We start from the raw sequence: 57,671 nt of genomic DNA, 5'->3' as shown, positions 1-57,671 counted from the left end.
AATACTATAGAGCATAATAAACCAAGTAACTAAAGTCTTTAAGTAAAAATAAAAAGAGACCTCTAAAAAGGGCTCTCTAACAAATTAGTAATAATTTAATTTATCATTAATAACAAACAACTTTTTTAGGAGGCGGATATCTTTTATCAAAAGAAATTTGAATATTATTTATCTGTTTTGCTTTCCAAATTGAATCAATAATATCCTTTTCTCCTTGAAGAAACGCATGGACTTTATTGCATAGATTTTGAACATTTTTTCTAGTAACATTAAATCTTATCCAAATTAAACCCTGGTGTGTTTTACCTTTACATTTAGGGGGAATTTGAATAATAAAATGTTTACCATTTTGAGTTAATAACACTCTGTCTTCACTAATCGCTATTTGAAGTACAGTCTCATCATCAATCCCCTGTATATTGTATGACCTTACACTCCTCACATCATACCCTAGACTTCTAAAATAAAATTCTGCTTGTGGTGAAATATTTTCATCTAAAAAAATCCTCATATCTATTCCTCATAATATGGATAATCTAAGACTTTAATGACGAAATTTAATGCGTTAAAAACGTCTTCATATTCTAATGAATAATCTTCGCATATCTCCTCAATAGTCATCTCATCTCTAAGACATGCAAGAATTAACGAAACATTAATCCTAGTTCCTTTAACAACGGGCATTCCTCCAAGTATATTTGAAGAAACGTTTATACCATTTGATTTTTTTGCCAAAATTTCCAAATACTGTTTACCCAAAAATTCTAAATCCTGTTTTCCAATCATCTCTATCTTCCTATTCTTGATCAATTGATTTTGGTAAACAGTATATTCACCGTTTAAAGATTTTAGACCTCTCTCTAAATAATGAGGATATTTTTTTTTAGATGTCTTTGTAAATATTCTGGGAGTTTCTTTGAAGACAAATACATTTTTTTCAGATACTGGTTCGTTTATACCTCTAGAATATTCCAATAACTGACAATTCATCATTCACACCTCCCTTAAAAATTAATGTATTGATTCTAATTTTTGTATAATATCTTCTAACAAATTTTTAAAATTAATTAGCTCGTCTTTTGTTAATTCAACTATTATTCTATCAGTACTCTCATCATTTTGACCTTTAATATCTAAGCTTAACTGTATAGAATAAGATAAAATACAATTTGGATTGTCTATACTTCTTTTTGTAAGTATCTCATACTTAATGTCATCAATATACTCATTTTGACAAAGCACTTTAGCAGTTATTTCACCCCAAATATTTTCGTCGCTTAAAATGACATTCTTAACTAAATCAACTATTTCACTATCCCACTCAATAGAATCTTCGCTACTAGATGCAAGTGATTTAGTAATATCTATAATCGTGAATACCGATTTTATAAATTCTTCTTCATTAGCATTAGATTCAATACCACTAATTAGCGTTTCCGGTTTCTTACGCATTTTAAAGTTTGCCCTATTGTCACGCCAATCAACTATAAGTTGATTATCCTTATAAAGTTGTATAAATAAATTTAAATACTTCTCAAATAATTTAACATCCATTTTTTTCACCCTTGTAAATCAATTCGTTTATTTTCTATAATAACAACCTAGAACTGAAAAATTCCTTGTCCCACTATAATTTATGAATTTAATATATATTTAGACAAGAGTGTAAAAAAATCCTCCTCCATCACATAATAAATCACATAATAAAAGAAAATATTACAATAATGATAAAAACACTTGCTAAGATTTGTACTATTGTTTGTTTATTGTAGTGCCAAATTTAAGAATTTAGAAATCTTTGAGAAAAACCATTTGTAAAATCTCTATTCTTTAAGACATTAATAATAAAGAATGATGTAGTATAGATTTATGGACACAACAAAGTTAAGTGAACTAACGAAAGGTCCCATCCAATTTATGAGCCAAAAACGTTATAATCAAGAATTTAAACAAACAATCATTGAACCCTATCGTTCAGACACTTCGGTCAGTCAACTCTCTAGCTAATATAGTGTTTCTGAAGTAACTATTTACTAAGTAGATTAAGCAACTCTAGACAATTGAAGGTGCAAAGGAATTAACTGCAGCTGATGTAGATGCTATCCAAAAGGAAAATCTTCGATTAAAACAGGAAATCGAAATTTTAAAAAGGTTATGACCATATTCTCAAGAAAATAGATGAGCAAAAATTAATCGATTTTATATCAAAAGAGCGAACAACATTCTATCCAAATGATGTGTCGTCTATTAAAGATGCCAAAAAGTACGTATTATCAGCCATTTCATAAGAAACTTAATAGCTATCACGTCGCTAATCAAAAACTACTTGAGCAAATTAAAGCGATTCACAATGATAATAAGGGGCGCTATGGCGCTCCAAAAATTCATGAAAAGCTTAAACAAAAGGGATTTGCATAAAGTATTAAACGAGTTCAGCGTCTAATGAAACAAGCAAATATCAAATCTTGCATTGTTAAAAAATATGACTCGGCATCAACATAAGAATCAATAAAAGAACGTTATATTGTACTAGAATAAGATTTTACTGCCACAACAATAAACGAAAAAATTCATGGAAGCATCGGTTATTTAACGCCTGATGAGTATGAAAAAATGTGTCGTTCTGCTGCATTATCCTAAAGGTTATATGGCGGCCTTTCCTCACATTTTTTTGGCAGAACATCCATGGATTTATCTCTCCACGTCCCGAGTAGGTTGTCAAAGGCTCTTTTCACTTTGACAATATTCTTGCGTTGTGGACCAATCCATGAATGGTTCTTATGCAGAAAAAACTTAATCAAAATGTTTCCAAAAACAAACTTGACTTACTACCATAAATATGATTATTATTTCTTCTAACTAGTTTTATATATCCTTTCATCCTTAATAAGGTTTCAATAACTACACAACTCTGGGTCATCCATAATAAATTTAATAAACATTTTACCGTACGTGAGTATCACTATATCATCTTTACTTCTATCAAATTCTTTTCCTTCGAATTCCCCAAATCTTAAACGAAAACCAATCAAACCTAAATTTTTTAATTGTTCGTCAAGACTTTTAACAAAAGCATTTAATTCATTATCTAAAAGAACAGATTCCTCAGGATATATAGAGTCTAAGTCAGCAAAATAAAATAGCCTTCTTATATGTGCATATCTTAAATTTCTTAAAGTATCAAAATAATTTATTACCACACTCTCTTCTGATTTTTCCTCAATAAATACATTTTGAAAACCATTTAAGATATAATTCACTTTCGCATCTTCATGTTCTTCAATTAAATCAGCCAAAACTATAGGAAATACCTTATGGCTAATATATTCCATAGATAATAAAGATTGAGAAGCAAGTTGACCAATTTTCCGAATTTGCCCTTCATGTTCCTTTAAGCGCTTGGAAAATCTTTTAAATTTAAAAGAATTTAATGCATTTCCTATGTAAGGGGCATAAGATAATCCTATTTCAACAAGATTTCCCATTTTAGAACTGATATCTCCTGCAGTAGCTATCACTTCTTTAACTACTTTATCCAACTCACTCATTAAATTCCCTCCCTATACACGAGAATCCAAAGGAAATTTAATAAGACATAATGTTCTAATAATATACACCTAAACAGATGGCTCTTTCATATACTCTACACCTCGCTAAAGGAAAACTAGTTTATAAAAATCCTTTTCACACTCTCCTCGATAGTATAGTGACTAACCGATATGCAATTATCGTATAAACGGGAATGTACGTTTATTCTAAGCTCCTTACCCACATAAAAATACATTAATTTGGACTTGGTTGGATATTAAAGTGGATCAAAAAACCGCTGACACCTATATGCACATCACTAACAAACTTTAGGATGAAGTACAAGAATGTGTCAACGGTTAAAAAAAACATTGTGGGCAATTGATTCCCTATTTTAGAGAAAAACCTTGTAAATAGAGCCTAACCTATGCTGCCTTCCATCTCGAATTTAATCAATCGGTTCATTTCAACAGCATATTCCATTGGCAATTCACGTGTAAATGGTTCGATGAAGCCCATGACGATCATTTCTGTTGCTTCTTGTTCAGAAATACCGCGGCTCATCAAGTAGAAGAGCTGTTCTTCAGATACTTTTGAAACTTTCGCTTCGTGTTCAAGCGAAATATTTTCGTTCAAGATTTCGTTATAAGGAATGGTATCTGATTTTGATTTATTATCCATAATCAATGTATCGCATTCAACGTTAGAACGAGAGCCGTCCGCTTTGCGGCCGAAATGAACGATTCCGCGATAAGTAACGTTTCCGCCTTGTTTTGAAATGGATTTGGACACGATTGTTGAAGATGTGTTAGGTGCTAAATGGATCATTTTCGCACCGGCATCTTGGTGTTGTCCTTTGCCGGCAATGGCAATAGACAATGTCAATCCGCGTGCTCCTTCTCCTTTCAAAATACAGGCTGGATATTTCATGGTAAGTTTTGATCCGATGTTGCCATCGATCCATTCCATCGTACCGTTTTCATCAACAGTTGTACGTTTAGTTACAAGGTTGAACACGTTATTTGCCCAGTTTTGAATCGTTGTGTAACGGCAGTACGCGTTTTTACCAACTATAATTTCAACGACTGCACTGTGCAAAGAATGTGTTGTATAAACAGGTGCTGTACAGCCCTCTACGTAGTGAACAGATGCATCATCATCAACGATAATAAGAGTCCGTTCAAACTGACCCATATTTTCAGAGTTAATGCGGAAATATGCTTGCAGCGGAGTATCCACTTTTACGCCTTTTGGCACATAAATGAATGAGCCTCCAGACCAAACTGCTGAGTTAAGGGCAGCAAACTTATTATCAGATGGCGGTACAACCGTTCCAAAATATTTTTTAAAGATCTCTTCATTTTCTTTTAAGGCTGAATCGGTGTCTTTAAAAATAATACCGAGTTTTTCAAGATCTTCTTTCATATTATGGTAAACAACTTCTGATTCATATTGAGCAGAAACCCCTGCCAAATATTTTTGCTCCGCTTCAGGAATACCAAGTTTGTCAAACGTCTTTTTAATTTCTTCAGGAACTTCATCCCAAGACCTTTCAGATTTCTCGGAAGGTTTTACATAATACGTAATTTCATCAAAGTTTAGTTCACTTAAATCCCCGCCCCATTGTGGCATTGGAATTTTATAGAACAGTTCTAATGATTTTAGACGGAAATCTAACATCCATTGTGGTTCATTTTTCATTTTTGAGATTTCTTCAACAATCTCTCTTGTTAAACCACGTTTAGCCCTGTAAATCGAAACGTCTTTATCCCTAAAGCCATATTTATAATCGCCGATTTCCGGCATTTTTTTAGCCATGCTTTTGTTCCCCTCCTAAACTGGGTTTAATCACGCAAATTCGTACAGAAATCATTCAATGAAAAAAGCTTGGGGCCTCGATCACTAAAAATTAAGTTTAACTAGGCTGATTGCTGAGGCCTTTCTCCATTGCTTTCCAACATAAAGTTGCACATTTAATCCTCGCCGGAAATTTGGCCACACCAGCAAGTGCTTCAATATCACCTAAGTCAATATCTGAATCGTCATATTCTTCGCCTTGCATCATTTTTGAAAATATTTCAGCAAGCTTCAGAGCTTTCTCAACTTCCAACCCTTTAATAGCTTGACACATCATTGATGCAGACGACATGCTAATCGAACAACCATCTCCATCAAACATGACATCCGTGACGATCCCGTCCTTTACTTTCAGTTGCAATTGAATGCGGTCGCCACAGGTCGGATTGTTCATATTGACTGTAATATCGCTGTCCTCATCCATATGGCCGCGATGGCGTGGATTTTTATAATGATCCATAATTACTTGACGATAAAGCGAATCAAGATTAATATTCCTATCTATAGCTGACATATCCAGCAAACTCCTTTATTTGGATTAACCAAGAAATCAAATGATACTTCCTTATTAGAAGAGGACATTTCCAAAATACTCTTTTGTTTTAATTAAACCTTTAACGAAAATGTCTACTTCTTCTTCTGTATTATATAAATAGAAACTTGCACGTGCTGTTGCCGATACATTAAGCCATTTCATTAATGGCTGCGCGCAATGGTGACCGGCACGAACAGCAATACCTTCAGCATCTAAAACAGTCGCAACATCATGCGGATGAACATCCTTAATATTAAAAGTAACAAGACCTGCACGTTCTTTTGGACCGTAAACAGTAATACCTTCAATTCCTTTCATCTGTTCCATCGCATATTGGACAAGTTTATGTTCATGTTCGGCAATTTTGTCTAAACCAACTTCTTCTAAAAAGTCGATTGCAGCCCCTAGGCCAATTGCTCCTGCGATGATTGGCGTACCGCCTTCAAATTTCCAAGGCAATTCTTTCCAAGTTGAATCATATAAATCAACAAAATCGATCATTTCACCGCCAAACTCAACTGGCTCCATTTTTTCAAGCAATTCTTTCTTGCCATATAAAACACCAATTCCAGTTGGCGCGCACATTTTATGACCGGAAAATGCATAAAAGTCACAATCTAAATCTTGCACGTCAATTTTCATATGCGGTGTACTTTGCGCACCATCGACAACCATCACAGCACCATTTTTGTGTGCGATCGCTGCAATTTCTTTCACTGGATTAATCGTTCCTAAAACGTTTGAAACGTACATAACAGCAACAATTTTCGTCTTAGGAGTTACCGTTTTTTCTACATCTTCTAAAGAAATGGTGCCATCTTCTTGAAGAGGAATATATTTAAGTGTTGCACCTGTTGCTTTTGCAAGCTGCTGCCAAGGGATGATATTACTATGATGTTCCATCGGTGTAATGACAATTTCATCCCCTTCACCGACATTGGCACGACCATAGCTTGCGGCAACTGTATTTAACGCTGTGGTTGTTCCGCGCACAAAAATGATTTCTTGCACAGATTTCGCGTTAATAAATTTCCTTACCTTTTCACGGGCACCTTCATAACCGTCTGTTGCCAGTGTACCAAGGGTATGCACACCGCGATGGACATTGGAGTTGTATTCCCGGTAATAACGGTTCAAAGCTTCGATCACTTGCACAGGTTTTTGTGAAGTGGCTGCATTATCCAAATAAACTAGCGGATGATTATTGACTTGTTGATGAAGAATTGGAAACTGCTTACGGATTTCTTGTACATTCATTAGCGAACTTTCCTTTCGATCACTTCAATGAGCTGATTTTTTACATTTTCAATAGCTAATTCATTGACAACAGGTTTTAAAAATCCGTGGATAATTAAGCGTTCAGCTTCTTTTTTCGGAATACCGCGGCTCATTAAGTAATAAAGCTGAGTCGGATCAATGCGTCCAACCGATGCAGCATGACCTGCCATTACATCATCTTCATCAATTAATAAAATTGGATTTGCATCGCCGCGTGCTTGACCGCTTAACATAAGAACACGTGAAGTTTGTTCAGCATTTGATTTTGTTGCACCATGCTCAATTTTTCCAATGCCGTTAAAAATATTCGTAGCTTCGTCTTTTACAACACCGTGATTTAGTATGTTTCCTTCAGAATGTTTTCCAAAATGAATAATCTTTGTTGTAATATTTTGTTTTTGCTTACCACGGCAGACTGTTACTGTTTTGGAATCAGCATAAGAGCCGTCTCCTATTAAATTAGTTGTATTTTCAGAAACAGTGTTGCCATCATTCATTTGCCCAAGTGCCCATTCAATGCGGCCATTATTTCCAACCACTCCACGGCGGTTTACATAAACTGTCATTCCTTTTGCAAAATGGTCTACCGCACCATAGTGAATGTTTGCATTTGGACCTGCGATCACTTCAGCAATAATATTGGCAACATTTTCTTGTTCAGCAAAAGAAAGATAATTTTCAATATAAGCGACAGAACTATTATCTTCAGCGACAACAATAACGTGGTTAAATAAAGCAGAATCGCTATCTTGCCAATAAATCACTTGAAGCGGTTCTTTCACTTCGACATTTTTAGGAACGTAAATAAATGTACCACCGTTAAACAATGCTGTATGCAAAGCTGCTAGTTTATGTTCATCATATTTGACTGCTTTCGTCATAAAATATTTTTGCAGAAGCTCTCCATGTTGAACAGCAGCTGTTTTAATGTCTGTAAAAATAACACCTTGTTTTGTAAGTTCTTCTGAAATAGACGCATAAGCTAAAGAACCGTTTTTCTGAATAAGCAGATTCTGATTGTTTGCCCCAACATTTACAAGAGCTTTAATCTCTTCTGGAAGCTGTTCTAACGATTCAATCGTTTCATTTTTTAATTCATGTTGAAAATTCGTAAAGTTCCAGTTATCTATTTTTGTTTTATCCGCTTTAGGAAGCGGTAAAGTATCGACTTTTTCCAAAGCTTTTAAGCGCAATTCACGAAGCCATTCCGGTTCGCCCAATGTCGTTGATAATTGGCGAACATATTCGGAACCGTATGGTAGTTTAGTTTCGACTGTCATCAATGTTCCTCCTCACTACTTTTTACGCTTCTTGTCCGACTGTTTCGTCTTCAATACCTAATTCCTTCTTGATCCAGTCATAACCTTCCGCTTCCAAACGCTCTGCCAACTCAGGTCCACCGGATTTTACAACTCGTCCTTGCATCATTACATGAACGAAATCAGGTTTAATATAATTTAATAAACGTTGGTAGTGGGTGATCATCAGACAGCCAAAGTTTTCACCACGCATATGATTAATGCCTTTAGCGACCACCTTTAACGCATCAATATCAAGACCGGAATCAATTTCATCAAGGATAGCGATTTTCGGCTCAAGCATCATTAATTGTAAAATTTCATTACGCTTCTTTTCACCGCCGGAAAATCCTTCATTTAAATAGCGCTGCGCCATGTTTAAATCCATTTCTAAAAATTGCATTTTCTCATCCATCATACGGATAAATTTCATAAGTGAAATTTCATTGCCTTCTCCACGGCGCGCATTGATTGCTGAGCGTAAAAAGTCAGAATTTGTAACACCAGTAATTTCACTTGGATATTGCATTGCTAAAAATAATCCTGCACGAGCACGCTCATCGACTTCCATCTCAAGTACATTTTGTCCGTCTAAAGTAATGCTTCCTTTTGTTACAGTATATTTAGGATGCCCCATGATAGCCGAAGCTAGTGTTGATTTTCCAGTTCCGTTCGGTCCCATGATCGCATGAAACTCGCCGCCTTTAATTTCAAGGTTTACACCTTTCAAAATCTCTTTTCCATCAATCTCAACATGTAGATCTTTAATTGATAAAGTTGATGACATATATATACCTCCATATAATCCTATTCCCTTTATATTTCAATAATTATCATAAAAGGCTATTTCATTCTCAATCTATTCTCATTCTAATCTTATTTTAATTCAAATTCAATAGCAACTGTTAGTTTTTTGTATTTTGATACTTTTTATATAAATATGTTTAAAAAGTCTTTTCCCACTAATTTTTTTATAGTTTTTTGTAAAATTCCAATAAAATACTAGCTTTTTGGTAAATAAATGTAAAAAAAGTAAAGGAATTTATCTATATATGTATAAACAGAAATAGACATGGGGATATTTTCTATTTCCCCATGTCGAGTAAATCACTTTTTTCTTTTATTGTCCAGCAGGAATAACTGCACCTTTATAAGTTTCTGTAATGAAGTTTGCAATTTCTTCAGATTGCAATACTTCAACTAATGTTTTGATTTCTGGACGATTTTCATCACCAGCACGAACAGCAATGATGTTCACATATGGGTTATTTTCTGGAGACTCTACTGCAATTGGATCATTCGCAGGATCCAAACCAGCATCTAAAGCGTAGTTTGCGTTAATTAAAACCGCATCTCCTTCACCTTGGTTATAAACTTGTGGTAAAAGTCCAGGTTCAACATCTGTAGTAAATTTCAAGTTCTTTGGATTTTCAGCAATATCGTCAACTGTTGCAGCGATTTTTTCAACGCCTTCTTTAAGCTTAATTAATCCTTTTTCTTCAAGCATTGATAAAATACGGCCATGGTCTGCAACTGAATTGCTCATAATAATTTCTGCACCATCAGGAAGTTCTTCAACAGACTTATATTTTTGAGAGTACAAGCCGATCGGTTCAATATGGATACCGCCTGCATTTACGAAATCATAACCAAATTCTTTAATTTGTTGTTCTAAGTATGGAATATGTTGGAAATAGTTAGCATCTAATTCTTTATCATTCAATGCTTTATTTGGCAAAATATAGTCTTGGAACGGTACAATTTTAAGCTCAATGCCTTTTTCAGCTAGAAGAGGTTTTGCTTCCTCTAAAATTTCAGCATGTGGAACATTGGATGCACCAACAACTAGTTCTATCGTTTCAGCAGTTTCATTTGTTTCTGTTGTGCCTTCTTGATTTTCTTCTGTTGCGTTTTCTTGTGTGTTGCCTCCTCCACAAGCGGCCAACGCAAAAATGACAAATAAAGTTGTCAACATTAACAATAATTTTTTCATTACAAAGCCTCCCTGTTTTTTATCTTTTATCTATTTTTGAAGTGACAAAGTCACCGATAAACTGAATAACAAATACGATGATTAGAATTAAGATTGTTGCCAAAATTGTTACATCATTATGATTGCGCTGAAATCCTTCTAAATATGCAAGATTTCCAAGTCCACCCGCTCCGACAACACCAGCCATCGCTGTATAACCGACAAGGGCAATCGCTGTTACTGTAATGCCGGAAACGAGCGCTGGCATTGATTCAGGCAATAATACTTTGAAAATGATCGTACTCGTTTTTGCACCCATTGCTTTTGCCGCTTCGATGACACCTTTATCAATTTCACGCAATGCAATTTCAACCATTCGTGCATAAAAAGGTGCTGCGCCAATAATGAGCGCAGGAAGTGCAGCATTCGCTCCAAGCATTGTTCCAACGAGCCATTTCGTAAAAGGAATGAGCAATATAATAAGGATAATAAACGGGATTGATCTAAATATATTAACAAAAGATGAAACGATAGAATTGATCACTTTATTTTCCCAAATATTCCCTTTCGAAGTCAAAAATAGCAACAAACCTAGCAAAATACCAAGAATAAATGTCGCTAAAACCGACACGCCTGTCATGTACAAAGTTTGAACAGTTGCATCCCACATTTTTTCCCATTTTACATTAGGCAGCAAAGTTTCAATCATTGTTGATCACCTCCACTTCGATGTTTTTATCTCGAATGTAGGTGATCGCTTTTTCGATATCGGCTTTATCTCCATCTAAATGTACAAATAGCGTGCCATAAGCACCATCTTGTGTTTGCGAAATTTTTCCTTGCAATATATTGATATTAATCGGAAAAGTACGGATTAAATTTGTGATCAGCGGCTGTTCTGCATCTTCTCCTATAAATGTAAGGCGAATGACTTGGCCACTTCGGTAGTTGTTCAATAGATGTTCAATCGTTTCTTTCGTTTCTTCCGGTTCTGTCACTTGTTTCACAAAACGTTTCGTAATCGGCTGCTGTGGTTTGCGGAATACTTCAAGGACAGGACCTTGTTCAACGATGCGACCATTTTCCATTACAGAAACTCGATGGCAAATTTTTCGAATTACATGCATTTCGTGCGTAATCAAAACGATGGTTAAACCAAGTTTTTTATTAATATCAACGAGCAATTCTAATATTTGATCAGTTGTTTGCGGGTCTAACGCAGATGTTGCCTCATCACATAAAAGCACTTTCGGACGATTGGCTAATGCCCTCGCAATGCCGACACGCTGTTTTTGTCCACCGCTCAGCTGGGAAGGATAAGCATCCTCCCTGCCTTCAAGGCCAACTAATTTGATGAGCTCGTCCACTCTTTTCATCCGTTCATTTTTAGGAACGCCGGCTATTTCCAAAGGAAAAGCAATATTTTCCCGAACGGTTCTTGACCATAACAAATTAAAGTGCTGGAAAATCATCCCGATTTCTTGGCGTGCCCTCCGCAATTCGCTTCCGCTAATTTTCGTTAAATCACGCCCAGCCACTTCGACCGTACCTTCCGTTGCTTGTTCAAGCCGGTTTAATAAACGGATCAGCGTACTTTTTCCAGCACCGCTGTATCCGATAATGCCATATATTTCACCTTGTTTAATATTTAAATCGACATTATCTACGGCTACAACTTCTCTACCGTTTCCTTTATAAACTTTTTTGACACCTTTCAACGTAATCATGCATGATTCACCTTCTTCCAAATGCTATTATACACTTCCTTCAGCAATCAAACCATGTTTATGTCTTATCAAACAAAAAACCTTTCTGCAGATAAGCAGAAAGGCACGACATTTCCTTTCTCTTATCTTTCAAAGCATTTTCCTACCATTCGCAGACGCTAAATGAATAGGAAACACTTTGTGTGAATTGGCACCATTCCAAGTCTTTACTTGGCGGTTGCCGGGCTTCATTGGGCACATCCCTCCACCTCTCTTGATAAGAGCCAATCATTGAATTGTCATAGCACGGAAGAAAGTTTATCATGGGACAAGTTTGGTGTCAATGACAATAATTACCGATCAACATTTTTCTACAATTATTTAGAAGTAAGTCCTGTTGCTTTTTCAATGGCTTGCTCTAAGTCTTCGATAATATCATCGCTATTTTCAATACCAACAGATAAACGGATTAAATCTTCAGTTACACCAGATTTTTTCAAGTCTTCACTATTTAATTGTGAATGGGTTGTGCTCGCCGGATGAATGATTAAGCTTTTTGCATCGCCTACATTTGCAACGTGAGACCAAAGATTGACGCTGTTAATCAATTTCGCACCAGCTTCACGTCCCCCTTTAATGCCAAAGACAACAACTGAACCTGCTCCTTTTGGCAAGTATTTTGAAACATATGAATGGGATGGATGGTTTTCAAGCTCTGGATAGAGCACCCATTCAACAGCTGGATGGTTTTGCAAATATTCTACAACTTTTCTTGTATTTGCGATATGCTCTTTCATTCGAACATGTAAAGTTTCTAATCCTAAACTTAATAGGAATGCATTAAACGGGCTTAATGCAGGTCCCATATCACGCAACAATTGAACTCTTGCTTTAATGATAAATGCAGCCGCACCAATATCACGAGCATAAACTAAACCATGATAGCTTGGGTCTGGTGTTGTAAAGCCTGGGAATTTTGGTGAATTCCAATCAAAATGGCCCCCATCAACGATGACGCCGCCAAGAGTTGTTCCGTTTCCACCGATCCATTTTGTTGCAGAGTGAACAACAATATCAGCGCCAAACTCAATTGGTCTGCATAGATAAGGTGTTGCAAATGTATTATCAATAATCAATGGGATCCCGGCTTCATGGGCAACATTTGCCACCGCTTCAATATCAAGAACATGAAGACTTGGGTTTCCAATCGTTTCTGCAAAAATTGCTTTCGTTTTTTCAGTAATTGCCGCACGGAAATTTTCCGGATCCGTTGGATCTACAAAAATAACATTAATGCCGTATTTTGGCAATGTTTGCGCAAATAAGTTGTAAGTTCCCCCGTATAATGTAGATGCTGCTACGATTTCATCTCCACTGCTGGCAATATTTAAAATCGCCATTGTAATGGCTGCCGAACCGCTTGCAACCGATAGAGCACCAACGCCCCCTTCTAACAAAGCAATTCTTTCTTCAAATACCGTGCAAGTCGGATTGTGAATTCTCGTATAAATATAGCCAGGCTCCGCCAATGAAAACAAATTGGAAGCATGTTCCGTATCTTTAAATAAGTAAGCATTTGATGGATAAATCGGAACCGCTTGCGCCCTTGTCCCTTCATCAAGGCGTAAACCCCCATGGATTCCTAAAGTTTCAATTCGGTAATTTTTTTGATCGCTCATTGTCCACATCTCCTTCGTTCCAATTCAAACATAAAATATTAAAAACCCCTCTTCGATAAGAAGAGGGGACGAATTTCGAACACTCTTCTTATCTTTCAGAGCAAATTTTGCTCTGTAGGAATTGGCACCGTGTTTCATAAACCGGTTGCCGGGTTTCATAGGGCCAGTCCCTCCACCTCTCTTGATAAGAAAACCTATCTGTTTAATGTTATTTTGTTGAGCTAATACTATCACCTATTTTTTGTTTTGTCAAACTATTTTTTATAGTTTTAAAATACAAGTTTTTGAAGTTATTTTTGGACTGGTAGTTGGAAAAAGAAGAATGGAAATAATCGGAACTGCTCTACTAACTAATTGCTTCTTTTAGGGGACAACAATAGAAAAGAGATTCTATTTTTAATAAATGTCGATATTTTCCTTCCGCTTGGAGTTTTTCGCTTTTTTGTAAAGCTTGAAGCTTCATTTTTCCTTCGATGAAATTGATAAGAGCTGGAAGATCTCCTTTGACAACTACTGAAGGGACGGTTCTATTCTCATGATCAAGCGATACTTCCTTTTCACTCATAACAATCGTAAGCTCTTCATTATTATTCGTACAAATTTTTACGGTTATCCTTTCGTTTTCTAAGAGCGGCAAAACATGTGATGCAAATTGAAGGCGATGAGTAAATTCAACTAACGCTTTTCTAAAACTAGGTTCTTTCATTTTCCTCACCTTGCTTTCAAACATTGACTCCCTAATATGTATTCGATAAAACTTGATCATTCCCTTGTAAATAATTTCGACAATTCTGAAAATATTTTTGCATAAAAAAAACAAATTTTATGGACGTACCATAAAATTTGTCTAATTTCCTGAGAAATAATGTTTTCTTTCTTTTTGGACCTTACTTTTGTCCATGATCTTCGGTTGCTTTAGATCTTTCTTTTTTTCTTCTTTTTTCATTTGTTTGTCCATTTTTTTCTTTAGGATTTCTAGTTTTTGTTTATATTGCTTGTCGGAAGCAACAGGATTTTTCTTGTAATCATAAAACTGGACAACTTTCTGACCATTATTAATTTCTACTTTATTAATCTTTTTTTCATTTTCCATTTTTAATTTATTTATTTTTTCTAGTTTTTTTTCGTCTTCTTTAATCTTCTTATTATTAATAATTAAAACTTGATTATTCATTTTTTCTTTTAAATCTTTATGAATATTATCTTTCATTTGATTACGAATCTTTTCTATTTCCACTCTTTGTTCATTCATTCGGTTACGAATTTTTTCTATTTGTTCTATTTTTTGTTCCTTCATATGATTTCTATCTTGAATGGTCTTCAGTTTGGCTTCTAATTTTTTTAATTCATTTTCGGCTTTCTCTATCTTTTTAATGTTTTTATCGTAATCACGTTTCATTATTTTTTTCTTTATGTCTTCTAATTCTTTTTTATCAATTTTGTCAAAAAGTTGTGTAATTGATAGCTCTTTTGCTTCCTCTATCGTTAATTTATCTGCTGCTTTTTTGTATAAAATATACTTTCCTGTTGAAACTCCTAAATCTTTTGCTTCTTTTCTAGCTGTTTCATCGCTTTCAAGTGTTTCGACGTGCACACTCTTTTTTTCTTTAATTTCTTGCTTAATTTTTGTAAGATTTTTTTCAACAGACGTTTTTAGTTCCTTATTAATCATCGTTGCCGTCACTAGCACATCTTTATTATCTTTTAAAAACCCGCCTTTTTCCGCTATATCGATCGTTTGATTTATAAATTGCGAAAGGGTGAGATTCCGGTAGTTTTCGCCTATTTGGGCTGCTATTTTTTCCCCACTTTCATTCAGAGGAATCAGCTCAATCACTTTCATCGCATCATTCACACCAACTTCAAGGCTAGGATTAATATCTACACTAATATAAGCCGCTACCGTCATATTCACTTGATTTAAACTTGGTAGTATTTGAGGAAAGAACAAGAAAAATACAGCCGCCACAACAGCAATGAATAACCCCATTCCAATCGGGCGGGAATGATAGATTTTTTTCGTTTCGGCAAATTCGATTTCTGAGCCTATTTCAACCTGTTCCCCTTTTTTTAAAGAGACGCGTTCAAATGCCCCTTCTCTCGTGAGCACGATTGCTTTTCTATTTTTCACTTCAACAACGATACCCTGTTTCATGTAAGTGGTCCCCCTTTTTCAGGCTCAATATAGGAACGAAGCGATTGAAATTCGCCAATATAAATTAATGCGATTGCTATTATATACTTTCGATTCCGTTCGATCGTTTTTCGACTGCATGTTACGAATGCCTCCAACTCCTTAATCGGCAAGCGCTTTTTTTCCACTAAAGCATCACGGATTTCATCCACTTCTGCAACCGTCTTGGCAATCATTTTGGCATTATCTCTGGCATCGCTATGTTTCGGACATTCTTTGCTCAACACATCAAAAGTAATGCCGAAACTCTCCAATAGTTTTTGGTATCGTTTAATTTCTTCAATTCTAGTTTTACTTTCTTCTTCAGCGGCAAATTTTTCAAGTGATTGTTTACGATCTATGTAACTTTCTTTCACATTGCCGCCCGCGTCTTCTCCCTCAACGTCCGACAATAATAGATGTTTATGTCTGCTTTCTTTTCGAATATAATCAATAATTCTTCTCTGTATAACAACACTTGCAAATGTTAAAAACTTTCCGCCTTGGTCTTTGTTATATTGATCGACCGCCTCATTAAACGCAAGCAGCCCTATGCTAAATTCATCCATCGATTCGGATATATATCGTTTACAAGATTTTGATACGATTTTCTTTATAAAAGGTTTATATTGCTCGAGCAAGTCATGACGAATTTGTTCGTCTCCATTTTGCGCTTTTAACACTAAATCTTCTAATTCTCTATCAACATTTTGGTGTTTCGAGTTAAACCATGATTTTATACGTATAAGTCTCATGTTTCCACCTCAATCTATATATACCTTCGTTCCTCCTTAAACTTTTCTGGGTGTATTTTCTTCGCTTAACCATTTATAGCATAAATTTCTACTTTCATGGGTATCTAAATTATGGAAATTTATTAATAAATGAGTTCTAATTTCAAATGAGGTCCTTGAAAAGTGGGGATGATTCCTATATTTTAGCGATTACAAAGAAGAGATTCTGGAGCTGTTCGAAATCATCTGAAAAAAAGCTGAATTTTTAAAGATGAAAAAAGACACTTCATTGGAACTACAACTTTCTGGACCACCTCAATGTCAAAAAAATTTTGATACAAAAGGTGGTTTTTCAATACGTTTCATATCCTAATGCCCCTCTTTCACCTATTAATCTTTTATATTCACTTTTAATGAAAATACTTAAAGGGCTTTTGTTTTTCAAAAGCCCCCTAATTCAAATATTTATTCATATCGTTTAATAATTTCATAAAGATGTTGTACAGAATGAAATGCATAAATTTTTTCAATGATCGTCCCATCTCTCCAAATGGTTAAGCATGGAACGCTTTCGATTTCATACTGTCGTGCTTTCTCAGGAATGAAGTTCAAATTACATGAAAAAATATTTACATCCAATGCTTCTCCAACAACTTTCAACATTTTCGTTGCCAATTGGCAAGTACCACACAGCGGTGTATAAAAATAAACATAATGAACGCCGTGTTGTTTTGTAAATTCTGTCCATTGTTTCGGTTGAAGTTCAATCATAACTGATCCTCATTGTATTAAAAATTTAGGATTAACATTAAAATTTTTGCTTAACAAAGCTAATGCTAAATAATAATCGGGTGTGTTGGCAACTTCGCGAAACATTTTATCAATGTAAATATGAATGGCATTCGGCAGTTCCTTCTTAAACTGTTTCCTTAATTTTTCTCCAGCATAATCAGCATCTGCCAAAATATACACTTCCTTATGAAAAAGATCAAATTCATCAACGATCTCTTCAATTTTTTGAATACTTACGGTTCCATTCGTACAAATAATTTCGACTGGATCACGCAAGATTTGCGCAATTTTTTTCTTATCGGATTTACCTTCAACAATAATCACTTTCTCCGATTTATATTCGTTCAATGATCTCTCCACCTTGACTGTTCTTAAATAATCGGGCGCTGCATCACCTTTTCAAAGGCGAGCATATCGTTTTATAACCTATGAACAGTTGTTGTTTAACATCTCTAGTGAATAGTTTTCCAATTGGACCGAAACGGAGGTTCCATCACAAGCTTCTGAATGAATTGTTATCATAATCTAAACCGATTAACGAAAGCTGACTGAAATTGATCCCATCCTTCAATTAAGATGCTTCCATCACCTTCAAATACAGAAGATTTTGTCCACCTTACCCTAAATTATAGTTTAATTTTATACTATTATTAATATGAAAAAAATTGAAAAAGACCCGCAGATCACTACGGGTCTTTAAATAAATCATTATTTTTTCATTGGAACTTTATGGCCGCCATAGATCCAATCACATACTTCATAATCAAATGGAGTTCTATTTGCAAATACATAATCTCTCAACAGAATCGCAGCTTGATCTTCAGCGTGTATAACTTCGCCCCATTTCCGTGCACTTGTTTGAACTCTTGCAGATCTTGGTTGACGTTCTGCTTGATATTCTAAGAATGCTTTATTGTACTGGCCTGGATACTTCTTCAACATATCTGCAAGATAAGAAGCATCTTCTAGCGCTTGAACGCCGCCTTGCGCTAAATACTGCAACATTGGATGCGCAGCATCGCCTAGCAATGTAATATTTCCAATTGTCCAGTTTGGAATTGGATTTCTGTCATACATTGGCCACTTAAATTGACGTTGAATGAATCGAAGCATTGACTGCGCTTCTTCATGTGCACCTTTAAAGCGTCTTTCCATTTCTTCAGGCGTACCCCAATCTGCACCTTCCTGATAATTATAGCTTTTGAACACAACAACGATATTATATAATTTACCGCTCCGTACAGGATATTGAACTAAGTGTAAGTTTGGACCAATCCACATGATGACATCGTCAAAGTTTGCTTCACCTTTCACTTCTTCAATCGGTACTGTACCGCGGTAAGCAACATATTCGGAAGGCACAGTATCATCAACGCTTAACAATTTGCGGATATTTGATTTAATTCCATCGGCACCAACGACTGCATCACCAACAAATTTTTCTCCCTTTTCGTTGGTAATGACAACACCCATATCAGTCTGTTCTGCTGTTTGGATTCGTTGGTCTGTTTTTAGCTCAACATTCCCTGTTTTCTTACATGCTTCTAATAAAATGGAATGAAGGTCTGAACGGTGCAAGACGATGTATGGATACCCATAACGCTGTTGGAATTTTTCGCCCAAATCAAGTGCTGCTACTTCTTTAGCAGTATAAATATCTTTTAAGACTAAACGTTTAGGAAATACTGCAACTTTATTAATTTCATCCAATACACCAAAACGGTCAAGTACAGCCATTCCATTTGGACCAATTTGAAGTCCTGCTCCTACTTCTCCAAGTTGTGGAGCTTGCTCAAACACTGTAGAACGAATGCCAGCTTCATTTGCAGCAAGAGCTGTAGCCAAACCACCAATACCGCCGCCTACGATCATTAATTGATGTCTTTCCATAAAACAATCTCCCCCTTTTAAGAATTTAAATTTTCAAAATAATTTTTATTTTTATCGAGCAATAGCGAAGCTAGGCCCGAATATTTACATCATGTTAGAAACTTATTATTTTAATAATCTTAAAAACTAATGGTTGCTTACTTTCCTAACCCTATTTTCCAAAGCGCCAATTTTATCAACTTCAATTCGAACAACATCACCATCTTTTAGGAAAACTTGCGGATCTCGGGCAACTCCTACACCACCAGGCGTTCCAGTTAAAATGACATCGCCGGGCTCAAGTGTCATTAAATTCGATAAAAACTCAACAAGATATTGCACAGAAAATACTAAGTTAGCTGTATTCGAACGTTGACGCTCTTTTCCATTAACAGTGAGAACAATTTCTAGACCTGATGGATCTGTTAATTCATCCGTTGTTACTAAGTACGGACCCATTGGCGCAGAACCATCCACAGCTTTTCCTTGAAGCCATTGCAAAGTTCGGCGCTGAATATCGCGGTACGTAACATCATTGACGATCGTATATCCAGCCACATAATCAAGTGCATCTGACTGAGATACATTTCTTGCACGCTTTCCTATGACAAATGCAAATTCTGCTTCATAGTCAAGCTGGTCTGATATTGGAAAATGCGGTATATCATCTTCAGGCCCAATGACTGTATTTGCAAATTTAGCAAATACAACCGGATAAGGCGGAATTTCACGTTTCATTTCCAAAATGTGTTCACGGTAATTGTGACCTACACAAATCATTTTTCCAGGAGACGGGACCGGTGCCCCGACTTTTACTTCACTTTTATCAAACACAAGCGGTACAGCGCTTTCATGATTCAAAGCAAACTCGATTGCTTGTTTTGCAAAATCCAAGCTTTCTTTCCCACCTTGTAAAAATCCATTCATATCATCAGCAGGGATATAAGCTTCTGCTATTTGACTGGCCCGAAGTTTTCCTTCCGATTCCAGCTTCGCTTTGAATGCAGCATGTAAATCAATGACTTTAAAATCCTCTATAGCACCGATACGTCGAATACCGTTATGTGTAAACGTAATCAATTTCATAATTAAGATTTCTTCTCCTTCCCTGATGTTTCACTTTTCAACAAATAGTAAACAAGGTTCACTATTTATCAAAATACTAAAACGAAGCAAATTGTTTGTCAATAAAAAAATTTAAAAAATATATAAAATAATAAATTTACTGAATTTGATAAACTTCTTTACTAAAATAAAAAACAGTGTTCTCTATATAAAAAAATTACTGTGGAATTTATAAAACCCGCAGCAATCCTCATATTTTACAAAGATATTTTTCATATTATTCATAATTTGATATGCTTATTGAAAGATAAGAAGATTTTGAATGAAGAGGAGAAGATTATGGAACAACAGAAAAACGCCACAATAATCCAATCACTGCAAACTGGTATTCAAATCATCGACCTAATTGCCGAACAAGGACATCCATTAAAGTTTAATGAAATTCAAGAATTATCAGGGATTACAAAAAGCAATCTCTATAAATATTTAAATACGTTAACACAACTAGGACTTTTATACCGGGATAAAAAACAAAACACTTACTCGCTCGGATCAAAATTGATCGAATACGGAATGGCAGCAACTGGAAGCAAAGACCTTATTGGCAAGGTAACCCCTTATCTACAAGATATTAGCCGCCAAACATCCTTGACAGCTTTGTTAGCCGTATGGACCCACGACGGTCCAGTCATTGCAAATATTTGGAGCGCCAATTATGGTTTAAATATCGGTGCGCAAATCGGTACGAACTTGCCATTACTATCATCATCAGGAAAGATATTTGCAACGTTTAAAGATATGATATATATCAAAGAATGGCGTTTAAAAGAATTAAGTAAAATCCCTGAAAGCTTAAGAAAAGAATTTGAGGAAGAACAACAAGAGATTGCTAAGAATCATTTTGCTTATTCAAAAGAACCAATCGTTGAGCAAGTATCATCGTTTTCCGTGCCTATTTTTGATTATAATAACGACCTTTTAGGAGCACTGACGATCGTTGGGTTTACGTCACTTGTTCCGCAATCACCAGATGATGAAGTTAGTCAATATGTCCTAAATTGTGCCAAAGAAATTTCCGAATCTTTTGGCTATCAACCAAAATAATTAAATGAAAGAAAACTTTTGTAAAATTTCTTTTTTAACCTTTCCATTAGTTTCTAAATTGTAAATGGTGTTTCTAAATAGCGACCTGTAGATTGTAAAATAGTCTGCTGGTCGCTTATTTTTTACTTTCCATATAAATTAATTAAATAAATTTCTTAACTGAATAAGGGGAATTTTCAAAAAATTAATTGACTTTCAAAATTCTGTCCATTATTATTAAAATGAAATTAATTCACTATTTCGATAATAGTTAATTAAGCAAGTATTTTATATTTCAAAACTATAAAACTTGCAAATCTATTATGAAAGCGTTTAAAACAATTTAACTACAAGGGGGCAGTTTTCATGAAACAAAAAACGAGATTCAAGTTTTTATCGCTGCTTGCGGTTGTATCCATTTTCACCCTGATACTTGCAGCCTGCGGAAGCAACACTTCAACCAATAGTGCAAATGAAGGTGGAAAAGAACAAACATACACGTTTAAAGCTACTCATGTTACTCAAGAAACTCACGTTTGGCATCAAACCGCTTTAAAATTTGGGGAAGAGTTAGAGAAATTATCAAACGGAAGAATGAAGCTGGAAATATATCCTGCATCACAACTAGGGCCTGAAAAAGACATGGTGCAACAGCTTGAAACAGGCGCCATCGATTTTGGATTTTTAACTAATGCTTATATGAGCACAAGACAAGAATCTTTAAATTCATGGTTTATGCCGTTTACATTTAAAAGTTTGGATGAAGCCGTTCAATTACGTGGGTCTGAACCGGTTCTACAAATGTTAAAAGAACTTGAAAGCCAAGGGTTAGTTGGTCTTGATTTCGCTTTTGCTGGAAATCGCCACATCTTAATGAAAGAAGGACATATTGCTTCTCCTGAAGATTTAAAAGGTAAAAAAATAAGAATTATCGGCAGCCCAGCCATTCAAGATTTTTGGACAGCTATTGGTGCAGGACCAACAGCAATGCCACTTCCAGAAGTTTATACATCGCTACAAACCGGCGTTATCGATGGAATTGATATTGACTTAGATGCACTCGTGACGGAAAAATACTATGAAATTGCAGATCATCTAACATTGACAAACCATTTAACATTCCCAACGGTTATTGTCATGAGCAAAGCATCTTTTAATAAACTTTCAGCTGAAGATCAAGAAATTGTGAAACAAGCTATTAAAACAGCCGTCGACTGGGGTGTTCAAGAAGCGTTAAAACGTGAACAAGAAAATCTTGAAACATTAAAACAAGCTGGCGTAAAAGTTTCGGAATTATCTGATATATCAGCCTTTGAGCCTGCCATTAAACGAGTGAAAGATAAATATTCACAACAATCACCGATTATTCAATCGTTCCTTGAGGAGACTATTAAGTAAAACAACGGGGGATGCTTATGAAGCTTATACATCAGTTAAGCGATTGGCTTCATGCAGTGGAGAAAATTTTAGCAATTCTTCTATGCACAATAATGCTAATCTCACTATCTGCGGGAGTTTTTTTCCGCTATGTATTAAGTGCTCCTCTCACTTGGTCAGACGAGACGGCTATTTTTTCGCTCGTCTGGCTTACTTTTATCGGAGGAAGCATGGGGATTAAAAAACAAAACGCTGCGGCGATTACAATTTTTCTAGATCGTTTCACCGGAATTACAAGAACTACATTATTAGGAATTAGTTTTTTCACAGTGCTTGTGTTTGTTGGCTATATTTTCTATCAATCTGTCATTTGGCTATCAGGGCCGACCATTTTAATGCAATATTCGAACTCAATGAGAATGCCAATGATCATCGCTTATTTAAGCGTTCCAGTAAGCTTTTTCTTTCTCATTGTCCACTCTCTAGATTTATTGTGCAAGAATTTCCGAGGCAAAGAGGAGGGAATGTAATATGGCGATTGCTTTGATTATATTTATCGTATTATTGCTGCTTCAAGTGCCGATCTCCTTCGTCCTCGGCATGACAACCATTATTTATATTATCGTATCTGATAATATGGGGTTATTAGCTACAGCTCCACAACGTCTTTATTCAAGTCTTGAAAATTACGGGCTCCTTGCAATTCCACTATTTATGCTTGCTGGCGAACTAATGAACATGGGCGGAATTACTAGTAGGCTGATCAATTTTTCAAAAACAATCGTCGGCCATTTCCGTGGCGGATTAGCCTATGTGAACGTTATTTCCAATATGCTTCTTGCTTCAATTATCGGTTCGGCAACTGCACAAATTGCGATGATGAGCCGAATCATGGTTCCATCCATGGAAAAAGAAGGTTATTCCCGAGAATTCGGTGCTTCCACAACGGCGGCCGCTGGACTCCTTGGACCGATCATCCCGCCAAGTATGTTATTTATCATTTATGGCGTATCATCCGGCGCTTCGATTGGTTCCATGTTTCTTGCCGGTGTGTTTCCCGGCATTTTGCTCGGACTGATGTTTATTTTTTTAATTGCTTATATCGGAATGAAACAACAATGGGCGACACATGAACGGACATCGATTTCGGAAATGTCCAAGTCGTTTTTGCAAGTACTGCCAGCGCTTTTAGTACCTGGAATTATCATTATCGGTATTTTAAGCGGTGTTTTTACTCCAACTGAATCAGCAGCAATCGCATGCGTCATTGCTCTAATTGTCGGATTTTTCTTTTACCGCGAATTGAAAATTAAAGATTTGCCGCAAATTATGATTAATACAGCAATGACAACTGCAACGATTACGTTATTAATTGCGATGGCTAATTTATTTGGATGGATGCTGTCATTTGAGCAAATTCCACAAGCAATTGCACAATGGATGGTTTCAATAACAGAAAATCCTTGGGTATTTTTATTAATTGTTAACATCTTCTTATTATTTGTCGGAATGTTTATGGACGGCATTGCCGCACTTATTATTTTAGTTCCAATTTTCGCACCGCTTCTAAGCAATTACGGTATAGATCCGATTCACTTTGGTGTCATCATCTGTATTAACTTAACAATCGGTCTTTTAACACCGCCTATAGGTGCCGGGCTTTATATCGCTTCTTCTTTAGGAGAAGTTAAGTTGGAAACATTGACAAGAGCAATCTGGCCATTCCTTATCGCGTCATTTATTGGACTTTTTATCATTACGTACTGGCCGCAAATGGTATTATGGCTTCCTAGCGTTTTAAAATAGAGATATCACCCTCTTTTAAGTGATTCAGCATGAAAAACACTGGCTAAATAAAAAAAGGCTTCTGAAAATAGAAGCCTTTTTTCATTTCTATTTGATTAATCTTCTTTAATCATTTCTTCATATTGTTCAGCAGTGAGTAGGTTGTCCACTTCCGAAATGTCAGACGGCTCGATAACGATCATCCAACCTTTTTCATATGGAGATTCGTTTACTAATTCAGGGCTATCTTCAAGTTCACTGTTTACTTCAACTACTTTACCGCTAATAGGTGCATAAAGTTCAGAAACAGTTTTTACAGATTCAACACTGCCAAATGATTCATTAACTGTTAATTCAGTTCCTACTTCTGGAAGTTCGACAAATACGATATCGCCTAGTTCAGATTGAGCAAAATCTGAAATGCCGACACGAACTTTGTCTCCTTCAACTTTAGCCCATTCATGTTCTTTTGAATAACGTAATTCTTTTGGAATATTGCTCATAATGTTCCCTCCAATTTTTAATAATAAACTCCTCTATAACCATGTTTCTTTAAACTCTTCTTCTTTAAAACCTACAGTAACTTTATCTCCATCCGTTACAATCGGACGTTTGACTAACATTCCGTCCGATGCAAGCAAGTCCAATAATTCATCATCACTTGCAGTTTTTATTTTATCTTTTAATCCTAAGCTTCGGTATTTCTGACCGCTCGTATTAAAAAATTTTTTCAGCTCTAATCCGCTTTTTTTATAAAATTCTTCTAACTGTTCCCTAGTAGGGGGATTGTCGACAATATGTATTTCATTTACCGGAATGCTATGGTCTTCAAACCATTTTTTCGCTTTTCTACATGTACCACATTTCGGATACCAATAAAACGTAAGCGCCATCTCTTTCCTCCCTTATCCAGTTTTATGATTATTTTAACATATAAAGAAGCGATTTCATAACCTTTTAAAAATTAAAACGGAAGAAGGAGGCGGCATGTTACTTATTTCGCAAAAAATTATTCCACAAACCGAAAGCGCTCTATGTTTAGTGATTCATGCAAACGAAATTCAACCTGCATGATCAACGCCGGTTTGTGGAGTATATGATTTTACACTACATATTTTCCGGCAGCAATGAGTGCTGCAGCGGCTTCCCTTTTTTTAGCGATGATATTGATTGGTTGATAACGGGTAAGTTTGCGCAATGCAGAAAACATAATTCTTTGAGTATCACCGGACTCAACTGCTATAATAACCTCTTTTGCATCAGCTTCAATTTCATTGAAAGCTTCTTGGCAAAAAATTTCAGTATAAAGCAGTTTTTGATTATTTTTTTCTATGCCGGATCTACCAATTGCTTTTTCTGTTCGCAGCACTGCTGATTCCATCGCATAAATGTTGTTTATAATATCAGCAATATTGCCTAAGATTTCTTGTTCTCTTTCAATAGCTGGACCGAATTTTTGTACAGCAAGGCCTGCGGTTATTAATGCAATTTTTTTAGCGTTTTTGATGAGGTACTTTTGTTGTTCAAGGGCAGTTGTTCCGATTGTTTCTGGCACAATGGTGAGGATTTCATCTTTCAAAGTCTGTGCCTTTGCAAGAAGCGGCAGTTCACCTTTCAGCGCTTTTTTCAATAAAGTTGCGGGAACGATTAAACGATTGATTTCGTTTGTTCCTTCAAAAATCCTGTTGATGCGGGAATCGCGGTAGATTCTTTCAATCTCGTATTCTGACATATACCCATTGCCGCCGTGAATTTGCACACCTTCATCTGCTATATAATCAAGTGTTTCTGTACCAAACACTTTTCCTAATGAACATTCAATTGCATACTCGCTGATTGCTTTTGCAACAGCTTTTCGATCATTGGCTTCTTCAGCGGTTAATGCACCTAATTGCTCTTCGAACAAGCCGACTGTGCGATACACTGAGCTTTCCATCGCATACAATTTCGTGGCCATATTGGCGAGTTTCTCTTGTATTAATCCAAAGTTCGCAATTGGCATTTGAAATTGTTGGCGTTCATTGGCATATTGGAGAGAAAGCTCTAATGCACGTTTCGAGGCTCCGATTGTTCCTACCGCCAGTTTATAACGGCCGATATTTAAAATATTAAACGCAATGACATGTCCTTTGCCGATTTCACCTAAAACATTTTCTTTTGGCACCGGTACATCTTGAAGGATCAATGTGCGTGTCGAAGAACTTTTTATACCCATTTTCTTCTCTTCCGGACCGGTTGAGACCCCAGGGAAGTTGCGTTCAACAATGAAAGCTGTGAAATGCTTGCCATCGACTTTTGCGTAAACGATGAAAAGATCAGCAAAGGCAGAATTCGTAATCCATTGCTTTTCACCATTTAAAATATAATGAGTTCCTGTTTCATTTAATTTTGCAGTTGTTTTCGCACTTAGCGCATCGGACCCTGATCCGGGCTCTGTCAATGCATAGGCAGCCAACATTTCACCTGTTGCGAGCTTCGGCAAATATTTTTTCTTTTGGCTTTCATTACCGAAAAATACGATTGGCAAAGAGCCAATGCCAACATGCGCTCCATGGGAGATCGAAAAACCTCCGGCAACGGCAAGTTTTTCTGCGATTAGCGCTGAGCTAATTTTATCCAAACCGATGCCGCCGTACTCTTCTGGTATATCAGCAGCAAGCAGCCCGATCTCGCCAGCTTTTTTCAACAACTGAACTGTTTTGTCAAATTGCTGTTTTTCCAACTCTTCAAGATGCGGCATTATTTCATTTTCAACAAATTGTTCCGTTGTTTTTGCAATCATTTGATGTTCTTCAGTAAAATCTTCTGGCGTAAATATATGTTCACAAGAAATGTCATCCACTAGGAATTGAGCGCCTTTTATAATTGGACGAGACATGCGGAATTCCTCCTTTTGTGCGCAGCTTTTTTGCCGAATGGACGAAAGGAATACAATTTCCTCCTTAAAACAGCCAGAATTCCCTTATGTTTTGGAAACGTCTGGCATTTTCCTCGTTAAAACAACTCAAATACATTGGATCCGCACTAAATAAATTTTTTGCACACTAACATTTTCGATATTAGAGGAACCGGAAACCTTTTTTTGTTACCGTCTGGTAACTTCTTAAAGCAATTCAAATACTCCAGCTGCTCCCATACCGCCTCCTATACACATCGTTACAATGCCAAATTGTACATTTCTCCTTCGCATTTCATGAATTAAGCTAAGCGTAAGCTTCGTACCGGTGCAGCCGAGCGGGTGCCCTAAAGCAATTGCTCCACCATTGACATTAACAATTTCTTCGTTCAAATCGAGTGCTCGAATAACTTGAATCGCTTGAGCAGCGAACGCTTCATTCAACTCGATTAAACCGATGTCTGATAATTGTAATCCCGCTAATTTCAAAGCTTTCGGAATAGCAACGGTAGGCCCTACTCCCATGATTTCAGGACGGACGCCGCTGACAGCAAATGAGCGAAATTTAGCTAAAGGTTTCAAACCCTCACTTACTGCTTTTTCTTTTTCCATTAATAAAACTGTGGCTGCACCGTCGCTCATTTGCGATGAATTTCCTGCCGTAACTGTTCCGTTCATTTGAAAAACTGGCTTTAATTTGCTTAAAACTTCAACGGTTGTATCAGGACGAACACCTTCATCTTCGGTAAATACAATCTTTTCTTCAACAACAGTATTGTCATCTCCAACTTGACGGCGGACGACTTCCACCGGTACGATTTCATCAACAAATTTTCTTTCTGCAATCGCCTGAGCAGCCCGGGCATGGCTGCGGGCAGCAAACGCATCTTGATCTTCTCTTGTAATGTTAAATTGTTTTGCGACCATTTCTGCAGTATGTCCCATAGCCATATAATACGCAGGTGCTTGTTCAATAAGCTTTATATTTGGCTTGACGACATGACCGACGATCGGTACTAAGCTCATCGATTCAGCTCCACCCGCAATGACCGCATCTGCCAGCCCTAGCATAATACGCTCTGCCCCATAAGCAATCGCCTGCAATCCGGATGAGCAATATCGATTAATTGTTATGGCCGGGGTCTCATATGATAAGCCTGCCAGTGCAGCAATTTGCCTCGCCATATTCATGCCTTGTTCAGCCTCGGGAACTGCACAACCAATGATTACGTCGTCAATTGGACCATCATAATTTCCTGCACGCCTTAAAGTTTCTTTCAGAGTGAGTGCTGCTAAATCGTCAGGCCGAACGTGGGCAAGCGTCCCTTTTTTCGCTTTGCCCACAGGCGTTCTAGCACCTGAAACAATGACCGCTTCTTTCACGAATATCCCCTCCCATCTTTTAGCAGTTTTCAACATTTTAATTTCTTAAAGGCTTCCCTTTCAGAAGCATATGCTGCATCCTTGCTTGTGTTTTCGGTTCTCCTACAAGGCTTAAAAATGCTTCCCGTTCAAGATCCAATAAATATTGTTCATCGACAAAAGTTCCTTCAGGAATACGGCCGCCGGCAATAACGAAAGCGAGTTTATCCGCAATTTTCATATCATGCTCAGATAGATAACCGCCATTTTTTAACTGATGGGCGCCCAGCAGCATCGCTGCATAACCAGCTTCACCGACTACCGGAATTTTTTTCCTCACCGGAGGGTGATAACCGTTCTTCGATAGCTCAAGCACTTTTTGCTTTGCTGCCATTAATAGGTGATCGTTATTAAAACAAATGTGGTCTGTAGGGCGGAGGTAACCATACTCAATTCCTTCCTGAGCCGATGTAGACACTTTAGCCATAGCAATCGTCTCAAATGCAGCTTGAGATGCGCGATGCAAATCGTAATTTGATAATTTTTCAGTACTTGAACCGATTCCACTGATGGACCTCTTTTCTAACTGGCGTAAATAAAACTCTTTATTGCCGCCTCCCCCTGGAATGAGTCCGACACCAGTTTCAACAAGCCCCATATAAGTTTCACTGGCAGCCACAATTGTATCAGTATGCAAACACAGTTCTGCTCCGCCTCCAAGAGTCATTCGAAACGGGGCAGCAACAACCGGATTTTTGCAATATTTAAGAGCAAGCATTGCCGTTTGGAACTGTCGTACGACATTTTCGATTTCATCAAAATTTTCATCTTGCGCTTCCATTAAAATGAGCATCAGGTTTGCGCCCACACAAAAGTTTTTGCCTTGATGGCCGATGACAAGCCCTAGGTAGTTTCTCTCTACTTCTTCACAAGCGATATAAATCATTTCGATGATGTCATAACCGATCGCATCCCCAGGCGAATGAAACTCCAAGAGCGCCACATCATCACCGATATCAATGAGACTTGCGCCGCTATTTTTCTTAATGACCGACTTTTGCTTCTTTCTCCTATTTAAATCAATCACATTTGGATGATCCTCAATAACTTTGCTTTCCCTTTGATGATAAAAGGTGCACGTGCCGGATTCGTCCATTTCGTAAAAAGATTTTCTTCCGGAAGAAAGCATCTCTAAAATCCAAGCTGGAATTTGCTCCCCTTCTTTGAGCATTTTTTCAACAGAGCGTTCCAAACCGATAGCGTCCCATGTTTCAAATGGACCAAGCTCCCAACCAAATCCCCATTTCAACGCTTGGTCGATGGAAAGTATATCATCGGCAATTACACCAACGAGATGTGCTGAATAAAGGAACGTTTCTTTAAAAAGTTTCCATAAAAACGCCCCTGCCCGGTCTTCAGCATATACGAGAACCTGCAGCTTTTCCTCTAGTCCTTTAGCCAATTTGCTTTTTTCTATTGAAGGCGCCTGCAACCGCTTCCGCTCTTCATATTCAAGCGTATGAATATTCAGTTCATATATGTCTTTATTTTTTTTCAAATAAAATCCTTGACCAGCTTTCGTTCCTAGCCAACCTTTTGCAAGCATTTGTTCCATAAAGCCCGGAATTTCAAATATTTCTTTTTCCTTGCCTTCTGATTTTTCATATATATTGCGGGCGACATGAATAAACGTGTCAAGACCGACAACATCTAAAGTACGGAAAGTGGCGCTTTTCGGTCTCCCGATTAGTGTACCGGTTATTGAATCGATTTCTCCTACAGAATAGCCTCCTTTGATCATTTCCTGTACCGTAATAAGCAGTCCATATGTGCCGATCCGATTTGCTATAAAATTCGGGGTATCTTTTGCTATAACGACTCCTTTTCCAAGTCGATTCTCTGCGAAGGTTTTTATAAATGAAAGTACGGTTTCATCGGTGTCTTTTGTTGGAATGAGTTCTAGGAGTTTCATATATCGAGGCGGGTTAAAAAAATGAGTTCCTAAAAAATGTCTTTTAAAATCATCTGATCTTCCTTCAGCCATCGCTTCAATAGAAATACCTGACGTATTGGAACTGACAATTGAACCTTGTTTACGGACTTCATCAATTTTTTCAAAAATTTTTTTCTTAATCTCCAATTTTTCCGTGACAGCTTCTATGATCCAATCAACGTCTTTAAGCTTTTCAATATCATCTTCAAGATTGCCGCATTCAATGAAATCCAAGTTCCCTTTTACCGTCAGTACTGGCGGTTTTTTCTTTGCTAAGCTTTGTTTTGCATGATTTGCGAGTCGATTTCGGACATGTCGATCTTGTAATGTATAGCCTTTTGCTTTTTCTTCGGCTGTAAGTTCTTGAGGTACAATATCGAGCAAAAGCGTCGGAATTCCAATGTTAGCGAAAAGAGCACAAATCCCCGAGCCCATCACACCAGAGCCGATGATTGCTGCTTTTTTAATCGTTCGTTCCATCTGTTCTCCTCCCGGAATCTTTCACTTTTCTTATAAAAAATATGAAAAGTACGATTGATTTATACGGTTATTTTTAAAACGTTACATAGTTTGCAAAAGTTTATCAAAAAATAAAATTGAGCTTGTTATAAATCAATAAGGAGGTTTTTTGATGCAACAAACACAAATGAACCAAAATCAACAAACACAATCGTTTATGCCACAACCACCGAGCATTATTTCAACGAAAGACGAGCTTTATATCAAAGATATGCTTTCTTGGAATTTACTAGCTATGAAAAAAGCCCACTTTTTTGCACAGCAATGCCAAGATCCTGAAGTGAAAGCAGCTATTGAAAAAGCTGGACAAATGCATCAACGTCACTATCAACAAATCTTAAATCATTTAGGAAACCATATCCAAAATGCAAACCAAACAAGACAAACGATGCAATAAGTAAGAACTGTAGAATAATCGGTTTACATAACCGAGCTTTAGCGAATATAAACATCATTAAATAAGGAGGCAGCCATTTTAATTATGAATCAAAATATGAATCAGACGATGAATCAAGACCAAGGTCAAAATCAACAAAAAATTAGCAATCCAAAAACACAAGTCCCTAATACACCACAGATGAATGATCGTGATTTTGCCAATGACATGCTCGCAACTGAAAAGTATATGACTGACGCTTATAGCACAGCTTTAAACGAAGCCAGCCACGACGGTCTTTATAGAGACTTAATTCGTATTTTTAATGAAACTCAAGATTGTCAGCGCAATCTTTATAACGTCATGTTCCAAAAAGGATGGTATAGTCTTGAAGCAGTTCCTGAACAAAAATTGCAGCAAGATTTTCAACAATTCCAAGGCTATACGAGCCAATGGCCATACAACAACAGCATGATCCAATAAAAAAACTGACCTGCTCATTAAGCAGGTCAGTTTTTTATTTTATTCTACTGGTGATTGATTTAAAAAACGAAGTAAATCTCGTTGAATGACTTTGTCAGAAAGGGCTAACTCATATCCAACTTCTTCGGAACTTTTTTCACAGAAAATCGGGTCAATCACCGATCCGTTTGCCTTAGAGTAACATGTCCCTTCTGTATAGATAAACTCTTTTGTTACAAAACTTCCATCACGGAAAATCACAAAATCTTTCCTTGTTTCACTAAATAAATCTTCACCAAATGAAATATCGTTGCCCGGGTCAATGCCTAGCAAGTTTAGAAGGGTTGGTTTCACATCGATTTGACCACCGATTGTTTTCATTTTTTTCCCTTCCATTCCCGGCACGTGGATAATGAATGGTACTTTTTGCAATTCAACATGTAAATCTGGCGTAATTTCTTTGCCAATCACTTGGCTCATTGCTTTATTATGATTTTTAGAAATGCCGTAATGGTCTCCATATAATACGATAATTGAATTTTCATAGATTCCATTTTGCTTTAATAAATCAAAGAATATTTTCAATGATTCATCTAAATAGCGAACCGTTTGCACATAACGGTCAACAGAACCATCCCCAGTCGTTAAACGCGGGATCATGACGTCTTCTTCTTTATCAAGAATATATGGGAAATGGTTCGTCAATGTTATGAATTTAGCATGAAACGGCTGCGGCAAGCTTTTCAACAATGGAATCGATTGTTCAAAAAATGGTATATCTTTTAAACCATAGTTTACTGAATTGTCATCTGTCACATTAAAATATGTTTCATCAAAAAAGTGATCATAGCCTAAAGACTTGTACATTAAATCACGATTCCAGAAACTTTTATTGTTTCCATGGAATGATGCGGTTGTATAACCATTGTTCCGTAAAATTTCCGGCAATGCATAAAACTCATTTTGTGCATTCGTTGTAAAGACTGCACCACTTGGCAATGGATATAGAGAGTTATCAATTAAAAACTCAGCATCAGACGTTTTTCCTTGGCCGGTTTGATGATAAAAGTTTTCGAAATAAAAGCTGTCTTTAATTAATTCATTTAAGAATGGTGTGACAGGCTGTCCTTCCACTTCATAATTTAAAACCCAGCTTTGCAAAGATTCCATAGATATGAGAATTACATTTTTTCCTTTGGCAATGCCGGTCATTTCATTCGGTTCGTCAACACCATCATTCACATAGTTTTCAACTTCAATAATATCGCTACCTTCCGCAAAAGCACGTTGAGCCGATGCTTTTGAGTGCATAAACAAATCATAAAGATGATAGTTATAAACTCCTAAATATTTGACTAACATTTCACGGTCGAATGTTCTTGTCAATAACTGTGGACGCTGCGTCTCAGCAAGCAACACATTGAAGACAAGCAAAGCTACCGCTGCCAAAATCATGCCCCGCTTGAGCGGCTTTTTAAAAGTTACTAGTTTAATATCTTTCTTTCTAGCAATTACAGCAAGCAGCACGAGATCTACAAAAAACAAAACATCTAATGGTTGCATTAATTCTAAAGCGCTGCCGCCTAAATCTCCGAAGTTTTTAACTTGGAAAAGAACAGGAATCGTTATGAAATCGTTAAAAAAGCGGTAATAAACAGCATTCGCATAACTTAAAAATGTGAATAGAAAACTGCTTATTAAAATTCCTCTTATGCTTAATTTACGCCTAAAAGCATATGCGAACAAGAATAATAGGATAACTGGACCAATCGGATTTAAAAGCAAAATAAACTCTTGAAGCATATTTTCAATTGGCAAATCAAATAATAAACGGCTAACGATATAAGATTTTAGCCATAAAAAGATCATAGCAAGGAACAAAAACTTTTCTTCTCTGCTTGGTCGTAAGTTTTTGACTACTGCAGACAATCCTTTCATTGGAATAATTTCCCCCTTGTATTCTACCATTGTTTCTCTTTATAATCGAAATTACTTACTGAAAAGAGAACCAATGACAAGTATCTTACTACTTTCTTGGAAATTATGCAACGTTTAAAACTTGTAGATATGTAATCTTTTGGAAAATTTACATATTTTTTCTTATTATTCTAGAATCTTCTAAGTAACTATTTAACCATAAGTAATAGACGTTTTCAAATGGGTAAAAGTTTCATTTTTTCAATAAAAACTTTTGATGCTTTTTTATTGACAATTTCACATTATCTTTTATATGATAGTTATATAATTTTATACGCTAATTTTTTCAAAGGGGAGTAGCGTCAGGTATTTTATAAATACCTGAAACAAAGTCGTCATTTCATGGAGTTCATTCCATCGGCTTTGTTGACATGATTCATGTTCAGCAAGACCTTTGCCTAATGATTAGATAGGCAAAGGTCTTTTTTATTTATCAATTTTAAAAATTTTACGGAGGGAATCAGATGGAATTTCTGACAGCACTTTTATCTATTGTTATTATCGACCTCGTGCTAGCTGGTGACAATGCCATTGTAATCGGTCTTGCAGCACGAAATTTACCGAAAGATAAGCAAAAGAAAGCAATTATTTGGGGAACTGTAGGCGCAGTGGCCATCCGCGTTTTAGCTACAATTGCAGTTGTATGGCTATTAAAAATTCCAGGGCTTTTACTCATCGGTGGTGTGTTGCTCGTTTGGATCGCCTACAAACTTCTAGTTGAAGAAAAAGGGCATGATATTAAAGCAGGAAACAGTCTACTTGCTGCGATCCGCACAATTATTATTGCCGATGCAGCAATGGGCTTAGATAATGTCTTGGCTGTCGCAGGTGCCGCTCACGGAAGCATTTGGCTCGTCATCGTCGGTCTTGCAATATCAATTCCGATTGTCGTATGGGGAAGTACGATCATCATTAAATGGATGGAGCGCTTCCCGATCATCATTACAATCGGTGCCGGTATTTTAGCTTGGACCGCTTCAAAAATGATCGTAGGCGAACCTTTCTTAAAACATATTTTTGATAATGGATTTATGAAATATGGTTTTGAAATTCTTGTAATTGCTGCTGTTATCGGTGCTGGTAAATTAACAAAAATGAAAAGAGAGAAAAAAGCAGAAGAAGAGCTTAATACTCCCTCGAAAAAAGCAGCGGCTGAGTAAAATCAACGAATAAGGGCTTTGTGCCCTACATACCCCTAATATGGTAGAAAGACGTTTCTACGTTAAAAATATAACTTTCTAGACTACCCCCTCTCCAAAATTTTAAAAAGGCTGTACAGCAGTCGGCCTGTCCTGTTCGGACAGTTTCGATCATGCTTTACAGCCTTTTTGATAAGGTTACGCCTTAAAATCTCTTCGTTTTTCTTGTTTTAATAAAAAATACGATAAATATAACAAACAATACAGCAAGAACGACGTAAACGATATTTGAATAAATATCCATATAAGCAACGATGGAATCCCAAGAAGAACCAACAGTTGCACCAAGATTAATGAGAACAACATTCCAGATTAATGTCCCAAACGTTGTTAAAATCAGAAATAGTACAAATTTCATATTTGACATCCCAGCCGGAATGGAAATCAAACTGCGAATGAGCGGGATGAAACGACAGAAAAATACTGCCCATGGACCATATTTATCAAACCATGCATCGGCTTTGTGAATATCTTCCTTTGTCAAACGCAAAATATGACCCCAACGGTCTATAATTTTCTCCAAATTTTCCACATCAAGCAATAAGCCAATTCCGTAAAGAACTAAAGCACCAATAACCGAACCAAGCGTGGAAGCAATGACAACTCCCGTAATCGTCAAATCGGAATACGTCGTCATAAAGCCGCCAAATGTTAAAATTACTTCTGAAGGCACCGGCGGAAAAATATTCTCAAGGGCAATCAACAGCAAAATCCCTATGTATCCAAATTCATTCATAATACCTATTAACCAATCTTCCAACGAAAATCCTCCTTTAATTTTGCCAAATGCGAATTTGTTAGTTTTCTAACCTATTGTATTATATCAGGAACAGAAAGATGTATAAAATGGAAGGGGCTTGTTTGCCTTTATAAAAAATAAAAAAAATTAATTATTCATTTGCGCAATTACTTCCGACCGTTTTGGAAGCAGCTCTTTACTCGTCAAACCTGTTTTTTCTGCATATTTTTTTACTAAAAAATAACCGACACAATAGCCAACCATCTTCGGATAAGTGAGGCGCAAGCCATATAGAAGATCTTGATGGCGCCGGTCTTTCATACTTATATTCCGGTTCGGGTATATAATGTTCTTCCACATTTTATCCAACTGTTCATCGCTATAATACGATGTCCAATTCACTTGAAGCGCTTCTCCTAATCTTTCACCAACAGCACGCTCAGCTAACCCTTCCATTATGACCGTATCAAGCAATACATAATTATCTTCATTTTTATTGTACTTTGCTAAACGGCATACATGATTATATTCGTGAGTTAGAAGGGCTCTTATTTCGTCATCTGTATTTTCTGGTGAAATAAACAAAAATAATTTATCTTTAAAAGCAAGACCTGATTTTCCATTAAAATCCCGCTTGATTTTTCGGTTTTGATCCGCTGGAAAAATGATAATAGGTACATTCGGCCCTTGCCACACTTGTCGCAATAATTTTTCCTCTTTTTCTACAAGTTCCCAAACATTTCTTTTTTGTAATATTTTAACCTCTTTTTCTCCTTGAATATGGGGTCGATACATTCCGTGCATCGTTAAATATTGATATAGGTGATGGGCAGATGTATTCCTAAAATAAGGGAGCAGCTTTTCGCATATTTTTTTAGGATCAAAATAAAAACTCTTGAGCCATTGATCCGTTTGGATGACAGCCATTTTTTCACCTCTAATAACTTCTTTAAACAATCCTTTACCATAACGGTATGCTGCTCCTTTGGAAACGTGAGGAAAATTTATTATAAATAGAGATGTGGAAAGTGGAGGTAGGTACACTTTTACGAATCAAAGTCCAATTTTGCGAAAAAATGTATGACACCATCAAATTCATTGCAACTGAAGTAAAGGCTGTGTCTATAAATAAAAAAAGAGCGGGTCTCAACAAGTAGCCGCCTTTCATAAAACATGAACGGAAAATTAAATGTTATAGCATAAAAGATTTGAAAAGCAAACATAGGTTGTCCATTTTGCTTTTCTCCACTAGGTAAACACTCCAAAATCCCTAATCAATCGAATTTGACATCAAAGACCTCATTAATAATAAAAATAAAATCCTATAAACTTTCCGATCACAGCTACGACAAACAACAAAGCTAAATGCAAATAAGCTATAACGAACATTTCTTCCATTTCTTCTTCCATCCCTATACCTCCTAAACTAGGTCAAGAGCTCTCATTACTTTCAATATATGGGGACAAGTTGTTATTTATGAATAGAAATACACGTAATTGGCCACAAAAGCAAATTTACAATGCCTTTTCTTATATATTAAACCTATTAAAAAGTTATAATTTCTTAAAATAAAAGTAAAAAATCACCCTCGTGAGGTGATTTTCTACTATTATATATACATAAATCTGTAGATTATTTATAAATATTAATATTGTGAAAGATATTGTTCACGTTCCCAAGGATGAACGTTTGTACGGAAAATATCCCATTCAATTTCTTTCGCTTCAATGAATCTTTCAAGTAAATGTTTACCAAGTGCGTTTTTAATAACTTCGTCGCTTTTTAAGTTTTCAAGTGCTTCATGTAAAGAAGCAGGTAAGTTCAAGATGCCATTTTCAAGACGCTCTTCTTTTGACATAATATAAATATTACGGTCTACTGGCGCAGGAGGAGTCAATTGATTTTTGATACCATCTAATCCAGCTGCTAACAATACGGCTAATGCTAAATATGGATTCGCAGAAGGGTCGACGCTGCGAACTTCAATACGAGTGCTCATTCCGCGAGATGCAGGGATCCGGATGAGCGGGCTTCTGTTTCTAGCTGACCACGCAACATAACAAGGTGCTTCATAACCTGGAACTAAACGTTTATAAGAGTTAACAGTTGGGTTTGTAATAGCTGTAAAATTCGGTACATGTTTTAGAACACCGGCAATAAAGTGTCTAGCTGTATCGCTTAATTGTAAATCTCCAGTTGGATCAAAGAATGCATTTTGACCATCTTTAAATAAAGATAAGTTGCAGTGCATTCCGGAACCATTTACACCAAAGATTGGCTTCGGCATGAAAGTCGCGTGTAGACCGTGTTTTCTCGCAATTGTTTTAACAACAAGTTTAAATGTTTGGATATCATCGCAAGCTTGTAGAGCATTTTGATATTTAAAATCAATTTCGTGCTGACCCGGCGCAACTTCGTGGTGAGAAGCTTCAATTTCAAAGCCCATTTCTTCAAGTTCTAAAACGATATCACGGCGGCAATTTTCACCTAAATCGGTTGGAGCTAAATCGAAGTAACCACCGTTGTCATTTAATTCAAGAGTTGGTTCACCTTTTTCATTTAATTTAAATAGGAAGAATTCAGGTTCTGGTCCTAGGTTGAAGTCAGTGAAACCAAGCTCTCTCATTTCAGCTAAAATGCGTTTTAAATTGTTGCGTGGATCGCCTTCGAATGGAGTTCCGTCTGGATGGTAGATGTCGCAAATGAAACGAGCTACTTTTCCTTTTTCTGCAGTCCAAGGGAAAATAACAAATGTATCTAAATCTGGATATAGGTACATGTCCGATTCTTCAATGCGCACGAAACCTTCAATAGACGAGCCGTCAAACATACATTTATTGTCAAGCGCTTTTTCCAATTGGCTCACTGGAATTTCAACGTTTTTAATTGTGCCAAAAAGATCTGTAAATTGTAAGCGAATGAATTTCACATCTTGTTCTTTAACTAATTGGAAGATTTGTTCTTTTGTGTAAGACTTTTTCATACTATAGCCCTCCTGATTTATATGAATATGAGAATATATATGGCACAAGGTTTTTCCTTGGTCATTTTCCTTTTTTCATTAATAATTTAAGAAACAGTTTTTTGCCTGAATCGTAATCAACAACATCGTCTTTCTTATGAAGCTTGCTTTCCTGATCGTAAGTCTAATTCCCCATGACAAATGTAAGCTGCTTCACCTTTTTTCCAAACATGATTCGTTTCATCCCATCTGACAGTTAAATCGCCGCCCGGAAGGTGAACGGTAATAGGAACGTACTTATCTAACTTATTATTTAAAGTAGCGGCAACAACTGCTGCACAAGCGCCTGTTCCGCATGCCATTGTAATTCCGGAACCACGCTCCCAAACGCGGTAATCAATTTCTTGTCGATTTTTAACGGTAACAAAACCTACATTCACCCGCTCCGGAAATAATGGGTCATGCTCAATCATTGGACCAATCGTCTCCAATGGCACTTGCCCGACATCATCTACAAAAATGATTGCATGTGGGTTACCCATCGAAACACAAGTTAAATGAAATTCTTGTCCATTGATGATAAAAGGTTCATTGATGACCATCGAATGCGGATCGCCTGCCATTGGAATCATTTCCCTTAAAAGCTTCGGCTCTCCCATATCAACCGTTACATATTTCACTTCACCGAAACGACCGGGCTCCACTTCAACTGTTACATCCCCGCCTAATGTTTCAATAGTGAATTTCGTCTCAGTTGCATACATATGGTCGTATAAGTATTTCGCAACACAACGTAAACCATTGCCGCAGTTTTTTCCTTCAGATCCATCTTTATTAAAAATTCTCATTCGGAAGTCCGCATGCTCGGATGGGCAAATTAATATAATACCATCAGACCCAATTCCAAAGTTGACATCAGATACTTGCTTTGAAAGCTCCACCAAATCGATGTTATCCATTGGATCTTCTAAAAGGTTAAAGAATACATAATTGTTGCCTAAACCTTGCATTTTTGTAAACTTCATGCTCCCCTTCACCTCCCTTAAAAAATAAATTTATTTTTACCTAACCTTGCTTTAATTTCCTCAATTACACATTTTTCTTCTTCAATGCTGTCTGCTTGGAAAGTTACCGAGAATCGGATATAAGGACCGGCATCATCCCATGGAACGGTCGAGATTAAATGTTCTAAAATTAAATATTGACTGAAGTCTTCTGCCGTTTGAAAAACTGGTCCATTTTCAACAGCTTTTGGTGCTTTTGTATATAAGAAGAAAGAGCCTTTCGGTTTTTTTGCTTGGAAGCCGCATTCTTTCAATGCATTTACAAGCATTTCATGTCGGCGTGAATATTTTTCCGCTGTTTTCTTCGTAATTTCAGGATGTTGAAGTGCGTAAGCGGCAGCTTTTTGGATTGCCATAAATTGTCCTGAATCATTGTTATCTTTAACTGTCGCAAATGCTTTTACAATCTTCTCATTTCCAGCAACAAAGCCAATGCGCCAACCAGTCATATTAAACGATTTTGATAATGAATGCAGTTCTATTCCAACATCTTTCGCACCTGGGATTGAAAGGAAGCTCAATGGTTTTTCATCGTCAAAGACTAAGGCAGCATAAGCAGCATCATGCACGACGATGATTTCATGTTTCTTTGCAAAATGCACAACTTTTTCAAAAAATTCCGGGGTAGCAACAGCTCCTGTAGGATTGTTCGGGTAATTCAAATATAGAAGTTTTGTCTTTTTTAAAATATCGGCAGGAACAGCTTCCAAATCAGGAAGAAAACCATTTTCTTCTGTCAGCGGCAATGTTACAACTTCCCCGCCATTGTATTTTGTGTGAGTGCCTAAGATCGGATAATTTGGAGAAGGCATTAACGTAATATCGCCGGGATTGATGAAGGCTGTAGGAAGCATAGCCAAAGCTGGTTTTGAACCGATGCTGTGGTTCACTTCCGTTTCCGGATTAAGTCCGTCAACTCCAAAGACATTTTTCATATAACTTGCGGCTGCTTCTTTAAACTCCGCAATACCGTTGTCAGCATAAAAGCGATTTTCTTTTTTCGCTGCCTCTTCAGCTAACTTTTGGACCACCCCTGCATCTGCCATCGCATCAGGTTCCCCGACACCTAAATCAATTAACGGAATTGAAGGATTGGCTTTCATTGCAGCCCGTTTTGCCCTTTTTATTTTTTCAAATTTATAAATTTCTTCTTTTATCCCAAACTCAGCTCCGCCAATGCGGTCGGCAAAAAGTTGTTGGATATAGGCAGTTGTAATTGACATTGGAATCCTCCTTCATAACAATTGCGAATAAGAAAGAGTTTTTTATAGAGGGCGCCGGGTAAAGGCGCCCAAAGAGTTATTGATGCTGCATTTCAGGCACCGCTTCGCCATTAGCTTGCTGTAAAACTCTTTTATATTCTTTTGGAATAACCTTTACCCATTTCGCCAAGTTTTCTTCCCAATGGTTGAGAAGATATACTGCACGAGTACTGTTTGTATATTTATAATGATTTTGCACAAGCTGTTTTAATTTGCTGATGTCTTCTTCAGCGACTAACGGATCAATGTCGACCATCTCATGATTGCATTGTTTATTGAAAACATCTTTGTCTTCAACGAACACATATGCAATTCCGCCAGACATTCCAGCTGCAAAGTTTTTCCCTACATCTCCAAGGATGACAACAGTTCCGCCTGTCATATACTCGCAGCCATGATCGCCAATTCCTTCAACAACCGCTTCAACGCCGCTGTTTCTGACACAGAAACGTTCTCCAGCTAAACCGCGAATATAAGCTTCTCCTGATGTCGCCCCGTAAAAGGCAACATTACCGATAATTGTATTTTCTTCTGGCACAAAAATTGACTTTTCAGATGGACAAACTACGATTTTACCACCAGATAATCCTTTTCCAATATAGTCGTTGGCGTCTCCAACCAAGTTGAGCGTGACACCTTTTGGTAAGAATGATCCAAAACTTAGTCCTGCTGAACCAGTAAATGTTAGTTGAATTGTATCTTCTGGCAAGCCATCTCCACCGTAACGTTTGGAAATCTCACTTCCTAAAATTGTACCAACTGTACGGTTGATGTTTTGAATCGGGAAGCTTGCTTTTACTTTTTCTTGATTGTCAAGAGCAGGTTTGGCGATGTTCAGCAATTCTTTATAGTCAAGTGTATTTTCGATCCCATGGTTTTGCTGTCTTAGGTTGTATCTTCCTCCTTCTACAGGTGGTTGGTAAAGTAAAGGAGAAATATTTACATATTTTGCTTTCCAATGGGATTTCGCTTGTTTGCTTTGAACTAATAGATCGGTGCGGCCAACCATCTCATTGATCGTTCTAAAGCCTAACTGTGCCATAATTTCACGGACGTCTTGAGCAATAAATCTCATGAAATTCTCTACATCTTCCGGTTTACCAAGGAACTTTTTGCGAAGTTCCGGATCTTGTGTTGCAATACCGACTGGGCATGTGTTCAAGTGACATTGGCGAACCATGACGCAGCCTAGAACAACTAACGCAGAAGATGCAAATCCAAATTCTTCGGCACCTAATAGGGCAGCCATTACGATATCACCGCCAGTCATTAGTTTTCCGTCAACTTCTAAAATGACTCGGTCACGAAGACCATTTAAGAGCAATGTTTGATGGGTTTCGGCAAGCCCAATTTCCCATGGAATCCCTGCATGTTTAATACTTGAACGAGGCGCTGCACCTGTTCCGCCGTCAGCACCGCTGATTAAAATAACATCAGCAAGACCTTTGGCAACGCCGGCGGCAATTGTACCAACACCCGCTTTTGCTACAAGTTTGACGCTAATCCTCGCGGATGGGTTTGAATTTTTCAAATCGAAAATCAATTGCGCCAAGTCTTCAATTGAATAAATATCGTGGTGCGGTGGTGGTGAAATTAATCCAACACCTGGGGTGGTGCCACGCACTTCAGCAATCCATGGATACACTTTATGTCCTGGAAGCTGTCCGCCTTCCCCTGGTTTTGCACCTTGGGCCATTTTAATTTGAATTTCATCGCAATTGACTAAATATTGGCTTGTAACTCCAAAGCGGCCGGATGCAACTTGTTTGATCGCGCTGCGTCGCAGGTCGCCGTTGGCATCTGGCTGGTAACGGCTAGGATGTTCCCCACCTTCACCAGAGTTGCTTTTACCGCCGATTCGGTTCATAGCGATTGCCAATACTTCATGGGCTTCTTGGCTAAGAGAACCGTATGACATGGCGCCCGTTTTAAAGCGGCGGACAATTGATTCAACCGGCTCGACTTCATCAAGCGGGATCGGTGTTGCTTCTTTAAATGCTAATAGATCACGAATGAAAACGAATTGACCTTCATTAGCTTTCTCGGCATATTTTTTATACAGTTCATAATCCCCATTACGGCAAGCTGTTTTCAACATCTTAATAACTTCTGGATTAAATGCATGCGTCTCACCATCTTTGCGATATTGGAAGTCGCTTCCTGGTTTTAGAGGCTTTTCTTCCCCAAAAGCAATTTCATGACGCATGAGTGTTTCTTCAGCAATTGTTTCGAGGCCAATTCCTCCTAAAGCAGAAGTTGTACCTGTAAAGTATTGATCAACTACTTCAGAAGATAGACCAATAGCTTCAAAGATTTGCGCGCCACGATAACTTTGAATCGTAGAAATACCCATTTTTGACATGATTTTTACAATTCCGTCCGTTGCGGCTTTTCTATAGTTGTAAGCTGCTTTCGTCTCATCAATTTGCAATTCGCCTTTTTCAACCATTTCTCTAAGGCTTGCAAATACTAAATATGGGTTGATCGCATCTGCACCGTAACCAATCAATAACGCTAATTGGTGGACGTCTCTTGCTTCACCAGTTTCAACGATAATGCTGACTTTCGTTCTTGAACCTTGGCGGACTAAGTGGTGGTGAAGTCCACTTGCTGCTAAAAGCGCCGGAATGCTTGCAAATTCATCATTCATGTCTCTATCTGATAAAATAACGATAGAATATCCATTGGAGATCGCATCATCTACTTGAGCAAATAATTGATGCAATGAACTTTCAAGTGCCTGTTTCCCTTCATTTGCTTTAAATAAAATCGGGAACGTGATTGATTTTAAATTTTCCGCATTTTCGCGTATTTTTGCTAAATCACCATCTGATAGAATTGGAGTTTCTAATCGGATGCGACGGCAGCTTTCTCCATTTGGTTCAAGTAAGTCCCCTTCTCTTCCAAGATACGTTGTCGTTGATGTTACAAACTCTTCACGAATCGCATCAATTGGCGGATTTGTCACTTGAGCAAAAAGCTGTCGGAAATAGTTGTATAGAAGCTGAGAATGATTTGATAGCACGGCAACCGGCATATCATTCCCCATTGAATTAATTGGCTCTTTTCCACTTACTGCCATGTCACTAATTACTTTTTTCAATTCCTCGACAGTATAGCCAAAAGCGTGATAATATTTTGATAAAGGTAATGACAAATCTAGTTGCGAATCACTTGAAACTTCTAATTGCTCGATATAGATGCTGTTTTTATTCAGCAATTCCCGATACGGTTGTTCGCAAGCTACCTTTTTCTTGATTTCCTCATTCGGAATAATGCGCCCTTCTTTTAAATCAACGAGGAGCATTTTCCCTGGACTTAAACGCCCTTTGACAACGACTTGCTCTGGCTCAAGATCGATAACTCCTGCCTCTGAAGCAAAAATAATTGTGCCATCGACTGTTATATAGTAGCGAGCTGGGCGTAAACCGTTGCGGTCTTGCATCGCACCAATTTGCAGTCCGTCTGTAAAAGCAAATGCACCTGGTCCATCCCACGGTTCCATCAAATGGCTATGAAACTCGTAAAATGCTTTAATGGAATCATCCATTAATTCATCTTTTTCCCATGGTTCGGGCACCATCATCATCGCTGCGTGTGGGAGTGAGCGACCTGTACGAACTAAAAATTCTAAGCAATTATCAAAGGAAGATGAATCGCTGCCGTTTTCATCAATAATTGGCAATAATTCATTTGTTTTTTCTCCGAATAAAGATGATGCAATCCGCTTTTCACGAGCTTTCATCCAACTAACATTACCAGTCAACGTATTGATCTCACCGTTATGGATCAACATTCGGTTAGGATGCGCCCGTTCCCAGCTTGGGAAAGTATTCGTACTATAACGAGAGTGAACAAGTACAAATGCTGATTGGAATGATTCATCTTGAAGATCTAAATAGTATTGTTCCAACTGTTCTGGTGTCAGCATCCCTTTATAGACGATTGTTCTAGATGAGAGACTTGCCACATAAAATGTATCATCACCAGCAAGCGACTGATCTTTAACCATTTTTTCAGTTCTTTTACGAATGATGTAAAGTTTTCTCTCAAACTCCTCATCTTCGAATACGTTTCCTGCTTTCCCAATAAAAAATTGGCGCATAAATGGCTGACTTTCTTTTGCCTGAACACCGATTTTTTCATCATTCGTTGGCACCGTTCTCCAACCTAGCAACTCGCAGCCTTCTTCAACGATGATTTTTTCAAATGCATCTTCACATTGGTTACGAAGGGTTGCATCTTGCGGCAGGAATACCATTCCCACTGCATACTCGCCTTCTTCTTTAATCAAATCCGGGCAAACTTTTTGAAAAAACGTATGAGGTAGTTTTGTTAAAATTCCAGCTCCATCGCCGATATTTGGATCGCTTCCTTGACCGCCACGGTGTTCCAATCGGCAAAGCATCTCAATACCTTGCTTTACAGTTTGATGAGAACTTTCACCATTTAAATTTGCAATAAAACCAATTCCGCAAGCATCTCGCTCAAAAATCGGATTATACAATCCCTGTTTCATCGGTATTTTAGATTGATTCATGATATTTCTCCCCTTTTCGCATTTCATAGGTTGTTCTTCATTCCATTTTTGATATCAAATTTCGTTATTTTAATCTTGTTTTTTATTTTATCGTTTTGAATCAATCTAATCAATATGAGTTTTTTAATGTTTTAATCTATTTTTGATATGAATTAATAAATCATTTAGTGATGAATTATTTAATATCGATCAAAAACAATCTAATTTCATCGATTTAAGTTATAAATCCACGATCCAAAAATCCCTTTCGTTGCTTTTAATTTATTAATCAGCTTTAAAACACTTAACAAACATTTCCGTTTTTCTTCCTATGTTTATATCAACGAAAGCAATCGTTGAATTAACCTAAACAAAGAAACAATCCCAACCACATAACACCATTGGATAGAACCGAGTTTGGAAACTACGATACGAGAAGTATAAAGCGACAACCGTTCACAAAATTAGATCAATTTAATTCACAACACGATTATGCGTGTTACTAATCTTCATGATTAACAATCTTTCCTTCAATTTTATCTTCCAGTTGTCAATCGTTACCTTCCCGCATCAAAACACTTCATCCTCAACACCAAAAAACATTCAAATCTTTTAATGTTTTATTTTTTTACATCAAAAACCAATTTTTCTTGATGTAATATTATCTAACTTATTGATGTTATATTTTCTTACATGAAGTATGTTTTGATTATATTTTAAATATCCTCATTTGGCAACTTCTTTTTTTTATTTTTTTGAATACTTTTTCATTAAAAATTCTTCCAATTTTGAAAGACTCATGGGAAAAAATAAAAACACGGACTTGCCCCAAATTGACAAAATCCGTGTTTTACCGGATGGAAAATCGTTTCATTTTGTTCCGGATCCTAGCTATGTAATGTGGCTATCCTTTTGAATTTTTTTAAACCAAGCTTGTTATGTAAGAAATTTTATCAAAGTTAATGATGTAACATTGAGGTTCCAATTACATAAGTTTTTGAATAAAAAAATTCCTTTTAAATATTTTAAAAAGAACGCTAAAACTAACGTTTGTAGTTAGGGGTTGTGCGAAAATATTAGGTTGATACTCAAGGATAATCTGGACAAAACGTCCGTGTACCTAAGTGCAAAAAACAACCTAGTACAAATTGTACTAGGTTGCTGAGTTGATTTATTCGTTTCCTTTACCATGATTATTTGGAGAGCCATTTTTTTGGGCATTTTGTTTCTTTTCATTTACTTGCTGCTCTTTTTCAGCTTTCTTTTGTTGAACTTCTTGTTTTTTAGCAGCAACTTTTGCTTGTACTTCCGCACGTTTTTCTTGAGCCTTTGCTTTTGCTTCTTCTTTCTTAACTAATCCAGGTGCAACAATAATTTTTTCTTCCACTTTTACAACTGCTTCTGATTCAGCTTGTCCTTCTGTTTTTGTTTCTTTTTCAACAGCTTCAGTATCAGTAGTTGCTGCTTCTTTTTCTTCAGTAATTTTGGTTACTTCTTCTTTAGAGACTTTTGTTTCAGTCGCAACTTTTTCCTCTTCATCAGCTGTTTCATCTATGTACTTTGCTGCCTTTTCCTCCATCTTCGCTAACTTTTTGTCTAATTTAACAAAAGACTTTTGAATATTTTTCATTAAAGCTAATTGAGCTGTAGGATTTTTTACATGGGATAGTGCTGCCGTTAATGCATCAATATTTTGAGCGAGTTTCACTTCTACTTCGTTTTCTGCAACTTCGTCATCAATTCCCGCTTCTGTCTCTTTAGTTACATTGTCTTCTATTGTTGTTTCTTCAGTGTCTTCTGTTGTTTCTTCTGTAGCTTCAGAGTCTTGAGTTCCCTCTTCTTTAGTTACTACTTCTATTTCATCAGAAGCTTCTGTTTTTTCCGCTTCTGCTAACTTTTCAGCTGCTTCATCTTGTATTGCAATCGCTTTTTTTAGAAGTTCAATAGCTTCGTCCGTTTTCCCTTCCGCTATTAATACATTTGCTTCAGCAATACGTTCTGCAGCAAACTGGGCTAACATGCGAGCTTCTTTGTATTCATCAAACGTTACTGCAAGTCTTATTTTTTCCATCATAATTTTTACAAAATAGAGGAAATCTCCAGGTACTAACGTCGATGCTTTTTCTTGCTGTTGATCCGTGTCTTCGCTTCCTTCTTTCATAGGTTTTTCAGCATCTGTTGTGGCTTCTTCAGAAATCTCACCATCTTCTACAGTGTCTTCAACGGTTACATTTACTTCTGCTAAAGCCCTTTGCTCGTCTGTATCAACTGTAACAGCTTCTTCAATTTCTGGTGCTTGTAGTTCAACGACGCCTTCCTCAGCAAATACTGAGCCTGTTCCGATCGTTGAAAAAATAAGCGCAGATGCTACTGCACCACTCATTACCGTCTTTTTAATTTTCATCATGATTCCTCCTTTTTCTTTTACGCTATACGCTTCGACAAAAACTGGCACGTTTGTGGGTGTAATTATGAAAAAATTTATATTATTTTCCAAAGTTATTCTTCTTTTGAACCTAGATTAATAATAGAGTTATAGTTTATTTTAGGGATTTTCTGGTGAATTTTGGTTGGTAAGGAGGGTGGATTATTTAAAAATTAAGAGTGGTCTTAAAAAAGTTATTGCCTCTTTGGGATTATTGTTTTCTTTAGTTACCACTGGTTGTTCTATATGGGAACTGACTGATGAAGAAAAAGATATTTTGTATAAACGGACGAATTTAGAAAAATACGAGGCAGAGACAACTCCTTATCCAAAGAAAATAAAATTTTCACTAATACCTAATGAAGTTGTAAACGGAATTTATGCCACTGATGTTTATGTAATAGAGGTAAAAGAAAGAGAAAATAATGTCAGAAAAGAAAAAGAAATATTAGTGATGGTTGGTTTTGACAGTCATCTCAATGAAAAAGAAGGAACGATGCTCAGCACCTTTCGTTTAAACGAAAACAATACTTATACCGGAGGATTAGTTGAATTTAAAGAGAAAATATGCACTATTTTTTAACCAATCGGAAAGTTTTAACTTTAAAATAAAATGTAAATTTCCTCTATATCCTAACAAAAAATTTTTATCATGTATAACCACTACATATAGGATAGTTATGCTTTTGTCTTGGAAGTGTTTTTTTACCTTAAAATAAAAAAATATTCCCCAAACGATCTTAAAATCATTTGGGGAATACTTGGAGTGTAAAAGTATCCTTTTTTCTTCACCACTTTGCTATCTGTTATACCGACATATCATTAACTCTACATAGCATTTTCTACATGTTCCCTCTGCAAAAACCTCTGATCTTTTCTACTACTAATCAATGAATATACCACTGGTATTACGATAAACGTTAAGAAAGTTGAAGTTAATAGTCCAAACATAATCGTAACAGCCATTGGTCCGAATAAGTCGCTTTTTGAAAATGCCAATGGGATCAGTGCTGTAATGGTTGCTGTTGAGCTTAAGATAATTGGTCTAAAACGCTGGCTTACAGCTTGCAGGCAAGCTTCATCAACGGCGAGCCCTTCTTTTCTTCCATCGTGTATATACTCAATGAGCAAGATGGCATTTCTAATAACAACGCCAATGAGGCTAATGATTCCCATAACCGCTGTAAAAGACAAAGACATATTAAACACCATCAGTCCTATAACGACACCTATTAATGAGAATGGCAGCGAAGTCATGATGATAATTGGTTCTATAAAAGAATTAAATTGAATCGTTAAAAGTACATAAATAATCACGATCGTTAACACACCCGCTAATGCAAGGCTTGTAAAATTCTCTTGGATTTGATGTTTCTCGCCATCATAAATTACTTTTACTCCATCTAAGTCCATTTTATCGATTTCCTTCGCAAGAGCATCCTCTATGTCAACAGCATTGGAACCTGTTTTGACATCACTGTAGACTGTAATCGTTTTTTCTTTATTATAGTGCTTGATTTGATCTAGTTCAGATACAAGATTAATAGAAGCAACTTGGCCTAATAATATTTTATTCCCTGTAATGCTTGATTTAATTTGTAAATTTTTAAGTTCCTTTACTGAACTGATATTTGTTTTAACGACAATGTCGTACTCACTGCCATTTTTTCTGTACACGGAGCTCGTGGAACCTTTTAATGCAATATGGATCTGTTTTAGAATATCGGATTTCAAAAGACCCTTTTGGGAAGCTTTCGTATCATCAATATTCACTTCATACTGGTACGTTTTTTGAGACGCATCGTCCCGGACATTTAAAGTTCCCGGTATATTTCTTAACTGTTCTTGGATTTTTTCTGAAGCTGCATATAATTGATCCAAATCTTCACCAATCAATCTTAATCTTATTGGTGCTCCAATTGGCTTTGCCTGCTCTAATAGTTTTACTGTCGCTTTACCACCGCTAATATTCGTATCCAATAAATATTGAAGATGCTCAGCGAGTTCCTGTCTTGTACTAAATGTATCTGTTTTCTCAATATCAACTTTGACTAATGTTTGCGCTACATCTTTAGAATTTGATACCGTTGGCAACGTGACATAAAATTTTGGTAACCCGCCTCCGATCGCCGATGTATAGCCTGTAACTTCTTTTTGTGATTGAAGTACTTCTTCTACTTGTTTGACCAATTGGTTTGTACTGTCTAGGTCATCAACTTTTTCATTTTCTATATCGACATAAAGAATATCTTTATCGACATAAGGGAAAAATTGCATTCCCAACGTTTTAAATAAACCGACTGAAACTAAAAAGATCGCAATAGCTGATAAAATAACGATCGTTTTATGTTTTAAGGAAAATGTTAAAATGATGCGAAACATTTTCCGAATGATTCCTTCTTTTTCTTCCTTGTTTCTCTTTTTAAAAAACGCAGAAGAGATCGAAGGTGTAAGTAGTAAAGCTGAAATATAAGACCAAGTCACACAAATCATAACAACGAGTGGCAGAGCTTTTAAAAATTCCCCTACCGCTCCCGGAATTGTTAACAACGGTGCAAAGGCACCAACGATGATTAAAGTTGAAGTAAAAACAGGTACGAATAATTTCTTGATGGCATAAAACGCAGCCTCATTCCCAGGCTTCCCTTTATCGATTTCCACTTGGATGGCATCACCGATGACAATGGCATCATCTACCAATATCCCAAGGGCAATGATAAGTGCGGTTGTTGACACTTGGTGAACTTCAATTCCTAATACGTACATCGTAATGAATGTTAAAGCAATCGATATTGGGATAACTGAAGAAATGACCATTGCATTTCGAAGGCTCATGCCAACAAATACCGTAATGAGGACAAAGACGATCCCCTCAAGAAGTTTTTGCATGAAAAAATCTACTGAATCACTTACATCTTTTGGTTGAAAGATGACCTCATCCAACTGGATATCACTCGGAAGATTATTTTTAACTTCATCCAGTTTTTTTCTTACTTCTTCACCAATGAGAACAATATTTTTTCCATCTTGAAAATATCCAGCAAGAATAACTGCATTGATCCCTTGATTCGTGTATTTGTAGTCAGCGTCGTCATTATAGCCCATGTATACTTTAGCGATATCTTTTATTTTAATAGTTTCTCCAGAAATGCTTGAAACGCCGACAATTGTATTCTCAATATCTTGTAATGACGTAAAACTACCTGGAGCTTTCACCTTAATTTTGCCCGTTTCATAATTTAAAGACCCTGATGGGATATTGATGTTTTGAGCTTTTAATACCGCTGCGACTTCTTCAATAGAAAGATCATATTTATTAATTTGACTTAGATCGACTTCTACTTTTACTTGTTTTTCTTGCTTCCCGCTAACGTCAAATCTGGATATCCCTTCGATACTGCTTAATTCTTTTTTAATTTCATCTGCATAGTTCCCGAGCTCTTCATAGGAGTAATTTTCACCAGAAATGGAGATCATCATACCAGTAGCTTCCGTTAGATCCGTATTAATAATACTTTCTTGACATCCTTCAGGAAGTTCCGATTGGATATCATTTATTTTGTCTCTTAATTCCCTCCACGATTTATCAGGATCTGCATCGTTGTTTAAATAAACGATAACAGCCGATACACTGTTTTTTGAAAAAGACTCTGAATAGTCATATCCGTCAATTTCTTCCACTTTTTCTTCAATTTTTTTTGTTACAAGATTTTCAATTTCACTTGGAGATGCTCCCGGATATATAGTTGTGACCATCGCAAGTGGCGAGGAAATATCCGGGCTTTCTTGTTTTGGTATAATATAGTAGCTGTAAATTCCAGCAACGAGGGCGATTGCTGTTAAAAATAATACGATTTTTTTATTTTCTATCGCGGCCTTGATGAGTCTCATTTTTCATTTTCCTCGCTTGTTTGAACTTTGTAACCCGCTTTTATATTTTTCATACCCTCAATGACAAGTTGATCTCCAACTTTTAAACCTTCGACGGATACTTTATCTTCATGCGGCTCTCCTATCGTTATATTTTTTCGAACCGCACGGCCCTCTTCAACAATATAAACATAATCTTCGCCATCATTTAAAATGCTGCTGATCGGAATCCATACGGATTCTTTATTTCCGATGCCAAAATAAACTTTGACACTTTGGCCAATCAAATATTCACTGTTTTTTATAGGTTGCAATAATTTGATTTCGGCACTATAAGTACCTGTCTCAGGATCTGCCATCTGAGCGATATTAATAACCTCACCATCAGTCGTTTGACCATTAATTTTCACCTGTGCTTTTGATCCAACTTTTATTTTCGTGACATCTTGATCTGAAAGACCTACGCTGACGACTTGGTTTTCACTCCGAATAAGAATGACCGGATTTCCTGCTGGCCATAATTCTCCTTCTTTTCCTAGAACATCGACGACATAACCATCGATATCAGCCACTAGTGACGCATCTTGAACTAAACTTTCTTTCGATGAATAATTCGTTTTCGCTGAATTTAGTTGAGCTAAAAGAGCATCAATGTCTTCTTCTCTCGTTCCATTTTTCAGCTGTTGCAAATTTTGAATGGCAATATTAAGGGAACTTTGAGCATTATCTAATTGAAGCTTACTATGATCTAATTCTTGTTTCGAAATAGCTCCACTTTCAAATAGCTTTACATTTTTGTCATATAAATCTTTTAAAAAATTGTAATTATCTTGGGCATTTTTAACAGCAATTTCTGCTTTTGCAATGTCCTCTTTTTGGGCACCATTGACCGCTTTATGATACTGTGCAGCAGCTGCATCCATTTGATATTTAGCTGCTTCCATCGCTAAAATTAAATCTGTTTTATCAAGATCAACCAAAGGATCTCCCTTTTTTATACGCTGTCCTTTTTGGACATAAATTTTGTCTATGATTGCAGTGCTTTTAAATGATAGTTTTCTTACTTCACTTCCCCCTGTAATCCCTGCATATTCCAATGTAACTGGCAAACTTTCATTCTTAACTTCTATCGTTTTTACAGGGTATACTTTTGGTGCGGCCGTTGTTTCTGCATTTGATTCACACCCAAGCAACGTGGCAATAATGGAAAATATCAATAAAACGAACCATGCTTTCCTCTTCATAATTTTCTCCTTTCTTGTCTTACTTAAGAAGTCAGCTATTCTAGCAGAAAATTATTTAAAACTTCCAAATTTACTTTTCTTCATTTTCTGAGAGATTTTGACAATTCGCTTCCACATATTCAGTTAAAGACATTTTGTTCCAGTTTAAAGTAGGTATATTTTCTGTGCCAAAGCTTTCTTTTAGAAGATCTGCCGCCGTAATTTTTGAAAAATATTCAATAAGTAAGAGATCTGCTTGTTTAAATACATTCCGAAGAATGTCGGATCCTTTGTCTGTGTGCTTTCCACCTTTAAATACGGTTTCTATTAGTCCTGTATCAGAATAAATAGAAATAGGTCCTTCCATTGCTTCGATGATATCTAACATATTGATTTCTTCCGGGCTTTTCGCTAAACTAATTCCTCCACGATTACCGGAAACGGATGTAATAATTTTCTTTTTAACTAATTTGCGAGTAATTTTCTTTAAATACGATGGAGATACGTTCAGTTTTTTACTAATTTCATCCGTTGCCAGCGGTTCATTTTTTTCCTGAGTGACAAGAAAAATAAGTATACAAATGGCTTGTTCTACAGATTTGGTCAGTTTCAAAATTATACACTCCTAATTGTTTTATATATAGATATTTTATGTCTATTATGGATATTTAATGTCCATAATTATTTTAAACTTGCAGATTGGGTAAATCAAGTGGTTTTACAAACCGATTATTGAGCAGCAATAGTTGATATAGGTATTTAATCGTTGGAAGAAATGATGGCTGATTGGGTGAGGATTTCAGCTTCCTTCAAATTCCGCGTCACCACGGACACCCTTGCGTTAAGCTAACTGTTACTTCTTCCTTCACAGCATGTGACTTTCCCCTAGAGATTACACCCATGCCAGGCGCACAAACAGAAAAGACGGGATTCGATCCCGTCTCTGTATCGATCTAACGAGTAGATTTTCTTATTTCCACACACGCTTCAATTGAAAAACTTCTTCCATATATCCCCATAGAGAAATCGGGGACATGATTGCCTGATATAGCAACACATAAAAAACAAATCCAAATCTGTTTTTTCTAATCCTCAGATTTAATTGCTTGAAAACTTTCTTTTGATATGTGTACAAAATAAAGTTTTGAAGTAAAGCTAAAGGCAACACGAATAAGGTCATCGGTCCGGCAACCCAATAAATACCGAAGAAAGCCAATGCTACACCTGGCAACCAAAACAGAGTATACACAAAATCAAGGTATGGCATGATTAAGTTCATGGTTGTTGCATATTTTACGAAACCAAGAGGTTGTTTCCAAGGTTTTATTCTCTTGAGGGCTTCAATCATTCCTCTTGCCCAACGGCTTCGCTGTCTTTGGAAATGAATAAACGTTTCAGGTACTTCCGTAAAGGCAACTGCCAATGGTTCAAAATATACCTTCCATCCTTTCTCCAACATGCGCCATGTGATGACGATATCTTCTCCAATGACATCAGGAAATCTGCCAATGGATTTCAAAACCTCAGTTTTATAAAGGGAATATGCCCCTTGAGCAACTAATGTGCCTTGAAACATTCCCTGCAATCGTTTAATGCTCGCAATTCCTAAGAAGTAGTCCCATTCCTGAATTTTTGTCCAGAAGTTCTTACGACTATTACGGGTTAATACCGAACCGGCAACAGCACATACATCTTTCGGACTGGATAAAGCTCTTCGGATCAGATATTTGACGGAATCTTTCATGAGGATCGTATCTGCATCTAAGGTGATCAACCATTCGGTGTCTACGATTTTTAAAGCGGCATTTAGAGCGTGGTGTTTGCCTGGGTGGGATTCTCGAATTACCCGGATATTTAGTCCGAGTTCATCCCCTGCTTGTTGGGCAATTTCAAAAGTTTTGTCTTTAGAGTTATTATCAATCACAATCACTTTTATTGGCCCTTCATAAGTCTGCTTGGCAACATATTCTAAGGTCGTTCGAATCGATTTTTCTTCATTATAACAAGCAATTAAGACCGAAACGGGTATGGTTGGATTTTCTACTTTTAATGGAGGTTGTTTATCAAATAATAAACCAAAGACCATGAAAGCATTGATGTAACCTGGGATATATGCCACTCCTGCAATAATGAAAAGAGCGATAGGCAAGGTTGTCACTTCTCCTAAGTTATGCACCCAATTTTTTGATAAATAAATCGAAAAGAGCAACCAAAGAAAAGCAAACACATGGGCAAAATAGAGTTTGAGTTTTAATGGAATATATGGCTTTTTAATGAATTCTTTCTTACGTGCGATCTCTGAAGGTTTTTGGAATTCTTGATCGTTTATCTTAGGTGTTGGCATAGGTCACCTCATAACTCAAAGTAATCCTTTGATTTGATTTCATTATAACTGTAAGTTCTATACAGTCCAATGGAATTAGTTGGTTATATGCGTTGAGTTGCTTTCCTAACAGAATGCTTAACGGATATAGTTATCATGAATTTTCGTGGAATTTTGGCCAATTCAAGTATAGGAGAATGAGATGACGTTATGCACTTTTATTTTCTGAGAATTGTAGGAAAACCAGAAATTAATGATATTATAGAGCCTTATTTTTAATTCCATAAATTAACGATGATATTCGAAAAATAAAAAAACCATAAAACCTCCATTTGGAAATTTTATGGTTCTTGTTATCAATCATATTTACCACCAAAGTATGTATTGGTGGAGACGGTGGGAGTCGAACCGTATTTTAATACAAATATTGATAAATCAATGATTTCAAGTATTTTTCACACACTTTTTAAATGTACTAAATGCTAATCTAAATGCCATTTCAAAAAAACTATGTTGGGGGCAAGCTCTTTTATATTTAAAATTTTATATTATATGTCTATTTCTATCCCTGAATCGATCAACAGCCTCAATTCTTGAGATTTTTTTGAGTGATTGTGGCGTGTTCGGCCAATTCTTTTTGAGTTAAACTTTTTTAATTGCATTTTAAAAATTTCCATACCAATTTTACGTGATGAAGAGTCCAATTACCGAGCAGTAAACTGGTTTTCTCTCTCTTTTTTTAGTATTTCAAATTGATCCATTTGAATTCATCCTTTTCCATTGAAGTTTGAATGTCTTCATTTTCCTTTAGGATTAATTCAGTACATGATTACCTTTCTATTTACAATTATGCCTTCCATTATGGTTAGATACACTTACAATTTGTTACATATTTATTCTTGAAAAAGTTAAAATTAAACAAAAAAGCTGAAGCAAAGACACAATAAATGTACTTGCTTCAGCTTTTTCACCTTAAATTTTTATCCAACCATAATAGCCAGATAAAAACGACATCGACGGTTTTTTGATGCCTTTCGTCTGCAAATAATGTTATCATTAAAAAAAATAAGTGTCAAGATACTAACACCTATATTTTCGAATAAGACCATAAAAAAGTTTTAAGATATCGTTAAACTGATCTATTCCGCTATACATATTTCTTCTATACAAAGCCCGTTTGTAAACATCAAATAATTCACGTTTTCTTACTTTCCTTACAAATTTACCCTTTACATATTCATCATGCAAATAAATTAAACAACACAAATCATGTATCCTAAAATTAGTAATTAGCTCTGAACTTTTCTTTCTTTTCAGCATTTCCGTTTCCACATATCGTTTCAAATCCCGATGCGCTTGGCTCTTCTTTTGATTATGACTAGTATATATTTTATTAAATTGATCTACTTCCACAACATTTAATAATAGAGGTCTGCTATGAGCAGCCGAATCTCTAATATTCTTTGAATAATGTAAAAACTTATATGCTATATCTAATTGCTTAGACTTATATTTACCTTCATCCACATAAAATTTAATAAAGGATGATAATTGACCATAAGACATCATTTCTATAAGTTTCCATATTGGAAATTTACCTCTTGTATAAGTATCATAATTATAGTCACGTTTATTTTTTACTTCTTTAAAAATTTTATCCTTAACATGTATATAATCTTCAACTTTATTATCTATAATAGAAACAAATCGTTTTAATTCATATTCATTATAGTCGTCTATTATTGAAAACCCATTTTCACCAGAATCC

General features: G+C 36.5%; 47 protein-coding genes and 3 riboswitches. Of the genes, 9 read left to right on the top strand and 38 right to left on the bottom strand.

The window, feature by feature from the left end; translation table 11 throughout:
* Nucleotides 1-106 precede the first annotated feature (106 nt).
* From HR057_RS14505 to HR057_RS14495, 3 genes are read right to left on the bottom strand one after another with little or no spacing between them, the layout of a single operon-like run.
* Nucleotides 107-511, bottom strand: coding sequence for a DUF5615 family PIN-like protein (locus tag HR057_RS14505; protein WP_173732167.1), 405 nt, complete (start codon nt 509-511; stop codon nt 107-109).
* Between the two features lie 2 nt (nt 512-513).
* A complete protein-coding gene (locus HR057_RS17155; protein ID WP_230474463.1) occupies nt 514-990 on the bottom strand; it encodes a DUF433 domain-containing protein in 477 nt (158 codons plus the stop codon).
* Between the two features lie 21 nt (nt 991-1,011).
* Nucleotides 1,012-1,554, bottom strand: coding sequence for a hypothetical protein (locus HR057_RS14495; protein ID WP_173732166.1), 543 nt, complete (start codon nt 1,552-1,554; stop codon nt 1,012-1,014).
* 678 nt (nt 1,555-2,232) lie between these two features.
* On the opposite strand from HR057_RS14495, the gene HR057_RS17420 reads away from it, so the two are divergent.
* Nucleotides 2,233-2,418, top strand: coding sequence for an IS3 family transposase (locus HR057_RS17420; RefSeq protein ID WP_407926129.1), 186 nt, complete (start codon nt 2,233-2,235; stop codon nt 2,416-2,418).
* 476 nt (nt 2,419-2,894) lie between these two features.
* On the opposite strand, the gene HR057_RS14485 is transcribed toward HR057_RS17420, so the two are convergent.
* From HR057_RS14485 to HR057_RS14405, 17 genes are all read right to left on the bottom strand, one after another.
* Nucleotides 2,895-3,548: a hypothetical protein gene (locus tag HR057_RS14485; protein ID WP_173732164.1), complete on the bottom strand. Its 654-nt coding sequence runs from the start codon at nt 3,546-3,548 to the stop codon at nt 2,895-2,897.
* Between the two features lie 400 nt (nt 3,549-3,948).
* Nucleotides 3,949-5,346, bottom strand: coding sequence for a Fe-S cluster assembly protein SufB (gene sufB / locus HR057_RS14480; RefSeq protein WP_173732163.1), 1,398 nt, complete (start codon nt 5,344-5,346; stop codon nt 3,949-3,951).
* Nucleotides 5,347-5,443: 97 nt separating this feature from the next.
* Nucleotides 5,444-5,899: a Fe-S cluster assembly sulfur transfer protein SufU gene (gene sufU, locus HR057_RS14475; protein WP_173732162.1), complete on the bottom strand. Its 456-nt coding sequence runs from the start codon at nt 5,897-5,899 to the stop codon at nt 5,444-5,446.
* Nucleotides 5,900-5,953: 54 nt separating this feature from the next.
* Nucleotides 5,954-7,177: a cysteine desulfurase gene (locus HR057_RS14470; RefSeq protein WP_173732161.1), complete on the bottom strand. Its 1,224-nt coding sequence runs from the start codon at nt 7,175-7,177 to the stop codon at nt 5,954-5,956.
* Nucleotides 7,177-8,478, bottom strand: a complete 1,302-nt coding sequence (sufD, locus tag HR057_RS14465; RefSeq protein WP_173732160.1) for a Fe-S cluster assembly protein SufD — start codon at nt 8,476-8,478, stop codon at nt 7,177-7,179. The genes HR057_RS14470 and sufD overlap by 1 nt, the downstream gene beginning before the upstream one ends.
* A gap of 22 nt (nt 8,479-8,500) precedes the next feature.
* A complete protein-coding gene (gene sufC / locus HR057_RS14460) occupies nt 8,501-9,283 on the bottom strand; it encodes a Fe-S cluster assembly ATPase SufC (protein ID WP_173732159.1) in 783 nt (260 codons plus the stop codon).
* 333 nt (nt 9,284-9,616) lie between these two features.
* A complete protein-coding gene (locus HR057_RS14455) occupies nt 9,617-10,489 on the bottom strand; it encodes a MetQ/NlpA family ABC transporter substrate-binding protein (protein WP_173732158.1) in 873 nt (290 codons plus the stop codon).
* 19 nt (nt 10,490-10,508) lie between these two features.
* Nucleotides 10,509-11,177: a methionine ABC transporter permease gene (locus HR057_RS14450; RefSeq protein WP_173732157.1), complete on the bottom strand. Its 669-nt coding sequence runs from the start codon at nt 11,175-11,177 to the stop codon at nt 10,509-10,511.
* Nucleotides 11,170-12,195 carry a methionine ABC transporter ATP-binding protein gene (locus HR057_RS14445; protein WP_173732156.1) on the bottom strand — a complete coding sequence of 342 codons (1,026 nt, stop codon included), beginning with the start codon at nt 12,193-12,195 and terminating at the stop codon, nt 11,170-11,172. Before HR057_RS14445 ends, HR057_RS14450 begins: the two co-directional genes overlap by 8 nt.
* Nucleotides 12,196-12,314: 119 nt before the next feature.
* Nucleotides 12,315-12,458: riboswitch (SAM riboswitch) on the bottom strand.
* Nucleotides 12,459-12,551: 93 nt separating this feature from the next.
* Nucleotides 12,552-13,853 carry an O-acetylhomoserine aminocarboxypropyltransferase/cysteine synthase family protein gene (locus HR057_RS14440; RefSeq protein WP_173732155.1) on the bottom strand — a complete coding sequence of 434 codons (1,302 nt, stop codon included), beginning with the start codon at nt 13,851-13,853 and terminating at the stop codon, nt 12,552-12,554.
* A gap of 85 nt (nt 13,854-13,938) precedes the next feature.
* A riboswitch (SAM riboswitch) is annotated at nt 13,939-14,044 on the bottom strand.
* A gap of 155 nt (nt 14,045-14,199) precedes the next feature.
* Nucleotides 14,200-14,559: an SCP2 sterol-binding domain-containing protein gene (locus HR057_RS14435; RefSeq protein WP_173732154.1), complete on the bottom strand. Its 360-nt coding sequence runs from the start codon at nt 14,557-14,559 to the stop codon at nt 14,200-14,202.
* A 141-nt stretch (nt 14,560-14,700) separates the two neighbouring features.
* Complete coding sequence (locus HR057_RS14430) at nt 14,701-16,008, bottom strand: anti-sigma-I factor RsgI family protein (protein WP_173732153.1); 1,308 nt, start codon at nt 16,006-16,008, stop codon at nt 14,701-14,703.
* On the bottom strand, nt 16,005-16,781 hold the full coding sequence (gene sigI, locus HR057_RS14425; protein WP_173732152.1) for an RNA polymerase sigma-I factor: 777 nt from the start codon (nt 16,779-16,781) through the stop codon (nt 16,005-16,007). Before sigI ends, HR057_RS14430 begins: the two co-directional genes overlap by 4 nt.
* Nucleotides 16,782-17,225: 444 nt before the next feature.
* Complete coding sequence (locus HR057_RS14420) at nt 17,226-17,531, bottom strand: thioredoxin family protein (protein WP_173732151.1); 306 nt, start codon at nt 17,529-17,531, stop codon at nt 17,226-17,228.
* A gap of 9 nt (nt 17,532-17,540) precedes the next feature.
* Nucleotides 17,541-17,900: a toprim domain-containing protein gene (locus tag HR057_RS14415; protein WP_173732150.1), complete on the bottom strand. Its 360-nt coding sequence runs from the start codon at nt 17,898-17,900 to the stop codon at nt 17,541-17,543.
* A gap of 360 nt (nt 17,901-18,260) precedes the next feature.
* On the bottom strand, nt 18,261-19,442 hold the full coding sequence (locus HR057_RS14410; RefSeq protein WP_173732149.1) for an FAD-dependent monooxygenase: 1,182 nt from the start codon (nt 19,440-19,442) through the stop codon (nt 18,261-18,263).
* A gap of 126 nt (nt 19,443-19,568) precedes the next feature.
* Nucleotides 19,569-20,507, bottom strand: coding sequence for a fumarylacetoacetate hydrolase family protein (locus tag HR057_RS14405; protein ID WP_173732148.1), 939 nt, complete (start codon nt 20,505-20,507; stop codon nt 19,569-19,571).
* Between the two features lie 318 nt (nt 20,508-20,825).
* Here HR057_RS14405 and HR057_RS14400 point away from each other — a divergent pair, with 318 nt between their 5' ends.
* The 4 genes from HR057_RS14400 to HR057_RS14385 all read left to right on the top strand — a co-directional run bounded on the left by HR057_RS14400 (nt 20,826) and on the right by HR057_RS14385 (nt 24,752).
* Nucleotides 20,826-21,590 (top strand): IclR family transcriptional regulator, encoded by a 765-nt coding sequence (locus HR057_RS14400; RefSeq protein WP_173732147.1) that lies wholly within the window; start codon nt 20,826-20,828, stop codon nt 21,588-21,590.
* Between the two features lie 345 nt (nt 21,591-21,935).
* Nucleotides 21,936-22,967, top strand: coding sequence for a TRAP transporter substrate-binding protein (locus HR057_RS14395; protein ID WP_173732146.1), 1,032 nt, complete (start codon nt 21,936-21,938; stop codon nt 22,965-22,967).
* A gap of 17 nt (nt 22,968-22,984) precedes the next feature.
* Nucleotides 22,985-23,476 (top strand): TRAP transporter small permease, encoded by a 492-nt coding sequence (locus HR057_RS14390; RefSeq protein ID WP_173732145.1) that lies wholly within the window; start codon nt 22,985-22,987, stop codon nt 23,474-23,476.
* 1 nt (nt 23,477) lies between these two features.
* Nucleotides 23,478-24,752: a TRAP transporter large permease gene (locus HR057_RS14385; RefSeq protein WP_173732144.1), complete on the top strand. Its 1,275-nt coding sequence runs from the start codon at nt 23,478-23,480 to the stop codon at nt 24,750-24,752.
* A gap of 95 nt (nt 24,753-24,847) precedes the next feature.
* Here the strand turns inward: HR057_RS14385 and gcvH are convergent, their stop codons facing one another.
* The 5 genes from gcvH to HR057_RS14360 all read right to left on the bottom strand — a co-directional run bounded on the left by gcvH (nt 24,848) and on the right by HR057_RS14360 (nt 31,462).
* On the bottom strand, nt 24,848-25,234 hold the full coding sequence (gene gcvH, locus HR057_RS14380; RefSeq protein ID WP_173732143.1) for a glycine cleavage system protein GcvH: 387 nt from the start codon (nt 25,232-25,234) through the stop codon (nt 24,848-24,850).
* Between the two features lie 33 nt (nt 25,235-25,267).
* Nucleotides 25,268-25,624, bottom strand: coding sequence for an arsenate reductase family protein (locus HR057_RS14375; RefSeq protein WP_173732142.1), 357 nt, complete (start codon nt 25,622-25,624; stop codon nt 25,268-25,270).
* A 209-nt stretch (nt 25,625-25,833) separates the two neighbouring features.
* Complete coding sequence (locus tag HR057_RS14370; protein ID WP_173732141.1) at nt 25,834-27,609, bottom strand: acyl-CoA dehydrogenase family protein; 1,776 nt, start codon at nt 27,607-27,609, stop codon at nt 25,834-25,836.
* A gap of 225 nt (nt 27,610-27,834) precedes the next feature.
* A complete protein-coding gene (locus tag HR057_RS14365) occupies nt 27,835-29,010 on the bottom strand; it encodes an acetyl-CoA C-acetyltransferase (RefSeq protein WP_173732140.1) in 1,176 nt (391 codons plus the stop codon).
* Nucleotides 29,011-29,047: 37 nt separating this feature from the next.
* Entirely contained in the window at nt 29,048-31,462 is a 2,415-nt protein-coding gene (locus HR057_RS14360; RefSeq protein WP_173732139.1) for a 3-hydroxyacyl-CoA dehydrogenase/enoyl-CoA hydratase family protein, read from the bottom strand.
* A gap of 151 nt (nt 31,463-31,613) precedes the next feature.
* Here HR057_RS14360 and HR057_RS14355 point away from each other — a divergent pair, with 151 nt between their 5' ends.
* Both HR057_RS14355 and HR057_RS14350 read left to right on the top strand, forming a co-directional pair.
* Nucleotides 31,614-31,898, top strand: coding sequence for a hypothetical protein (locus HR057_RS14355; protein WP_173732138.1), 285 nt, complete (start codon nt 31,614-31,616; stop codon nt 31,896-31,898).
* Between the two features lie 84 nt (nt 31,899-31,982).
* The gene (locus tag HR057_RS14350; protein WP_173732137.1) at nt 31,983-32,360 is read left to right on the top strand and encodes a spore coat protein; all 378 of its coding nucleotides are present in this window, start codon (nt 31,983-31,985) and stop codon (nt 32,358-32,360) included.
* A 39-nt stretch (nt 32,361-32,399) separates the two neighbouring features.
* Here the strand turns inward: HR057_RS14350 and HR057_RS14345 are convergent, their stop codons facing one another.
* Nucleotides 32,400-34,277, bottom strand: coding sequence for an LTA synthase family protein (locus HR057_RS14345; protein WP_173732136.1), 1,878 nt, complete (start codon nt 34,275-34,277; stop codon nt 32,400-32,402).
* Nucleotides 34,278-34,595: 318 nt separating this feature from the next.
* Nucleotides 34,596-34,700, top strand: a riboswitch (yybP-ykoY riboswitch).
* A gap of 80 nt (nt 34,701-34,780) precedes the next feature.
* Between HR057_RS14345 and HR057_RS14340 the strand changes: the two genes are divergently transcribed.
* Nucleotides 34,781-35,476, top strand: coding sequence for a TerC family protein (locus HR057_RS14340; protein WP_173732135.1), 696 nt, complete (start codon nt 34,781-34,783; stop codon nt 35,474-35,476).
* Between the two features lie 184 nt (nt 35,477-35,660).
* Here the strand turns inward: HR057_RS14340 and HR057_RS14335 are convergent, their stop codons facing one another.
* From HR057_RS14335 to HR057_RS14305, 7 genes are all read right to left on the bottom strand, one after another.
* Nucleotides 35,661-36,275, bottom strand: coding sequence for a DedA family protein (locus HR057_RS14335; protein WP_173732134.1), 615 nt, complete (start codon nt 36,273-36,275; stop codon nt 35,661-35,663).
* A gap of 126 nt (nt 36,276-36,401) precedes the next feature.
* Nucleotides 36,402-37,181, bottom strand: a complete 780-nt coding sequence (locus tag HR057_RS14330; protein ID WP_173732133.1) for a DUF2268 domain-containing protein — start codon at nt 37,179-37,181, stop codon at nt 36,402-36,404.
* A 719-nt stretch (nt 37,182-37,900) separates the two neighbouring features.
* Entirely contained in the window at nt 37,901-39,238 is a 1,338-nt protein-coding gene (gene glnA / locus HR057_RS14325) for a type I glutamate--ammonia ligase (RefSeq protein ID WP_173732132.1), read from the bottom strand.
* Nucleotides 39,239-39,372: 134 nt separating this feature from the next.
* Nucleotides 39,373-40,242 carry a diaminopimelate epimerase gene (gene dapF / locus HR057_RS14320; RefSeq protein WP_173732131.1) on the bottom strand — a complete coding sequence of 290 codons (870 nt, stop codon included), beginning with the start codon at nt 40,240-40,242 and terminating at the stop codon, nt 39,373-39,375.
* A gap of 17 nt (nt 40,243-40,259) precedes the next feature.
* A complete protein-coding gene (locus HR057_RS14315; RefSeq protein WP_173732130.1) occupies nt 40,260-41,504 on the bottom strand; it encodes an LL-diaminopimelate aminotransferase in 1,245 nt (414 codons plus the stop codon).
* A gap of 76 nt (nt 41,505-41,580) precedes the next feature.
* Entirely contained in the window at nt 41,581-46,083 is a 4,503-nt protein-coding gene (gene gltB / locus HR057_RS14310; RefSeq protein WP_173732129.1) for a glutamate synthase large subunit, read from the bottom strand.
* A gap of 1,150 nt (nt 46,084-47,233) precedes the next feature.
* The gene (locus HR057_RS14305) at nt 47,234-48,466 is read right to left on the bottom strand and encodes a DUF5667 domain-containing protein (RefSeq protein ID WP_173732128.1); all 1,233 of its coding nucleotides are present in this window, start codon (nt 48,464-48,466) and stop codon (nt 47,234-47,236) included.
* A 178-nt stretch (nt 48,467-48,644) separates the two neighbouring features.
* Here HR057_RS14305 and HR057_RS14300 point away from each other — a divergent pair, with 178 nt between their 5' ends.
* A complete protein-coding gene (locus tag HR057_RS14300; protein ID WP_173732127.1) occupies nt 48,645-49,070 on the top strand; it encodes a hypothetical protein in 426 nt (141 codons plus the stop codon).
* 245 nt (nt 49,071-49,315) lie between these two features.
* Here the strand turns inward: HR057_RS14300 and HR057_RS14295 are convergent, their stop codons facing one another.
* The 5 genes from HR057_RS14295 to HR057_RS14275 form a co-directional block, all read right to left on the bottom strand.
* Nucleotides 49,316-52,378, bottom strand: a complete 3,063-nt coding sequence (locus HR057_RS14295; RefSeq protein ID WP_173732126.1) for an efflux RND transporter permease subunit — start codon at nt 52,376-52,378, stop codon at nt 49,316-49,318.
* Nucleotides 52,375-53,601 (bottom strand): efflux RND transporter periplasmic adaptor subunit, encoded by a 1,227-nt coding sequence (locus tag HR057_RS14290; RefSeq protein ID WP_173732125.1) that lies wholly within the window; start codon nt 53,599-53,601, stop codon nt 52,375-52,377. Before HR057_RS14290 ends, HR057_RS14295 begins: the two co-directional genes overlap by 4 nt.
* Before the next feature lie 70 nt (nt 53,602-53,671).
* Entirely contained in the window at nt 53,672-54,193 is a 522-nt protein-coding gene (locus tag HR057_RS14285; RefSeq protein WP_173732124.1) for an RrF2 family transcriptional regulator, read from the bottom strand.
* 357 nt (nt 54,194-54,550) lie between these two features.
* A complete protein-coding gene (locus HR057_RS14280; protein ID WP_173732123.1) occupies nt 54,551-55,924 on the bottom strand; it encodes a glycosyltransferase family 2 protein in 1,374 nt (457 codons plus the stop codon).
* Between the two features lie 1,059 nt (nt 55,925-56,983).
* Nucleotides 56,984-57,671: Abi family protein (locus HR057_RS14275; RefSeq protein ID WP_173732122.1), on the bottom strand; the 688-nt coding region annotated here is incomplete at its 5' end.

This window comes from Calidifontibacillus erzurumensis (genome assembly GCF_013303125.1).
Lineage (GTDB): Bacteria > Bacillota > Bacilli > Bacillales > Bacillaceae_J > Calidifontibacillus > Calidifontibacillus erzurumensis.
The sequence above is the reverse complement of the archived record's forward strand: the minus strand, read 5'-3'. Positions and strand labels throughout refer to the sequence as shown.

Excerpts from the sequence above, each read along its gene's own strand:
- HR057_RS14505 (WP_173732167.1), bottom strand. The coding sequence starts at position 511 with ATGAGGATTTTTTTAGATGAAAATATTTCACCACAAGCAGAATTTTAT.
- HR057_RS17155 (WP_230474463.1), bottom strand. The coding sequence starts at position 990 with ATGAATTGTCAGTTATTGGAATATTCTAGAGGTATAAACGAACCAGTA.
- HR057_RS14495 (WP_173732166.1), bottom strand. The coding sequence starts at position 1,554 with ATGGATGTTAAATTATTTGAGAAGTATTTAAATTTATTTATACAACTT.
- HR057_RS17420 (WP_407926129.1), top strand. The coding sequence starts at position 2,233 with ATGATGTGTCGTCTATTAAAGATGCCAAAAAGTACGTATTATCAGCCA.
- HR057_RS14485 (WP_173732164.1), bottom strand. The coding sequence starts at position 3,548 with ATGAGTGAGTTGGATAAAGTAGTTAAAGAAGTGATAGCTACTGCAGGA.
- sufB (WP_173732163.1), bottom strand. The coding sequence starts at position 5,346 with ATGGCTAAAAAAATGCCGGAAATCGGCGATTATAAATATGGCTTTAGG.
- sufU (WP_173732162.1), bottom strand. The coding sequence starts at position 5,899 with ATGTCAGCTATAGATAGGAATATTAATCTTGATTCGCTTTATCGTCAA.
- HR057_RS14470 (WP_173732161.1), bottom strand. The coding sequence starts at position 7,177 with ATGAATGTACAAGAAATCCGTAAGCAGTTTCCAATTCTTCATCAACAA.
- sufD (WP_173732160.1), bottom strand. The coding sequence starts at position 8,478 with ATGACAGTCGAAACTAAACTACCATACGGTTCCGAATATGTTCGCCAA.
- sufC (WP_173732159.1), bottom strand. The coding sequence starts at position 9,283 with ATGTCATCAACTTTATCAATTAAAGATCTACATGTTGAGATTGATGGA.
- HR057_RS14455 (WP_173732158.1), bottom strand. The coding sequence starts at position 10,489 with ATGAAAAAATTATTGTTAATGTTGACAACTTTATTTGTCATTTTTGCG.
- HR057_RS14450 (WP_173732157.1), bottom strand. The coding sequence starts at position 11,177 with ATGATTGAAACTTTGCTGCCTAATGTAAAATGGGAAAAAATGTGGGAT.
- HR057_RS14445 (WP_173732156.1), bottom strand. The coding sequence starts at position 12,195 with ATGATTACGTTGAAAGGTGTCAAAAAAGTTTATAAAGGAAACGGTAGA.
- HR057_RS14440 (WP_173732155.1), bottom strand. The coding sequence starts at position 13,853 with ATGAGCGATCAAAAAAATTACCGAATTGAAACTTTAGGAATCCATGGG.
- HR057_RS14435 (WP_173732154.1), bottom strand. The coding sequence starts at position 14,559 with ATGAAAGAACCTAGTTTTAGAAAAGCGTTAGTTGAATTTACTCATCGC.
- HR057_RS14430 (WP_173732153.1), bottom strand. The coding sequence starts at position 16,008 with ATGAAACAGGGTATCGTTGTTGAAGTGAAAAATAGAAAAGCAATCGTG.
- sigI (WP_173732152.1), bottom strand. The coding sequence starts at position 16,781 with ATGAGACTTATACGTATAAAATCATGGTTTAACTCGAAACACCAAAAT.
- HR057_RS14420 (WP_173732151.1), bottom strand. The coding sequence starts at position 17,531 with ATGATTGAACTTCAACCGAAACAATGGACAGAATTTACAAAACAACAC.
- HR057_RS14410 (WP_173732149.1), bottom strand. The coding sequence starts at position 19,442 with ATGGAAAGACATCAATTAATGATCGTAGGCGGCGGTATTGGTGGTTTG.
- HR057_RS14405 (WP_173732148.1), bottom strand. The coding sequence starts at position 20,507 with ATGAAATTGATTACGTTTACACATAACGGTATTCGACGTATCGGTGCT.
- HR057_RS14400 (WP_173732147.1), top strand. The coding sequence starts at position 20,826 with ATGGAACAACAGAAAAACGCCACAATAATCCAATCACTGCAAACTGGT.
- HR057_RS14395 (WP_173732146.1), top strand. The coding sequence starts at position 21,936 with ATGAAACAAAAAACGAGATTCAAGTTTTTATCGCTGCTTGCGGTTGTA.
- HR057_RS14390 (WP_173732145.1), top strand. The coding sequence starts at position 22,985 with ATGAAGCTTATACATCAGTTAAGCGATTGGCTTCATGCAGTGGAGAAA.
- HR057_RS14385 (WP_173732144.1), top strand. The coding sequence starts at position 23,478 with ATGGCGATTGCTTTGATTATATTTATCGTATTATTGCTGCTTCAAGTG.
- gcvH (WP_173732143.1), bottom strand. The coding sequence starts at position 25,234 with ATGAGCAATATTCCAAAAGAATTACGTTATTCAAAAGAACATGAATGG.
- HR057_RS14375 (WP_173732142.1), bottom strand. The coding sequence starts at position 25,624 with ATGGCGCTTACGTTTTATTGGTATCCGAAATGTGGTACATGTAGAAAA.
- HR057_RS14370 (WP_173732141.1), bottom strand. The coding sequence starts at position 27,609 with ATGTCTCGTCCAATTATAAAAGGCGCTCAATTCCTAGTGGATGACATT.
- HR057_RS14360 (WP_173732139.1), bottom strand. The coding sequence starts at position 31,462 with ATGGAACGAACGATTAAAAAAGCAGCAATCATCGGCTCTGGTGTGATG.
- HR057_RS14355 (WP_173732138.1), top strand. The coding sequence starts at position 31,614 with ATGCAACAAACACAAATGAACCAAAATCAACAAACACAATCGTTTATG.
- HR057_RS14350 (WP_173732137.1), top strand. The coding sequence starts at position 31,983 with ATGAATCAAAATATGAATCAGACGATGAATCAAGACCAAGGTCAAAAT.
- HR057_RS14345 (WP_173732136.1), bottom strand. The coding sequence starts at position 34,277 with ATGAAAGGATTGTCTGCAGTAGTCAAAAACTTACGACCAAGCAGAGAA.
- HR057_RS14340 (WP_173732135.1), top strand. The coding sequence starts at position 34,781 with ATGGAATTTCTGACAGCACTTTTATCTATTGTTATTATCGACCTCGTG.
- HR057_RS14330 (WP_173732133.1), bottom strand. The coding sequence starts at position 37,181 with ATGGCTGTCATCCAAACGGATCAATGGCTCAAGAGTTTTTATTTTGAT.
- glnA (WP_173732132.1), bottom strand. The coding sequence starts at position 39,238 with ATGAAAAAGTCTTACACAAAAGAACAAATCTTCCAATTAGTTAAAGAA.
- dapF (WP_173732131.1), bottom strand. The coding sequence starts at position 40,242 with ATGAAGTTTACAAAAATGCAAGGTTTAGGCAACAATTATGTATTCTTT.
- HR057_RS14315 (WP_173732130.1), bottom strand. The coding sequence starts at position 41,504 with ATGTCAATTACAACTGCCTATATCCAACAACTTTTTGCCGACCGCATT.
- gltB (WP_173732129.1), bottom strand. The coding sequence starts at position 46,083 with ATGAATCAATCTAAAATACCGATGAAACAGGGATTGTATAATCCGATT.
- HR057_RS14305 (WP_173732128.1), bottom strand. The coding sequence starts at position 48,466 with ATGAAAATTAAAAAGACGGTAATGAGTGGTGCAGTAGCATCTGCGCTT.
- HR057_RS14295 (WP_173732126.1), bottom strand. The coding sequence starts at position 52,378 with ATGAGACTCATCAAGGCCGCGATAGAAAATAAAAAAATCGTATTATTT.
- HR057_RS14290 (WP_173732125.1), bottom strand. The coding sequence starts at position 53,601 with ATGAAGAGGAAAGCATGGTTCGTTTTATTGATATTTTCCATTATTGCC.
- HR057_RS14280 (WP_173732123.1), bottom strand. The coding sequence starts at position 55,924 with ATGCCAACACCTAAGATAAACGATCAAGAATTCCAAAAACCTTCAGAG.